The sequence below is a fragment of the Paenibacillus monticola genome (assembly GCF_009664975.1).
Classification (GTDB): Bacteria; Bacillota; Bacilli; order Paenibacillales; family Paenibacillaceae; genus Paenibacillus_AQ; species Paenibacillus_AQ monticola.
This window is the reverse complement of record NZ_WJXB01000022.1, coordinates 1-57,671: the sequence shown is the minus strand read 5'-3', so window position 1 is coordinate 57,671 and position 57,671 is coordinate 1. Positions and strand designations below refer to the sequence as shown.

Here is a 57,671-nt window from a genome sequence, read left to right as displayed (position 1 = left end):
TTGTGCGCAATGCGGCCGCCATATTCAGAAACTGCGGCTGATCCAAATAACCGACTGGTTCTGTCTCGTATACCCCCGAGCAGCGGATAACCTTAATTTCATCGTGATTATCCAACCTGTGCAAAGCTTCCTTCAGGGTTCCTTCACGGTCGCCCAAATTGGCCCCTAAAGCAATATAAGCCTCTGATTCCTCAGAGGTGGAATGTATATTCATGGATGGGTTCTCACTTTCTCGTTCTGCGTAGCTCTACAGTCACTCCCTGAAAATGAATGTCGAACGGCGGATGTGGCTTGGTCACTTTGACCGTTACTGCATTGATAATAGTATAAGTGTCCAGTACAGAGGTTGCAATATATTCTCCCAAAGCCTCGATCAGTTTAAAGGATTTTTTTTCGACAATATCTTTAACAAGCCCATGCACTTCTGCGTAATTCACGGTTTGCTCCAAATCATCGTTGAGGCCAGCTCCCTGCAAATCAAGCTCCAGCTCCAAATCAATGTAATAGCGTTGGCCCAGCTTACGTTCTTCTTCAAAAACACCATGAAACCCGTAGTATTCCATCCGGTGCAATGTCATTTTGTCCATAGGATAACCGCCTTTATTGTGTGATAGTCTTCATTAATCTGCTGTAATTGGATTGGCATATAACATGGCATCACACATTAGGACGGTACGCTTAATTAGCGACACATCGTGCACCCGCACAATCTGACAACCCTGGGCTATGCCAAACGCTACTGTAGCAGCCGTTCCTTCGACAACATCGTCCGACGGCAGATCCAGCGCGGTGCGGATGAATTTTTTGCGAGACGTAGCCAGTAGCAGCGGATAGCCCAACTCCGTTAAGATGTCCAGAGACATCATGGCTCTAAGGTTCTCATGATAGTCCTTGGCAAACCCTATGCCCGGGTCCAGTATGATGTTGCTTGGTTTAACGCCTGCGGCTAATGCAAGATTTACACTTTCGAGCAGATCGTTAGACATATCCGAGATTAGGTCAGTATAGTTTCGATCATGGCGATTGTGCATCAAAATAATTGGGCAATCCGCCTGCGCAGCTATATTCGCCATTTCCGGATCAGCTTTACAGCCCCACACATCATTGATGATATGCGCCCCTGCGGCTATGGCCTGACGCGCTACTTCTGCTTTGTAAGTATCCACTGACAGCGGAAGATGAGGCGCGGCACGATGAATGCTCTCTATGACAGGCAGAATACGGGACAACTCCTCTTGCACCCCTACCGGCTCATGACCGGGTCGTGTAGATTCACCACCTATGTCAATGATGTCTGCCCCCTCTGCAGCCATGCGCAGCGCATGCTCCACCGCTCTGTCAGGATCAGCCCACAAGCCTCCATCCGAAAAAGAATCCGGCGTTACATTGAGGATACCCATAACTAACGTACGCGCTCCTAGCTCCAACTGTGTATTTCCGCAGCGGTACGTCCGCTTATATATAACCGGTCTCAAAGTTGTAGTTCCGTCCTTTCTCTATATAGAGTCATTAATTTCTTTGTAAAGCTTCCGCAGCTGCCTTTGCCTACTAGGAATCGCTCAGCTTGTTGCCACAGCGCAGTAACAGGAACAATTTCCTGTATGGAATTCGTCAGAAATACTTCATCGGCTGCCTTCAGCTGCTCCCAGTCATACAATCCTTCTTCTACTTGGAGTCCTGTTGCGAGGGCTAGCTCCATTACCATTTCCCGGGTAATTCCGGGCAGAATTCCGGTAGCTATATCCGGTGTGTAGAGTGAACCATTCTTCACAAAAAAGATGTTGCTGACGATCCCCTCGGCTATCATCTCTTGCGCGTTCAGCATAAGTCCCTCCGCTCCATTAGCCGCGGATGCATAACTGGAAAGCTCACGTTTGGCCAGAATATTGTTCATATAGTGCAATGACTTGAAACGCACCGGACCCTCCGGTGTATTACGCCGCAAAGATAACAGCTGCAATTCTTTGCCGTGACTATAAAGCTCATCCGAAAAATGCGGTAGCTCTTTGATATAGAGCAAATGATTGGGTTGATGGTAATCACCTGCTGGCAGTCCAAGAATATCTTCACCAGCCGTTACTGTGTACCGTATATATGCTTCCTTCAAATCATTCTTGTCCATAACTCGCTTCATCCAGTCTTGCAGACCTGCGGAATCCAGCTCGAACGGTATACCCAGTTGCCTGCAGCCCTCTGCCAACCTGTCCAAATGTCGCTCCAGTAGGAACGGGACTCCTCCATAGGTGCGAAAAGTCTCGAATAAACCTATGCCGTACAAAAAACCGTGATCCATGGCAGAAACCTTGGCATCCTTGGCGTCAATCACGCCATTATTGAGACCTATATAATTCATGCTGGTTCCCCAGCTCTCCGTTTCAGAAAATTGCTCAGTATCGTACGACCATGCTCTGTAATAATGGACTCCGGGTGAAACTGTACGCCTTCAATTGGGTACTCTTTATGGCGTAGCGCCATAATCTCACCTTCTGCGGTTTCTGCAGTAATCTCGAGACAATCTGGCAAGCTCTCACGCTCAACGATCAAAGAGTGGTATCTGGTTGCCGTAAATGGAGACTCCAACCCTTCAAATACAGATGTACCGTTGTGATGAATAGATGAAGTCTTGCCATGCATTAAACGCTCGGCACGAATAACATTGCCGCCAAAGGCCTGGCCAATGGCCTGGTGTCCAAGACATACTCCGAATATCGGAATGATGCCTTTGAAGTGATGCAGCAATTCCAGACTGATCCCTGCTTCATTAGGCGTACAGGGTCCTGGAGAAATTAATATATGGTCTGGTGCCAGCTGTTCAATCTCCTCTATACTGATCTCATCGTTACGGTATACCTTAACCTCTTGACCAAGTTCACCTAAATACTGTACCAGGTTATACGTAAAGGAATCATAGTTATCAATGACTAAAATCATGGTATTACTCCCCCTTCGGCGCCGTCGGTATTCGGGATTCCTGCTGGCTTTCACTGCAGAGAACTGCCTTTACTACCGCTTTGGCTTTATTATGGCATTCACGGTACTCGCGGTATGGATCCGAATCGATCACTATACCCGCGCCTGTCTGGATATAACCAATCCCATCCTTCACCGCCAGTGTTCGTATAATGATATTTAATTCCATATTGCCGTTATAGTCAATCCAACCCATAGATCCCGTATAGGGTCCGCGCCGAACGGGTTCCAGCTCCTCAATGATCTCCATCGTCCTTACCTTGGGCGCGCCGGTAATCGTCCCCCCCGGAAATAAGGCCGCCATCACATCATAAGCATCCTTACCAGGCGCAATCCGGCCCTCTACCTGTGATACGAGATGCATCACATGAGAATAGCGCTCTACGGTCATTAGCTCCGGCACGCTGACAGAACCGTATGCAGCGACACGTCCGATGTCGTTGCGCTCCAGATCGACAAGCATGATATGCTCGGCGATCTCTTTGTCGCTCCCGCGCAGCTCCGCCTCCATGGCGGCATCCTCCGCGAGAGTCATTCCCCGGCGCCGGGTCCCAGCGATGGGCCGGGCACTTATGTTGTCCCCGTGCAGCTTGACAAGCAGTTCGGGCGAAGCGCTGGACAGCGCAAAGCCGGGAGAGCGCAGCAGCCCCATGTACGGGGACGGGTTGAGCTTGCGCAGCCATTCGTAGACATCCTCCGGCGATGACTTCAGCTGCGCCTCCTGACGCAGCGACAGGTTCACCTGGAATACATCGCCTTGGCGGATGTATTCCTGAACGTCGAGTACCGCCTGCTGAAACTGTTCGCGGGAGAATGCCGAAGTCATACCCGGCCATTCTCCTGATGCAGCAGCATGAGCTTCAGTAGCCTTTTCACTGTCTTCCTGCAGGCCCGGGGCTGAAGATATGAGCTGCCAATGTTTCAGCATCTCCTTCGTCTGCTCTATAGCACTTAAATAGATGCTTTTTAAGTTCTCATTAGAGCTCTCGGCTGGAATCGGCATATGCACTGCACAATAGAGCATGTCCTCTTCATGATCATAAATCCATACCTCCTCTAACCTTATGAACAGATAGTCAGGAAAGCCGGCATCATCTAGTGTAAGAGAGGGCAGATGCTCCAAAGAGCGGACTACATCATATCCAAGAAAACCGATACATCCGCCAAGGAAAGGAGGGATTTCAGGATTTAATAATCGCGGAGAGGTAAATCCTGACATCCAATGCTGCAGCAGATCTAGTGGTTGTCCTTGCAGCATTGTTGCTTCGTACATAGCATTTGTAGCTTCAAGATAAGGATTAAAGTGCTCGGCATTCCCTCCCTTGCCCTTCAACACAGATATGGGCCTTAGGCCTAAATACGTGTAGCGCCCACCCTTACCACTCTCTAATACTACAGAGTATGGCGAGGATATTTCCCAAGCCGTCTTCCAGGATAAGGGTGGCCCACCAGTGCTCTGCGGTGATTTTATAATTAGCGGGAGTGTGCTCCAGTCTTCTGTCGCCCACTGCTCCCAATCATCCCATGCCGTTATGATCTCCAAATCCATCCTCCTACAAGTTTTATGGAGTTTACACTTCCTTGAATTCACTTCGCAATAAAACTCGCTTCGTAAGCATTCGCTTCGTTTTATGGAGTTTACACTTCCTGAATTCGCTTCGCAATAAAACTCTCTTCGTAATCATCCGCTTAGTTTTATGGAGTTTACACTTCTTTGAATTCGCTTCGCAATAAAACTCGCCTAGTGGGCATTTGAGTCACCAATAGTATATTGCCTGTCAGTATACTGCACTTAAGGCCTCTTTGAAAAGCCCGGACGGCAAAAAAAGAGCCTTCAACACCACTATAAGAGTGGAAATGAAAGCTCTGCTCTGAATGAAATGATCTCAACAATTATACTTCAAAGTTATACAGCGGTGTGCTCAGGTAACGTTCACCGTTACTTGGGATTATAACTACAACCTTTTTACCTGCGCCCAGTTCCTTGGCAACCTTAAGCGCCGCGAATACAGCTGCACCTGAAGAAATACCCGTCAGGATACCGTCTTCTTTGGCTACACGACGTGCAGTTTCAAACGCTTCATCGTTCTCAACATGGATGATTTCATCATAAATATCCTGGTTAAGAATGTCTGGGATAAAGTTAGCACCAATACCCTGAATCTTGTGTGGGCCTGGCTTGCCACCTGCCAAGATTGGTGAAGCAGCTGGTTCTACAGCATAGATCTTCACATCTGGATATTGAGCTTTCAGAACTTCACCAGCACCAGTAATCGTGCCGCCTGTACCGATACCAGCAATAAAAGCATCCAACGGTCCGCCTATAGACTCAATTGCTTCTACGATCTCAGGTCCAGTTGTTTCGCGGTGAATTTTCACGTTTGCTTTATTCTTAAATTGTTCAGCGAGGAAATATTCCGGGTTCTCGCTTAGAATTTGTTCTGCTTTCTTAACTGCACCATTCATACCTTCTGATCCTGGTGTCAACACCAGTTCCGCTCCATAGGCTCGCAGCAGGTTACGACGCTCCAAACTCATGGTTTCTGGCATTACAATAACCGCCTTATAGCCCTTTGCTGCAGCTACGAGAGCAAGACCAATACCTGTATTGCCGCTAGTTGCTTCTACAATTGTTCCGCCGGGCTTCAAAAGACCATCTTTCTCAGCCTCTTCCACGATGCTTATAGCAATGCGGTCTTTTACACTTGAGCCTGGGTTCTGGTATTCCAGCTTCAAATAGATATCTGCGTAACCTTCCGGCACAACACGGTTCAAACGGACGAGCGGAGTCCCACCGATTAGATCAGTAATATTGTTGACGACTTTAGCCATGAGCAAAAACCTCCTTGAAATAATAAACAGATAGGAATGCGTAACTTGTGACAGAAGTCTTTAGCATATGAGTCCAGGTGTGGATGAGACAGCAGCTTATCATCTTATGGGGACGACAGATCTTCACCGGGATATTCAACGCCGCAGCGGCCAAGTTATAACGCTGTTCGGCGGTTAAATTATCGTCCGCCGTTAGTTATTTCCGACTAAAACAGTAGGTTTTACATTTAATCTCATATTATCAATCTTGAAGGCTGTTGTCAATATATATTGATGTATCGTATTTGGCGCGCAAATCACTTTCTACCTGCTGTAAAGGAGCTGCTTGCTCCAGAGTCAGCTCTTGACGTACCAATGCCCGAACTTCCTTCTGATCGGGCACTTTAGGAGCATTCATATTCTCCAGACGGATGACAGCGAAGTTATCTCCAGTCTGCAGAGGACCTGCTATATCCCCTACATCTAATCCAGCAGCTGTCTTAAGCATTTCCTCCGGCCAAAATGGATCATCTTCCTCCACGGTTCCCAGACTGCCCCCACGTGGGCGGCTTTCTTCATCGATTGAGACTTCTTTAGCCAAAGCGGCAAAATCCCCTCCTTGCTCTAGCCGGTCCATGACCTTCTGTGCCTCTTCATAAGTGGAAACCTTAATCATAGAGAGCTGCATTTCCTTTTTTGGACGAAAGCGATCTGCATTCTGCTTTAAATAATCATCAATATCCCTCTCGCTAATCGTGATGCCGACTGTAGCTATAGCCTGAAGAGTCAATCGATATACAGTCTCATCAAGTATGTCCTGACGGGACAAACCAAGCTCAGACTGCATTTGCTCATAATACTGTGCTTCTGAACCATACCCTTCCATGGCGTGCTTCAGCTCCTGCTGTACGTCATCGTCCGTAACGTTAATGTTCAGCGCTTTGGCTTCCTTGTTGACTACGATATGGTTAAGCATCCCCAGCAGTATTTCTTCGCCATGCTTTTTTTTAAGCTCATCCATCCATTGCTGATCAGTTACTGGCTGTCCTCCTGCAATGGCAATATCCGAGGATTCTGCGTCTGTTATATCTCCCTTAAGAATAGCCATGGCACGAAGGCTCCAGAATAAAAAGCCCCCAAGGATTAGTGTTGCAACCGCAAGTATAATAACGGCATTGCGCAGCGCGCGTTCCTGTCTTGTCATCATCGCATGGCCCTACGATTTCGCTTGTTCCAGGATAACCTGTAATTCGTCCTTATTAAATACATAAGCCTCATTGCAAAAATGGCATACAACCTCGACCGCTTCATCTTCTTCAATCAATCGCTCCAGTTCAATCTGGCCCAGACTGATCAGTGTTTGCTCCACTCGTTCGTGTGAACATTGACAAGCAAAATTGATATCCAGTTCTTCTAATACAACCGCATCCGGCAAAAGCAACCGCAACATATCCTCCAGCTCTAGCCCCTGATCCAATAGGGCGGTGACGGAAGGCATGGCCGCTATAGCCTTTTCAATGTCCGTAATCTCAGCATCCGTAAGTTCGGGTAGAAGCTGAACGATAAAGCCTCCAGCAACAATCACTGAATTATCCGTGTCCACTAACACTCCGAGACCCACTGCGGCCGGGGTCTGCTCCGAAACAGCAAAATAATAAGTAAGATCATCCCCAATTTCACCGGATATAATCGGCACACTACCGCGGTATGGCTCCTTCATCCCTAAATCCTTAATAACATCAATGAACCCATCCGTTCCCACTGCGCCGGCGACATCCAGCTTACCCAAGCTGTTGCTTGGTAAATGAACATGGGGATGATGTACGTAACCCCTTACTTCTCCTAAAGCGTTGGACTCCGCAAAAATTTGTCCGATCGGTCCATCACCCTTGACTATGATGTTCAGCTTTTCCTGGCCCTTGAGCATTGCCCCCATCATGGCCGCAGCAGTAACTGTACGTCCCAGAGCGGCCGTAGCCGTGGGATACGTATCATGCCGACGCCGTAATTCATCGACCAATTCTGTTGTGCGAACAACAAAGGCTCTAACTTTACCCTTCAGCGCAGTTCCGCGAATTAGCCGATCATTCTTATTCTCCATGGGTATATGCTCCTCCTATCTATGCTCATAATTCTCTTTATCTTTATTTGTTACGGTCATAAATAATGCGTAGCCCTTCCAGGGTAAGCAGCGGATTCACTTCGTCGATACAATCTGTCTCACCCGCAATTAGCGGTGCAAGGCCGCCCGTGGCGATTACTTTTAGCACAGGCGCGTTCATTTCGATCTTAATACGCCTTACAATACCCTCAACCTGACCGGCATAGCCAAAAATAATACCTGCCTGCATGGCATGCACCGTGTTGCGACCAATAACCTTCTTGGGCTTCTCTAATTCAATCCGCGGCAGTTTCGAGGCCCGTTGATACAAAGCCTCTGTAGAAATTCCCAACCCGGGAACAATAGCCCCGCCAAGGTAATTAGCACCTGCATCAATGCAGTCGAAGGTCGTCGCAGTACCAAAATCAACAACAACAAGCGGACACTTATATTGCTCTATAGCAGCAACAGCGTTAACAATGCGGTCTGCACCTACTTCACGCGGGTTCTCATAGCGCAGATTAAGCCCAGTTTTGATCCCAGGCCCCACAAGCAATGGCTCTCTGCCAATATATTTCACACACATATCAACGATGGTCTGCACTAGCGGTGGAACTACAGAGGAAATAATTACCCCTTCCACATCCTTAAAAGATAAATCTGCCATATGAAACAGATTGTGAATTAATACACCGTACTCATCCACGGTAGATTGACGTGCCGTGCTAAGCCGGAAGTGGTGCAATAGCTCACGCTTTCTATATACACCAAGAACAATATTGGTATTGCCGATATCAATGGCAAGCATCATGAGAGAGGACCCTCCTTCTTGGCATTAAGGTCCAGACTGATATCCAGACTGGAGAAGGAGTAAGTAAGGCGGCCCACAGAAATAACATCAACACCCGATTCAGCTATTCCACGCACGCTCTCCAAAGTGACATTACCCGAAGCTTCTGTCTTGATATGCGGTGCCTTGGACTTGATGATACCGACTGCTTTTTTCATCATATCCGTGGACATATTATCTAGCATGATAATATCGGCTCCTGCTGCTAATGCCTCTTCAACTTGTTCCAGGCTTTCCGTCTCCACTTCAATGGTCATTGTATGTGGAATATTGGCTCGGGCACGTCCCACTGCCTGACGGATACCACCGGCCCCTTTAATATGATTGTCTTTAATCATCACTGCATCATACAAACCAAAGCGATGATTTGCACCGCCACCAATCCGAACAGCATATTTCTCCAGCATCCGATGGCCTGGCGTAGTCTTACGAGTATCCACAAGACGTGTCGTCAGTCCATCCAGAGCCTGCACGAAAGAAGCCGTCCGTGTCGCCACACCGGAAAGACGCTGCATCAGGTTAAGTGCAAGCCGCTCTCCAGTCAGGATCGCGTGAGTGCTGCCTTCAACCTCCGCGATTACTGTACCTTTTGTTACAGTCTGGCCTTCCTCTACAAGAACCGTAAAGGTTAATGAAGAATCAACAATCTCAAAAACCAGCTCCGCTACAGGAATACCGCAGATTACACCATCCTCTTTGGCATGTATAATACCTTTAGATTCATGGCCAACCGCTATTGTTGTACGGGTCGTTACATCCCCGGAACCTACATCCTCACTCAACCAACCCTTGATGGATTGTACCAGCTCTTCGTTATATCCATTAAACATCATCACTTAATTCCTCCACTATTCCTAGTTCGCGAATCTGGAGCAGGTGTTTCTGCCACTGTGCGTCATTTCGCATAGGATAATCCTCACGATAATGCGCCCCACGGCTTTCCTCCCGTGCCAGTGCCGACTCCGTTACCAGCAGACAGCAAGTCAACATATTGGCAAACTCGTATTCCTCACGCTTCGACAGAACGGATCCGAAAATCGGCAGTTGCCGTTTCAATTCCTCTAATCCCTTGGACAGCATCTCTTCGTTACGCCGCAATCCAGCATAACGAACCATCACCTTCTGCAGCTTCAAACGTCGTTCCACAATAGCTTGTGTTGGCGTCTCAACACGGCCCTCCTGGCTACCCCCAGAGACCACGTCGCGCCCCAACGGCGGAAGCTCATGAATCCGTTCAATAATTCGGCGCCCAAATACAAGCGCCTCAGACAGTGAATTACTCGCCAAACGATTGGCTCCGTGCAGCCCGGTAGAGGATACTTCACCGCAAGCAAATAGACGGGAGATACTGCTTTCCCCATTCAGATCGGTCTTAATGCCCCCCATCATATAATGCGCAGCAGGAGCCACCGGGATCCAATCACTCGTAATATCCAATCCATAACTCATACAGGTCTCATAAATCGTTGGAAAACGGTGCTTCACCATCTCGGCTGATTCATGTGTAATATCCAAGTATACAAAAGTCGACTTGGTAAGCTCCATCTCACTCACAATCGCCCGGGCCACGATATCACGCGGCGCAAGTTCCAGCAGTTCATGATAACGATCCATAAACTGCTCTCCTTTAATATTACGCAGCACAGCACCTTCACCACGCACAGCTTCCGAAATTAAAAAACGCGGCGCCCCAGGATAGCTTAACGCTGTCGGATGAAACTGAATAAATTCCATATCCCGAATATGTGCTCCGGCCCGGTAAGCGATAGCCACACCATCTCCGGTCGCTACTTCAGGATTCGTGGTATAACGATACAGCTGTCCTGCTCCTCCGGAGCATAATATGGTTGCATCCCCCTGAAGAAATAAGCGTCCGCCACCTGGCCGTTGCAGCAAGGCACCCACACATTCGCCGTCCTCCGTAATAAGATCAATCACATAATGATCGTCCCACACCTCAATATTCTTATGCTCAGCCACCTGTTCTACCAATGCTCGCACAATTTCATACCCTGTAGCATCCCCGTTAGCATGCAAAATACGCCGGTGACTGTGCGCTGCTTCTTGAGTTAAAGCAAGCACACCGTCTTCCTTGTCGAACAACGTTCCCAACCGGATTAACTCATGTACACCTTCTGGACCTTCGTTAACCAATGCATCAACAGCAGACGAAGAACATAGGCCTGCGCCTGCCATCAGTGTATCTTGTCTGTGGTACGCCGGGGAATCATCCTCAGCAATAACTGCGGCAATACCGCCTTGTGCATAGCGAGTATTGCTCTCCATCAACGATTTTTTGGTTATCATAATGACATGCCGATCTTCACTGGCTTTTATAGCTGTAAATAACCCGGCGATACCTGAACCGATAACAATACAATCCGTCTTTACGGTTGGAATATCTCGGAGGTCGAAATCAATCAAATATTGTGGAATCATGACCGCTTTTCACCTGTTTCAACGAAAGAGTAGCGCATGCTACCGGACTTGTAGCATGCGCTCTAGGGAGGTTCTGGCTTTGTCGGCGACAGCGGGCGGAACGTAAATTTGCGGCTTCATCGTCTCCAGGCATTTCACCAGTTTTTTTAAATTATTAACTTTCATATTAGGGCATACGAGAAACTTCGTAGCAAAATGAAATTCCTTGTCTGGACTATCCAAACGTAGCTGATATCCGGTACCGTCCTCTGTTCCGACAATAAACTGGCGGCGATTGGATTTCCGGCAATATTCAAGAATGGCTGTGGTGCTTCCTACAAAATCACCCATTGCCACAACCTCGGGACGACACTCCGGATGAACGACAAATTCAGCCTCTGGGTATTTCGCTCTCATTTCCACAACATCTTTAACCGTAAGCATGTCATGGGTATTGCAGTAGCCTTCCCAGATAATCATTTTCTTGCCAGTCTGATCCTGTACGTATTGGCCTAAGTTTTTATCGGGTACCCAGATGATTTCTTCAGCATCCAGCGATTCTATCACTCTCACGGCATTGGCAGAGGTACAACATATGTCGGTCTCTGCTTTAATTTCCGCAGACGAGTTGATATAAGTAACAACCTTAGCATTGGGATGTTGAGCTTTCAGCTTACGCAAACCATCTACATTAACCATATCGGCCATCGGGCAGCCGGCACGTTCATCAGGAATGAGTACGATTTTGTTGGGTGCCAATATCTTGGCGCTTTCTCCCATAAAATGAACACCGCAGAATACAATAACATCAGCATCGGTCTCTGCTGCCTTCTGAGCCAGTAAAAAAGAGTCACCCCGGAAATCTGCGACCTCCTGAATTTCATCACGTTGATAATAATGAGCCAAGATGATTGCATTCCGTTCCTTTTTAAGCTCTTCGAGACGTATACGAAGTTCACGATTCTGTTCCTGCTTGCGCTCCAGCGCCAGAGCTTCCACTGATAGTTCTCCCCCTTATGTCTTCGCGGCTTTACGCCGGCGCATTCAGATAAAGTTACAAAAGTCCCCACGTCGAACAACGAATATGCAGGTTCGCAAATCTTAGTAATATATTAATTAATATATTAATCATTAATGTACACAACGTTCCAGCCTCTGTCAATGTAACCAGGCAAGGACCTAACGGCCTTATGGGGGGTTGAAAGATACAAAAATCCGGAGAACAGTTGCGTTCTCCGGATAAGTTGTCATCATTTAATTGATAGGCATATTAGACGAGGCTTCCGCCTCCGTCTTTATTTCCATCATCTGGACCTTTTTCAGGCTCGGAATCTGGTTTATTCGGAATTTCCTTGGACAAATCCCCCAATGAAGATTGGGTATCATCAGATTTGCCTTGAATACGCACACGCACGTCACCGATAGAATCAATTATAGGTTCTCCGACTTCATGAGTAACGTTCTCGCTTTCCTCTGGTTTACCATCCTCGTTCAGGAAGCCTTGTTCAATCAACTGTGAAATTTGATCAAGTTCCAGCGTTTCCTTCTCAAGCAGAGTATTCGCGATCAAATGCATTTCTTTGGAGTGTTTAGTCAGGAGCTCTTTACAACGTTCATAGCTTGCACTAATGAAGTTCTGCATTTCCTGATCAATCTCGTACGCAATGGAGTCACTGTAGTTCTGCTCATGCCCAATATCGCGGCCGAGGAATACCTGACCTTGGGACGTGCCGAACTGCATAGGTCCAAGTTTCTCACTCATACCGTATTCCATAATCATGGCACGCACGATACGCGTAGCCTGCTGGAAGTCACTATAAGCGCCTGTGCCGATTTCGCCAATAAATAATTCCTCAGCAACACGTCCACCAAGCAATCCGGTAACCTTATCAAGCAACTCTTGCTTAGTAACGATCATCCGGTCTTCCTTAGGAAGCATAATGACATATCCACCTGCGCGTCCACGTGGGATGATTGTTACTTTATGCACCATATCAGCATGTTCCAAGAAATAGCCCGCGATAGTATGGCCTGCTTCGTGGTAGGCCACGATGCGTTTCTCACGGTCACTGATAACACGACTGCGTTTCTCAGTACCTACGATAACACGGTCAATCGCTTCGTCCACTTCTTTCATGGAAATGTCCTTGCGGTTGCGGCGTGCAGCAAGCAAAGCCGCTTCGTTGAGCAAATTCTCCAAATCTGCACCGGTGAAGCCAGTCGTACGCTTGGCGACAACGTCAAGACGTACATCTTTAGTCAGCGGTTTATTACGGGAATGAACTTGCAGTACAGCTTCGCGGCCTTTCACATCAGGACGGTCAACCGTAATCTGACGGTCAAAACGTCCTGGACGAAGCAAGGCGGGGTCAAGAATATCAGCACGGTTGGTAGCAGCTACAATAATAATACCCTCGTTGCCACCAAAACCATCCATCTCAACAAGCAATTGGTTCAGTGTCTGCTCGCGTTCATCATGTCCGCCACCAAGTCCGGCACCACGTTGACGACCGACTGCATCAATCTCATCAATAAAAATGATACAAGGGGCATTCTTCTTGGCATTCTCGAACAAATCACGTACACGAGAAGCACCGACACCGACGAACATTTCTACAAAATCGGAACCAGAGATGCTGAAGAAAGGAACGCCAGCCTCACCTGCGACCGCACGAGCCAGCAATGTTTTACCGGTACCTGGAGGGCCTACAAGCAATACGCCCTTAGGTATACGAGCACCTACAGCAGCGAATTTACGCGGATCTTTCAGGAATTCTACCACTTCGACAAGCTCTTGCTTCTCTTCGTCTGCTCCTGCAACATCCTCAAAACTGATTTTCTTCTTCTCTTCATTATATAACCGAGCCTTGCTCTTGCCGAAATTCATAACTTTACCGCCGCCACCCTGTGCCTGATTAAACAGGAAGAAGAACAGGATGAACATAATAACCAGCGGAATGATGGATGAAAGGAACGTCAGCCAAATGCTGTCGCCTTGCATCTTCTTCTGTGTAAACTCCACGCCGTTAGCATCACTGGCATCAACCAGCTCATTAAGGGCTTTGTCTGTAGGAGGAACATATGTGGAGAAGCTTTTCGATTTAGCATCAGTCGGCAATTCTTTATATTCGCCTGTAACCGCAAAAGCGTTACCTTCAAACTGAACTGTCAAAGTCTTCACATTGTCCTTCTTAAGCTCCTGCCGCAACTCGTCGTATCTAGGGAAATCGGCGGCTTCATTACCATTACTTACAAACTGGACAATGCCCACCACGACTAAAAATAAAATCAAATAAAAACCGGAATTCCGGATGAACCGATTCATCCCCTACCTCCTCTCACAACACTTAAGTTATTGTACCATAGCCTGTTAGGACACCTCAAATAATGAAGGTCCTTGAATTTGATCCGTAGATCCAAGGCTGTCAATATCAATTGGAATAAATCTCAGGCTTTAGCACTCCGACGTAAGGGAGGTTCCGATAAAGCTCAGCATAATCCAATCCGTAGCCTACTACAAATTCGTCGGGCAATACAAAACCCGTGTAGCTGGCTTCCAGGTTAACTGTACGGCCTGCCGGCTTATCAAACAGGGTAACTACACAAATAGAGGCAGCATTGCGACCTTGAAGCAGCTCAATTAAATAGCTGAGTGTAAGACCGCTGTCGATAATGTCTTCAACGATCAAGACATCCCGTCCTTCTACTGGCACATCCAAATCTTTAATGATTTTGACAATACCGGAGGACTTAGTGGATGCTCCATAGCTGGATACAGCCATGAAATCCATCTCCACAGGTACAGTAATGACTTTAACCAAATCTGCCATAAATATAAACGCACCTTTTAGTACACAAATCACTAAAGGGGTACGGCCTGCATATTCAGCGCTCAGTTGTGCACCAAGCTCTCTAACTCTTTGCTGAATTTCTTCTTCGCTGATCAAAATTTCCTGAATATCGTTTTGCAACTTGCGAAACCTCCTAAGTTATTCTATGAAAGATTTACTTCGACCATTACGGTTGTCTTACACTCTCATCCAGTTCTTGGAGAGACAGCAGAAGCACCGAGGTCGTGTGCCGCCCTACTGCGGCATGCATCGAGCGTCTAACACCCGGAATCCAGACGATATTGCCTAAACCATCACAAACGAGGGGAATCACAGAGCGTTCGGAAGAAGGTATCTTGTCATCAATATAAATATCTTTTACCTTTTTGCTTCCGTTTAATCCCATAACCTTTATGGTATCTCCAGGCAATCGGGAACGAATTGTCAGTGGGAAGACCAGTTCATCACTGTCAAACCATGCCGACATCTTCCCGGAGTCCTCCCCCTTTACGAAAAAGCTTTCTCTCTCCAGCACCGCCATCGTCATCACTTTCCCTATTTCGTCCAGCCTAAGCCGGGGATGAGGTAAAGATAACCGATATGTATAGCTTGCCTGCCGCTGTGAGGGCTTGGACGAGAACAAGATTGTATCATATTGCCGCACACAAGTCAGACCTACACCTAAATCCAGACTCCACGTTGTGGGGTAGTCCTGCAGCGTTCCCCGACGCACGGCTTCTATTTTGGGGAAATCGGCAACGGATGAATCCGCTGACAGATAATTTAATATTAGTTTAATCAAACGCCGTTGTAAAGCGAAGGGTATGGCGGCGAATGAAGCCCTGTCAAAGGTATATTTACCATGCACCTTCGAAACCAGCTCTTCAAAGTATTTTGCCGTAGTAACTTCCATAAAATCATCTTCCGCACCAGCAATCTCCGCGAGCTGCAGGAGCGACTGTCTGACTCGGCCATTATACCCTTCCAGAAAAGGAAGAATCTCCAGTCGAACAGCATTTCGCTTGTACTTCGTCAGCAGATTACTGGCATCTACAACATAAGCATAACCCTGCTTCTGGCAAAAATCGACAAGAGTTGTTTTGTTAATACGCAGGAAGGGACGAATGAGTTCCACCTTTTTTTCGGTTCTTTTCCAGCGCATTCCGGCTAGCCCTGAAAGACCGCTTCCGCGCAACATGCGCATGAGCACTGTCTCCACCTGATCATCGGCATGATGCGCCAGAGCAACAGAACGGGCTCCATAGCGATGTGCTGTTTCAATCAGAAACTGATAACGCTTCTCTCGGGCCGCCCCCTCCGGTCCAAGACCGCTCTCCTTGATGTACGCGGGGATATCGAATACCCCCAGTTCAAAGACCAGTCCCAGTTCCTCAGCTATACTGCGTACGAACTCCGCCTCGTCCGGCGACTCGGGTCTAAATCCGTGGTTCACATGGGCACATATCAGGGTTAACGGCATCCGATTCAAAGATATGTCATGTAAAACACGCAAAAGAGCCACAGAATCCGGACCTCCGGAAACTGCGACTACAATGGTGTCATGAGGTGACCACAGCTCATGTTCGGCTGCTGACTCCTGTACAGACTCCACCAGTCCATTCATTTGCTCCATATGCGGCTTCCTTTCTCGACCGGTCGGTTGCAGAGGTTTTGACCGGTTGGGTCAGCATCTCAGCTGTATGTATTGTTTCAGAAACGGATTACCCAATAAATGGTGAAAGCAAGTAAAAATAGCGATAAGGCAAAGGCATTCTTCAGCCAACGAGGAGTGGCCATACTTTCCGGCTCCCGTTTGCGTGTCTTATAGATATGATTTTCCCAAAGTTCTAAAGCCTCTGCAGAACCGGAAAACCCTCCTTTGAGCGCTAGGCTCAACCATGAGGACAGCTTCTTATCCGGCAGCTTTCTGGCCAGTTTAAGCAATTCATCCGTACTTCTCATCTGGGGCAGTTGCAGGGCAGCTGTCTTCAGCCCTTCTTCATTAAGCAAGCGAAGGCAAAGCACAGCAAAGGCAAAAAGATCATAATTCTCATCGCCTGTCCGGCTGCCAGCATTCCAGAACCCCCGGTCATGCCATTCAGTAAACTGTTTTACGCTCCGCCCCAGAGGACTCGCACCACCGAAATCGATTAGCTCCGCTTCCCCATAATCGGATACCATAACATTCTCCGGCTTCAAATCACCAAACACAAAACCGCACTCATGCAGTCCCCGCAGCTTATCTAGCAGCTTTAACCCCACCAGACCGAGCCATGAAGATCCATTCCTGGATAAAAAAAGGTGCAGAGGTCTGCCTTCCACATACCGCATTACATAAAAAGGAACATTGTTGCCATCCGCAAAATCATCAGCTTCCAGCAAATAGGAAGATAACGGAGATTCCTGGCGGGCGCGATGTTCGTTGCGCTTGCGGCGTGATTGCAGAGTAGTCAGCACATTGATCTCCGATTGCAGATCAAGCGTGTCGTATCCGATTTTTAGCGCGTAGCGCTCCCGTCTTCCCTCTCTTTGCACGAGATATACGGTTCCGTTCGCGCCTCTTCCCAGCAGCCGTTCCACAACATAACGGTTCCCCCGCCATTTGCCGATAATTACGGTGCCAGCAGGATAGGGCGGATTAGACGACATACCCACCAATCATCCCTTCTCTTTCATCGTGATCTTGTGCCGGATGGCGGTCACGATGTTTATCCAGTGTATCATAACGATAATGTTCAAGCACCTTGAAAATAGCCGGCCCTGTCGGTGTTGCCCCCCGCATCCGCATACGGGAGAACAGCGAGCGAATTCCCGATAGATCACGAGTCCAATCCATATCAAGCATGGCCTCTTCACCACTAGAGCGGCCAGGGAAATGGAATACGGCAATTTCACTGCTGCCTTCTCTGGCTTCCAGACTAAGCGCCAAATCACGGATGGCGTCCTCGACTGCGCCCAACTTCGGCTTCATGCTTGCACTCGCGTCGATCAGCAGTGCGATGCGCAGCGGCGACGTCTCCGTCAGCTCATCCACGACGGTAACTACCTGTGAACGCTGAAGCGGAGGCAATGCTTCCAAAGAGCCTTCGCCTAATATTTTTTTTACCTCTTTATTAACCGCTTGCTGGATGGTTTGAACCACGGTCTTGCGTGTCATCATCTGCATGGTCTGCGCCAATTGTGGCGTTCCGACGATCCGACTGATCCCGCCACCCGCTTTGGCAATATCAGCAATCTCCCGGCTTCCCAGTTCACCGATCGTTCCGTAATCTACAACACCCACCACATTAACGGTGATCCCCTCCTGCAGAGCATGCGCTGCAGCCATCACCGGACTCTCCCCTACGTTCGAACAACCGTCAGTAATGAGCAAAATTTGCTTCATGACCCATCCACTCCCCTTTGTCTTGGAACCTCTGTTTCTAGCATATCCAGAAATGAGAGATTTCAAACTCTGCTTTTTGGGGAAAGCTTTAGATCAAAACAGTTGTGAATTAAGGGGAACTACGAGAAATGTTTGGACTTCCGATCGCTGTTATTCTCTGATTTCTTGATTGGAACCGTTCTTAACGGTTGAAATCAGAGAATAAAGGCGAACGCTAACGCTTCTCCAGCTCCAAAATTTCTCTTCGTTCCGTATATCACTTCCATGTTTAAACTCTAAAGATTACGCCGCTGAGTCAGCAGCTTTTCAAACGGGAGAGAGCAGGCTGAAGGCGAGTTATAGGCATTACTCGCCGGATCATAGGTACGGCGCTTTGCGCGTACTAAGAGCATACAAAAGCTTAAGTTCAACTGATAAGAGCTAGCTAACAACACGCGGGCGGTCCATCCGGCCGATTCCGGGCATATGCAGGCTGGACCATTCCGGGTGAAAGTGGTCGAGGCGGCTGACAATGATGGTCATATCATCCTGAATCTCATTTCCCTGATAGCGGATTACTTTGTCCAGCAGACTATCGGCCATATCCTGAGGATCATCACCCTCCAGCTCCTGGATTAATCGTTTCATCCATATCTCTTTATTAACGGCATATCCGGGCGCATCATAAATACCATCAGTCATCATTATCAAAATATCACCCGGACGCAGCTGCATACTGACCAAATCGACTTCAATATCCTTAATAATTCCGATAGGCAGATTGCTGGCCGTTATTGGAATGACCTCGCTGCCCCGCCGTATAAAGCTCGGCGCCGAAGCGATCTTCATAAAGATGGTCTGCGCCGAATACTGGTCGATCAGTGCCATATCTACGGTGGCATAGAATTCGTCAGGAGAGCGCAGCAGCAGAATGGAATTCACGGACTTTACAGCCAGCTTCTCATCCATACCGGACTGCAGCAGCTTCTCAAGCATTCCGAGTGCAGCACTGCTCTCCATTCTCGCCCGTTCCCCATTCCCCATTCCATCGCTGATCGATACGGCAAAGGTGCCATTTCCGAGCTCCATCGTACTGTAACTGTCACCTGACAGCATATCTCCGCCCTTGGCAGCACTTGCCACACCTGTACTTACCTCGTACGCCTTTGCCGAGCCGAAGGTAACCATCGATAGACCCTCGCGGGGATGTACAGCCGTTTCAGAAACGACAGCTATATTCTCATCCAGGATGTCTGAAAGGAGGGGAGCGATCATTTTGCGGCATTCATCAAAGCCCCTGGTGTAGGCATGTACCACTTCGATTTCTACGCGTCCAGGGTCCAGGCTCATAATCTCAATACTATGGATAGACAAACCAAGTTTCTCCAGCGCCTCACGGATTTGGCCTTCCTGACGATACATCGCCTGTCCTTCACGTTTGATTTCTTTGGCCAAATCCTCCATTACCTGTGACACTCCGGAAAGCTGTTCCGCAACAAATTGACGGCTATCGTATATTTGTCTCTTCCACCGCATATCATGCTGATAAAGATCATATTGACCTTTCATCATTTCCAGCACCTCTCCTGTTTTACCGCAAATTCGGTTCCACTCTGGGGGAAGTTGGGCAGCTGTAATCTCTGGACATTCCTCTATGGTAGTCATCATATCTGTCATATATCTGTAGGTTTGATAAAATTTCGCATCCCAGCAATGTGAACGCCGGATGCAGCTGGAGCAAGCTCCTTCCGTCACCGTATTCATAAAGCCCTCCATTTCACGGTCCGTTTTACCAGCATCTCCGGCTCGCGGGATCTGGCCAAAGCTGCTGGACAGCTGTTGGAATACTTGTGAGAACTGCGTGACCCGGTCCGCTGTTAGATCTCTTACCCTGCGGGCATACTCGTGCTGGGATCGGCTATGATCCGTTGTGCCTGGTACATATTTGGCAATGGCCGAAATGAGTCCCTTGGGTGTCAGCAAAAATAACAGAACCGCTCCGCAGGTCTCCCATGTGGAAGCCATCATCTCACCCGGACCCGTAAAATAAACGGAAAGAATACTGGACCCTAGGAGCATTCCGATAGATACTGCACCTTTTTTCCCTCCCTGCATCATACCTGCGAGCATTCCAGAGAAGGCCAGCAAGCTCATCTGATAGATCGCACCGATATCGGCCAAGCTGAGAATCAGCCCCGTAACCACCCCTACAGCTGCACCAAGAGGTGCGCCACCGGCCATCGCAAACAGCAGTATTAGGTAGCGGGATAAGATATGCTCTAGGGATAAGCCGTTGACGCTCCAGCCCACAAGGCCAGTCATGACAGAAGCCAGCAGAATGATGAGGCAGAGAATTTCCTCGTTTCGTAGAGCTCGACTTTTTTGTCGATAGGTTAGCAAAGGAAGGGCTTGCAGAAACACCAAAGTGAGTACGAATCCAAGCAGAGCATCGAGTGTCATCATCATCAGTGGATACCAGGTAATGGACGGGCCGATGACAACCTGGAACAGGCCAACCATAAAAGAGGACACGAATACCATAAGTGGAGCATAGGCTAAATCTATTCGCTGGAAACTCTCCAATCCCTTATAAACCAGAAAGAAAATAATCAACTCTGCAGTGATAACCCATGCGCCAGGGAACGGGGTGAAGAGACTTCCTGCCACAATAGCTCCTGCCACGGGTAATATAGAATCTCTGCGCAAAAACACAACGACGGCAAAGAAAGCTGCGGCAAAGGGGGACAGCTCGTCCAATATCATGGCTCTTCCCAGCAGGAAACCCATAAAGCTCAGCAGCAGCATCCATTTCTTGGCTGACATAAGCTGAATCCACCGTTGGCTCTGACTCCAGGACTTCACGCGCACTCCCCAAGCTGATTTCTCATCTTTGTCATTGCTTCCTGCTCTTGTCCACTCCGGCAAATTCACCACATTGCTTTTACCCATTTCTCAACACCACCCGTTTAAGAATTTATGGTTCTCATTATAAGCGGACAGTTCTGAGAAAGTTTGTCAAAAACGGAGAGCCAATCCCAAGAAATTTCCGACAAAAAAGCCTGTCCCGACATTACTTGTAAATTCGGGTTTAACCCTTATAGAGCAGTCGGTTGTTCTCTTTTGAAGTATCCTGCAACCTCACATGTTGAAAAGCGTTTACAGTCATTCGCCAGCGATTGCCCCAGAGTTATGTGAGAATGGGATGGATGCTGTCGGCAATTTGTCTAGTCCCGACAAAAAAACCGCAAAAGGCGAAACGCCCCAGCGGTTATTTATGGAATTCCAGTATTTAATTAATCACGCTTGGCTCCACGGCCTCCGCGTTTTCCTTCTGTGTTCTTCTTGATCGAAGATATCCGTTCTTCACTATCTTTCAGGAAACGTGACATTTTATCCTCGAATGAAGGTTTACCGGCTACAGGCTTGTTAAATGCACCACGCCCTCCCCGTTCACGATTGAAACCACCGCCGCCTCCGCCGCCTCCACCACTTCCGCCACCACCGCCAAAACGATCTCCACCGCTTGGACGTTCAGGTCTTGGAGCTCTGGGAGGACGTACTTCCGATGCCGGCTTATCTACAGCCTGCTTAATGGAAAGTCCGATCTTACCATCCTTGTCAACGTTGATCACCTTGACTGTTACTACATCACTTATCTTCAGATGATCGTTAACATCCTTGACGTAATTATCGGCGATTTCCGAGATGTGAACGAGACCTGTGACGCCTCCTGACAGATCCACAAATGCTCCGAAATGCGTAATGCCTGTCACTTTGCCCTCTAACTTGGTGCCCACTTCAATTGCCATAGAATAAAATGATCCTCCCTTAAAAATATACAGACGAATATTAAGGTCATCCAGTCTGCGGTGATTTGATTATACAGTAAAGAGGAAAGCAAGGCAACAGAGTGAAAAGCCTGTTTTGGTCACTTGATCACTCCGATTGCTCTGTTCGGATAGGAGTTTCGCCCTGCGGGTAGATATTATACCATTTACGCGCCAGTTGACCGATATATTCGTCATCATTCAGACGCGATACTTCGTATTTCAGTTGATTCAAAGATGCCGTAACACTCTCATTGGTTTCCTGCTTCTTGGCCAGTTGGCTGCTCTTGTCCGCAATCAGCGCACTCTGGGCAAAAAACACATACCCCGCCCAACCGAAAAAAACGGCGATAAAAAGTGTCCATATGACTCTTCTTCTCTTCGCGCCTGCGGCCGAAGATTTACTATGATTGGCCTTCTCTTCCGCAGAGAATCTGTTCATGCAGCGTACCCCCACTTCAAGGTCAGCGTTTCCATCGTTTGGTGATCCATTCGGTGTATCTCCTGATCCAGGCGCTGTGAGCCAGCCGCGATACATGCGGAGAGATCCACCTTACAGGTAGTACCCAAATCGGCTTCGTCAGACGCAGCAACAATTTTAGTATGAATAAAAGAATACGTCCAAGCAGCTTCAGCAGTCCCTTAAGAAAACGCCAAAGCCAAAGCAGTGGCACACCTATCAAGATTTCTACAAGTCTCCATAGCAGTCTGCACGTATACTGAACTGACTGAATTAACATTACCACAAAATGCCGTACCGTAACACTGAAGATCAAAAAATAGATCCATACACCTAGAAAGAGTCCCAGAAAAGCATACACTCGCAATTGTCCCTGATTACCTGCGTACAGCATGCGAAATACAAGCAAGGCCGCCCATATCCAGTACATCAGATCCAGCGCGGCGTTCAACCATTTGGGAAACCGTAATTTCAGTGACAGCACCCGGTAGCTGTCATAGGCCAGTCCCATAGCTGACCCGGCCAGCATCATATAGAGCAGCGTTAGCCACTGGGTCGCAGGATTCATTTAAATAGCTTGCCGAGTAAACCTTTATTTTTACCGTGCGCTCCGGGATCAAGATAAATCAAGGACTGGACATTGCCTTCAAGTGACAATATTCCGTTCTCCAGACTTAGGTTTTTGATATGTAAATGATTCCCGCGAATGGTGAGATGGCCAAGTTCTGTACGGAGTAGAAACTCCTCACTATCAAAACTCTCCACATTTTGTACACCCGTCAACTCCAACTGCTTACGACTGCGCATGTGCAAATCGTGCTGTTTATTAACCTTTACTGGCTCGGTCATAGCATGTACCCCTCCTTCTTACCCCTAATCTATGGTGAAGGGAGATAATATAGAACTTTACGATTTTTTTTAAAAATAGATAGGTAAACGGCATCCGTTTCTTCGAGAAATATAAGGATAAGTTATCGTGTGAAACCTATACATTCTTATATTTCAACAAAAAAAGCACAGTTCTACGTGATGTAGAACTGCACCTTCTTGCACAATTTTAAAGCAATCAACTATTTACCAGTCCAGACCGCTGCTTTTGGCAACAGGCTCTTCCCTGAGTAAAGTGTATATACCGGCAGCCTCGTCCTTGCGGGTGGTTTCAACCAGCTTTTCCACTTGAACCGTCACGAGCTTTTGACCAAATTGTACGGTAATCTCGTCTCCGATCTTGACTGTACTGCTCGGTTTGGCTTCCCGTCCGTTAATTAATACCCGGCCCTGTTCGGACACATCCTTCGCCACGGTACGGCGCTTGATCAACCGGGATACTTTCAGGAATTTATCGAGACGCATTAGTTGACAGCTTCTTTAAGTTTGTTTCCCGCCTTGAAGGCTGGAACAGTAGATTCAGAAATTTCAATCGCTTCACCCGTTTGTGGGTTGCGTCCTGTGCGTCCGGAACGCTTACGAGTTTCGAAAGTTCCGAAACCGATCAATTGAACTTTATCACCTTTTGCCAAAGCTTCGGTAATTTCGCCCAAAAACCCGTTCAATACTGCTTCTACTTCTTTTTTTGCCAATCCGTTTTTCTCGGAAATGTTGTTTACCAAATCTGTCTTGTTCATAATTTGAAGTTCCTCCTAGGATACAAAAAAATAAATGAAACGAGATTCACAGCCAAACAATGGCGAAAATCGTCATTTCGTCTTTATGATATTCTTGATGCCATTCTAAAATCCTGCCACAACTCGCCGATTTTTAAAAAAGAAAATGCTATTTCTCAAAAATCGCCGCTAAAGCTCCGGCTCTAGCACTATTACATTATAAACCTCTATCTCTATTTCAAATCAGAGATTTATGACACTGCTTTACCAGCATTGCCGCATCTGGGCGGACATATACCGCTAAAAGAGAATCCGAAGCAAGTTTAGAATAGCCGTCGCTATACCTTCCGCTCCTGGATCTTGGCTTCCTGCCATAAAGCTTCCATTTCGTCCAGACTACTTTGCTGTACAGTTGTTCCTTTACGCAACAGACTTTGTTCAATATATTGAAAACGATTGACGAACTTGCGGTTGGTGCGGGTTAATGCCTCTTCCGGATCTGCTCCAATAAAACGAGCCACATTGGTGGCAGCGAACAGCAAATCCCCCAGCTCCAGAAGCTGCTCATCCTCCGATGCACCCGTATCAATCGCCTCTTGCAGTTCATCCAGCTCCTCGCGAATCTTGGCTAGAACATCACTCACATTATCCCAGTCGAAACCTACCTTGGAGGCTTTCTTCTGGAGTTTATAGGCCTTCATCAATGCTGGCAGATCGCGGGGAACACCGCTAAGAGCAGATTGTTCTTCTGGCTTCAAGCCCTTGCGGCGTTTCTCCTCTGCCTTCATGCCTTCCCAGTTCTGCAGTGCCTCTGTGGCATCACTGGCACTTTGATCGCCAAATACATGCGGATGCCGGAAGATCAGCTTATCATTCAGCCCTTCAATCACGTCAAACACGGTAAAGGTCCCAAGCTCCTCCTCCATTTGTGAATGAAGCATAATCTGGAGCAGAAGGTCCCCGAGTTCTTCCTTCATATGTTCAGGGTCATCCTCATCTATCGTTTCGAGAACCTCGTAGGTCTCCTCGATCAGATTTTTACGCAGCGATTCATGAGTCTGCTCCCGGTCCCAGGGGCAACCCTCCGGACTGCGCAAAATATCGACAATTTCATGCAGACGGGCAAAGGTACGCTTGCGGATATCCGCAGTACGGTTGGCCGGAACATACACAAGTGACAGGTTGCCATAACCCTCCAGACGATCCAGCTCATAGAGGGGTACGGTAATGATCGATTCTTCGTCCTCTACCCCCAAGGCATGTCCAACAATAACCTCATATTCAGGTGGGTACAGCTCCATCAGACACAGCTTCGTCTCCGAAGCCGTAAAGGTATCATATACTTGGCCTATCAGCGTATGCAGCTCAGGCTGAAGCTGGGAGCTGCGAATGCCGGAAGCATCGAGCAGTTGGAAACCTTCGATGGGATCAAAACCAAGCCGGACAAACGCCTCATCCAGAAAGCTTTCACCGCCCAGGATCTGCAGCTCTATGCCCTCTCCCGGACAACGCTGGCGCAGCAGAGAAACTGCGGATTCGGCAACCATCGGATGCCCCGGTACGGCATAGACGATATTCGTGCCCGGCGCAGCGGAACGCGCCTCCTCGATCAATTGTGAGGTTATAGCCTCATATACCTCAGGAAATGAAGATAAAGATTCATACAGCCCATCAAAGGACTGTGCTGTAATCTCAAGCTCTGCCAGTGCAGCCATGACCGGATGCTCCTTGGTACGTACATAAACGACGGATGCCGCCGTAAGCTTCTTGACGATACCTAATGTCAGTCGGTCCGGATTTCCGGACCCGAGGCCTACCACTGTTAATGTTGCGCTCATGCCTGTTCCTCTCCTCCTTGGCGCCCTTAATCGCTCCAAGCGAAAGGCTACCTTGTAATATATAGATTGCACTGCTCATAATGTAGCCGGTTATGCCTTATGGAAACAAGCGCAGCTTCTTCAGCTTGTCTGCCAGGGACGGGCCGAAGCCCGGAAGCTGGCGCAGCTCGCTCTCGCTGAGCAGCCGCAGGGCGATGGCCCCTACGGCGAAGACGGCGCAGCCCGCAGTGACGCCGAGCAGGCTCTGCGCGAGGCTTGCGGCCCGCCCGCCGCCTAAGCCGGCGGCCGTCGCTGCGAGCCCAGCAGCCCAGCTCGCGGCTGCTGCGGCCAGGCCTAAGCCCGCTAGCAGCAGCGCGGGCTTAGCCAGGGCATCTGCGAAGCGAAGCCGCAGATGGCCCTTGCGGTGCAGCAGCAGCACGTTCAGTGCTGCTGCGAAGAGATGCGCGGCCACGCCAGCTATGGCCGCGCCAGTGATGCCCTGCTGCGGGACGAGCAGCAGGTTCAGCGCCACCTTCAGCGCTGCTGCGGCCAGCAGGTGCAGCGCGGGCGCGCGCACGTAGCCCAAGCCCTGCAGCAGGGCGGCGGAGATGATGCTGACCGTACCGCCAGCAGCGGTGAAGGCCAGCCAGGTCATCGTTGTGCTGCCGGCGGTATCGCCATATAGCGCCACATTAATAGGCACGGCAAGCACGGCGAGACCAACTGCCGCCGCCAAGCCGAGCAGCCAGAACCAGCGTAATGACAGGCTGCAGCGGGTCTCAATCAATTTCATATCGCCCTTGAACTTTGCCTCGGCCAGCGCCGGAATGAACACTACAGACAACGAAGTAGCCAGCATGGTTACAATCTGCACGAGTGGCAACCCACGGTTGTACACTCCAAACTGTGCCATTGCGTTCCCTTCGCTTCCAGCGGATGCGGATAGCAAACGGGGTACAGTAAATACATCTACTAGTCCAATGAGCGGAACAGCCAGTGCACCCAGCATCACGGGAACCCCATAGGCCAGCAGCTTGCTGGCCTTCACGCTTCCGCTCTGCCCGGTTGAACTCCCTACTGTATCAGCAGCAGTAACGATCTGCTCTCCCGGCCTTGCAGCCTCTGTTGCGGCTGCAATCTCTGCTACAGATCCATGCCTGCTGCCACCACGGCGGTAACGCCGCCAATACAGCAGCATAACCAGCAGTCCTGCTGCGCCGCCACCAGCCGATCCGAGCAGAGCACCAGCAGCGATGCTCTCCGCTCCAGCCCCCTGCGAAGTCAAATAGAGCAGCAGCCCAATCATTACAGCCACCCGCACCGATTGCTCAACAATTTGCGACACTGCTGTAGGCACCATATTATGCAGTCCTTGAAAATAACCACGCAGGGCGGCCATCACCGGAACAACAGCCAGCCCCCAAGCACTGCTCCGCAGAGCGGGCAATACATGCGAGTTCCCAACCCAAACGGCAATAATCGGTGCACCCGTATAAGTGAGGACTCCGATGACTAAACCGCTAATACCCGTTATTCCCGCAGCCAGCAGCAATACCCGCCGGCCTTCCTCAGTGCGTCTTCCAGCCGAAGCTTCAGCTACGAACTTGGATATGGCGGTAGGCAGCCCCAGCATGGCTACCGTTACAAGAATCGTATACAGAGGATAAACAGTGTTATAAATACCGAATACGGCATCGCCACCCAAATTCTGCAGCGGGATTTTTTGCAATGTACCAATCAGCTTGGAGATTATGGCTGCGGCACTAAGAATAAATGCCCCTTGCAGCAATCTGGAAGCCTGAGTTGTGGATTTCATAAATATACCTGCTCTACCACTAGGATAAGATGAATTTCTATATTATAACGTATGTACGCCCCAGACAACAAAACCCCCGCCTTCCTTTGTCCATCATACCAAAGGAAGGCGGGGTCCGTAGTGCAAAAAGATATTACTGCTCCATCTGCTTGCCAAGGAAAGCGGCAGCTGTTTCAGTCATTTTAACTTCCATTTGTGACATTTTCACTGAATCATCTTTATTCAGCATTACTACACAGCCAATAGGATCTCCTCCGGAAATGATGGGCGCAGCTACATAGGAGGATAGCAGTTCCTGATGATCTTTTCCAAGTTCGTAGCTGCCTCCGTTCGTTTCCAGTACCGTTTTCCGACCATCCATAACTTTCTCCAGCAGCACGCCCACTTGTTTATCCAAATAATCCTTTTTGGAACCACCAGCAAGTGTAATAAAGGTGTCACGGTCCGCAATCATTGTAATATGTCCTGTACTTTCGAAGAGTGACTCTGCATATTCCTTAGCAAAATCGCCCAATTCCCCGATCGGAGAATATTTCTTCAGTATGACTTCACCATCGCGATCGACGAATATTTCCAGTGGATCGCCTTCTCGGATACGTAAGGTGCGTCTGATTTCTTTGGGGATCACCACTCGTCCGAGATCATCAATACGGCGTACAATTCCAGTAGCTTTCATTTCACATGTGCCCCGCTTTCTAAAGAAGTTTGGTCCAACTACTGTTCAATATGGGAAGTGCTAATCCCAGTGATTTATCTTAATATCTGACCATAGTATTCATCTCTTCCCAGTTACTTATACATAAACGCTAAAAAGGAAAAAGCCTTCCCTCACTCTGGAGTGAAGGAAGGCTTTGGGGCAGGGCTTGTCCTATATGCTACTGCTTATTTGGCAGCTTCTGTAGCTGCTGGTGCATCCGCACTTGGAGCTTTCGTAGGTTCAGTTCCAGTGTTCGTTGTTCCGGATTCATTTGCTGCAGCGGAGCTTTTTGGCAGATTGATAACGACCTTCAGATCATCCATGCCCTTCTCCAGAAAGGTCTCCAGACCCTTGGAAGCCAGTGAACTCTTAATGCCGTCCTTCTGTTCATCCGTTAGTTGATCAAAGGTTTTATCCGTACGGGATTCCACTTCAATAATGTGATACCCATAAGTCGTCTCTACCGGTTCACTAATTGTGTTCAGTGGTAAGGTCTGAGCAGCCTTTTTGAATTCCTCCACATAGGTGCCAAGGGCCTTGTCCTTATATTCGCCGCCAGCATCCTTAGATCCGGTATCATCCGAATATTTCTTGGCAATCGTTGCAAAGTCAGCACCAGCATCCAGTTGTGCCTTTACATCCTTAGCCAGCTTCAGCGCGTCCGGATTGGTGCGTTCCTTGCTATTGGCATCGGTTAACCCTATTAGGACATGGCGCAGCGTGGACACTGTAAAGTCGCCCTTCGTCGCCTCGAATTCTTTCGTCACCTGGTCATCGGTTACTTTAAGCAGCATATCCTGGTAAACCGTCAATACGCGTAACATATACGCATGGATGTCAGCTTCTGTAAGATCCTGCTCCTTAAGTGTACTCTCATAAGTGTCAGCCAATCCCGTTTTCAAGGAAGCTACTTGAGCGTCAGCCTCTTTCTCCGCTTGTTTCTTGGCTTCATCCGTTGCTTTGGTAGCTAGATATTCAAAAGCGACCTCCTGCTTCAGGATGGACTCTTTAAAGGCATCAATTTCTAAATACTGCGCCTGTTCTGGAGAAAGGAATTTCATAATCTTTTGATCCAGGGCAAACTCCTTTTCAGTAATGGTTCCGCCAGTATAGGTAGCTACGGCTGTGCTATTGTCCTCGGCGTTATCTGATTTACTGCTGCATGCAGAAAGCATCGAGAAAGAAACGGCTGCTGCTAGTGAGACGAGCAACACTTTCCAGGCTTTTTGATTATTTAACGACATTGTGTAGTTCTCCCTTCGATTTAAAAGACTGTTTGATTGCTTCCAGAAATTGTTCGAGCAAGTCAAGCAGCTCTTTATCCTCAAGCCCTTTAGACTTCACCCGGATCGCCGCTTTGGACTCCCTATCAAATTGCACACGTCTTTCAAAGCGATTTCCAACCTTAGCGAGCTTCGCTGTATCAAAAGCTCCAGTACGACCTTCGAAGAAATTAAGCGCTACCTCTTCCCCGCGTCGAACCATGGAGTCAATTCCGTACATTTTGCCATATACCTTCAAACGGGCTACAGATAAGAGATTGATGACAGCTTCCGGCAGTTCACCGAACCGGTCAAGCAGCTCGTCCTCAAGCTCGGAGGCATCCTCAAAGGAGGTAACTGCCGCAACCTTTTTATAAATCTCAATCTTCTGGATACTGTCGTAAATATACTCAGAAGGCAGATAGGCGTCAATCGACAGATCAATGACCGTGTTGCCTTCTTTAAGCGATGTATCTTCCTCGCCAAGCACAGACACCTTGCGTTTGCGGATTTCCTCGGCCAGCATCTGCGAATACAGATCAAAACCGACGGAGGCGATAAAACCATGCTGCTCTGCACCCAGCAAATTACCCGCTCCACGAATGGAGAGATCACGCATTGCAATTTTGAAGCCAGAGCCAAGCTCCGTGAATTCCTTAATCGACTGCAGGCGTTTCTCCGCCACTTCTGTCAGCACCTTATCCCGCTGATAGGTGAAGTAGGCGTAGGCGATCCGATTGGAGCGACCCACCCGTCCCCGCAGCTGATACAGCTGCGACAGGCCCATTTTGTCAGCATCATGCACGAGCAGTGTATTTACGTTAGGAATATCTACACCCGTCTCAATAATGCTTGTACTGACAAGCACATCGTACTCTCCGTCCAGAAAATCGAGAATGGTCTTCTCCAGCTCCGATTCCGACATTTGACCATGTCCGATGCCCACCCGTGCCTCAGGAACGAGCATCGAGATTTGAGCGGCCATTTCCTGAATGCCCTGAACGCGATTATACAGATAATAGACCTGCCCACCGCGGGCTAATTCACGCTCGATCGCTTCCCGGGTAAGCGTCTGACTGTGCTCAACGACATAGGTCTGTACAGGAAAGCGATTCTCCGGCGGTGTCTCAATAACAGACAGATCACGTACACCGAGCATAGACATATGCAGGGTACGCGGAATCGGAGTTGCAGTCAGGGTTAGCACATCTACGTTGGTCTTGAGCTTCTTCAGCTTCTCTTTGTGAGTCACACCAAAGCGCTGCTCTTCATCGACAATTAATAGACCCAGATCTTTAAAGATTAGATCCTGCGACAAAAGCCGGTGTGTCCCAATGACCACATCTACCGTTCCCTGCCGCACCCCTTTAATCGTCTCATTCTGCTCCTTACGACTGCGAAAACGGCTGAGCACTTGAATATTAAGCGGATAATTAGCGAAACGTTCCCGGAAGGTCTCATAATGCTGCTGCGCCAAAATAGTCGTTGGAACCAGCACAGCCACCTGCTTACCTTCGATCGCCGATTTAAAGGCCGCACGAATCGCCACTTCTGTCTTGCCATAACCTACGTCTCCGCACAGCAGCCGGTCCATCGGACGGTTCTGTTCCATATCCTTCTTAATCTCATCAATCGCCCGCAGCTGATCCCGTGTCTCCTCGTAAGGGAACATCTCTTCAAATTCATGCTGTTCTTGCGTATCTTTCTCAAAGCCATAGCCCAAAGCACTTTGCCGCTCGGCGTAGAGCTTGATCAGGTCGTCAGCAATATCCTGTACTGAAGAGCGAACCTTATTGGTAACCCGCGTCCACTCGTTGCCGCCAAGCTTGTATATCTTCGGTTCCTTTTCCTCGGAGCCTACATATTTTTGGATCAGATCGATCTGCTCAATGGGCACAGAGAGCTTATCGCCACCGGCGTAGAGAATATGCATATAATCCCGATGAATGCCGCTGACCTCCAGCGTACCGATACCCATGTACTTGCCGATACCATGGTTCTGATGGACGACATAATCACCGATCTTCAGCTCCGTATAACTCTTGATCCGTTCAGCATTGTCTATTCCCTTGGATACCTTACGAGCCTTCCTCTGCTTCTGAGAGAACAGCTCTCCTTCGGTAATCACAGCCAAATGAATCGACGGCAGCTCAAATCCAGAGCCCAGATTCCCTTGAACAATGGTGGGCTCAGCAATATCGTAATCATATAGGATTCTACGGACACGTTCGATCCGTTCCTCGCCATTGGCAAGCATTATTACCTGCACACCTGATTTATGCCAACGCTCCATCTCTGACTTCAGCACATTCATCTGGCCATGGAAATCCTGCATCCCACGGCTGATAAAGCCTAATATGTTCTGTGGCTGAATATGCGGAACCTGACGTAAAAAGATAGACATAAACAAGCTTTGAAACGGACGTTGGTACATCACTACATCACTTTCGACAGAGAGCGGCATATCAGGTAGCATTTTGCCGTTTTGCAGCAGATGCAGGTTCCATTCCGACTCGTCTCGTTCGAGTTGTTTAGCCGTTTCTAGCAATCTGGCCGGCTCATCAAGAATAAGCAGAGTATCCTCCGCCATGTAATCGTATAAATGAGAACGTTCCGGATATAGAAGACTAATATATTTATAGATTTCAGGAAAATAAGTACCTTCACGCAGCATTTCCAATTCACGGCCTATTTCTTCCCGTAAACGAATCTTCGCCTGCCGGTCGGTCATTTTCTCCAACTGCCGCTCCAGCAGCACGGAAGCTTCTTGTGACGCCACTTCCTGACGAGACTTGTCAGCGATAACTTCCTTGGAGGGGGAAATAGTCACATTTCGCACTTTATCAATAGAGCGCTGGTCCACAGGGTCAAAAGTTCTGATCGAGTCCACTTCATCATCGAACAGCTCCACCCGGTAAGCCAGGGGAGTAGTCATAGGATAAAAATCAACAATTCCGCCCCGCACGCTCAATTCGCCACGGTTCTCTACCCGCTCCACCCGTTCATAACCCATCTCAATCATGGACATCAAAAAAGCTTCAAGCTCCAGAGTCCCATCTTGCGTAACCGTAAGCTGTGCCTGAGCCATCACATGAGGGGAAGGGAGCAATCGGCGTACGCCGGAATAAGGGACAACAACAATCCCCCGAAAGCCTTGAGCACATTTTGTTAGAACCTCAATTCGCTGGGCCAACGTTTCCGGACTGGAAACGGCAGCTTCAGCGGCAACAAGTTCATTGGCAGGATAGAGCAGTACGCGTTCCGGGGAAAGCGCTTCCTGTAAATCATCAGCCATTTTCTGGGCTGAAAACATATTATGCGTTACCACCAGCAGTGGACGCGAAGTCTGTTCATGCAGTGCCGCAAGCATAATCTGTCTCGCGGAGCCAGATAAACCTGATATGAGTTGTTCCTTCATACCTGCAGCGATACCTTGGGTGACTGACTGAAAATCGGGATCCTTGGAAAAAGCTTCTATAAGACCTTGTAACAACAGGCGCACCTCTCTTACTGAACAGGCTACCGGCTAATCTCCGCCGGCACCTATTATAATTGGAATCGAAAACAAGCCTCAGCTGTAACGCCAAGGCTTGCGGATGACGATAGAGACAGGCGCTTCCACCTTACTGAAGCGGACTGGACAGCAGGCTGAGTTCCGGATTGTTCTCCAAGGCTTCCTTGCAATAATTGCAAGTAACCTTTACCGTGACCTCGCCGTCTGAATCATACGCTATGATATCTCTGCGTTCCGCAGGGGTCAAGAAATGAAGGCCCAACTGCATTTCCGTAGCATCACTTCGGTTAATGCTTCCGAGAAATGTCCGGCAGTGCCTGCAAACATAGTTTATTGCCATCTATATGCCTCCTGAGGGTAGTATATACCTTCAGTATGCCCTGCTTCGCCATCTTTAGCCTGAAGTGGTATGAGCCACTCCCCTATTTAATTAACCGTTGAATTTAGCCATCGTCTGCTCAAATGTATGCTGCAGGCTGAACTCCAGAGCGTCACATGTATCCATGATCATCTCTTTGAGTTTATCTCCATCCTTCTTGGGGAAAGTAGACAGCACATAATCCACTATGGCAAAACCAGGCTCAGGACGGGAAATGCCAATCCTTACCCGGTTGAAGCTTTGTGTACCTGTATGCTGTATGATAGATTTAATACCGTTATGCCCTCCGGCACTTCCCTGATAGCGCAAGCGAATTTTCCCGATCTCTGTATCAAGATCATCATAAACGACTATCATATCCTCAAGCTGTACTTTGTAATAATCCATGTATGCACGAACCGCTTCACCGGACAGGTTCATAAACGTCATCGGTTTAATCAATACGGTCTTGACCCCACCAATCACACCCTCACCGATCACAGATTTACATTTGTTCTGGTTGAAGGATATTCCGTGTCTAACCGCAAGCTCATCCAAGGCCATAAAGCCAACATTATGCTTTGTTTTGGCGTACTGCGGTCCAGGATTTCCTAAGCCGACAATCCATTTCATTGACGAACCTTCCCTTTCATCCGACTCTCCGGCAGGAGAAGTCCGTTTTTGGTACAATAAGTCTTATGGACTATACTCTTGTAGTAAGTAGGCCGAAATTATATTCGAAGACAGGTGATGAGCCATGTTACATCAGGGCGAGATTTTGACGCTTCAGCGCCACTTTCAGTACCATATTCAAAATGCTGTGCCTGTTGAAATCTACTTGGACAACGTACACATTGATATTGGTATTCTGACAGCGGTGGATGAAAGCTTTGTTGAATTACAGGGAACCCTTTATAATCGCGGCCTGTTCATCTTCATCTCCAGGCCCGGGTATTGAAGCAAGACGATAGCCACCGGCATCACGCCGATAAGGGTTACATCTCCGTGTACGGGGATGTAACCCTTTTTAAAAATATTAAAAGGGATGCTTTAACTTGTCCTTTTAATATTTCTACGAGAAACGGTGCTTCCCATTTCTTCTTGCTATTAGCGAATGTATATATTACAGGCTGTTGTTATACCAGCAGTTTATTCAATCTCGAACAATTTGCTGATCGACAGCTCTTCATGAACACGAATAATGGCCTCGCCCATAAGCGGAGCCACGGACAGCACCTTGAGCTTGGATGTTGGATTTAAGCTGCGAATTGGAATCGTATCCGTCACGATAATTTCTTTAATCGGCGAATTCTCCAGACGTTCATGAGCTGGACCAGATAATACAGGGTGAGTACAGCAAGCGTATACTTCCTTTACGCCGCCTTCCATTAGTGCATTGGCTCCCAGTACAATCGTTCCGGCAGTATCGATAATATCATCGATTAGAATCGCCGTTTTGCCTTCAATGTTTCCGATAATATTCATGACTTCGCTGACATTGGGTTCCGGACGACGCTTGTCGATAATCGCCAGTGGGGCATTCAGGAAATCAGCAAGCTTTCTAGCACGAACTACACCGCCATGATCAGGCGATACGACCACTGGATTCTGAATTTGCTTGGAACGGAAATACTGCGCCAAAATAGGCACGCCCAACAGATGGTCTACCGGAATATCGAAGAAACCTTGAATCTGCATCGCGTGGAGATCCATCGTAATCACACGGTGAGCGCCAGCCTTCTCGATCAGGTTTGCAACCAGCTTGGCTGTAATTGGATCACGGGAACGCGCTTTGCGGTCCTGACGAGCATAACCATAATAAGGAATAACCACATTGATGCTCTTCGCGGAGGCGCGTTTGAGTGCATCTACCATAACCAGAAGCTCCATAAGGTTATCATTTACCGGACCACAGGTTGACTGCACGATGTAAACATGGCAGCCACGGACGCTTTCCGACAGCTTGACCTGAATTTCTCCATCACTGAAACTTGTCGTATGTGATTCGCCCATCGGGATACCGATGTAGTCAGCAATTTGGCTGGCAAGCTTAGGATTAGAGTTACAGGTGAAAATTTTTAATTTGGAATCACAATAAGTCATAAAATATAAACCCTCCGTGACGGAATTTAGCTTTCCAAGGCGCCGGCGCGGATATATAAGTCCGTCCGGCGCTTTATAGCAGCGCTTTACGATGGACCCGGCTTGTCTTTCTTCGCTTTCGCACGGGAGCGGATCTTCTCCGCATATCCCGGTTTGTTCTCCTGCCGTACTCTTGCTATAGCAAGATCATTCTCTGAAACAGAACGTGTAATCGTCGACCCGGCTACAACAAAAGCACCCTTACCAACAGTGACTGGAGCAATAAGGTTAACATTGCTACCGATAAAAGCATCGTCAGCAATAGTTGTCTTAGCTTTGTTATAACCATCGTAATTGACGGTTATCGCACCACAGCCAACATTCACATTCTTGCCTACGGATGCGTCCCCGATATAGCTAAGATGAGACACCTTTGAGCCGTCACCAATGGTGGCGTTCTTGATTTCCACGAAATCACCAATCTTTACTTCTTCTCCAAGCACAGCACCAGGACGTAAATAAGCAAAAGGCCCAACGGTAGTCCGTGCGCCGACTTGTGCCTGATTCAGTACGGATTGCTTAATTACTGCTCCGTCCATAACCTGGCAGTCTTCGATTTCACTGGAGGGGCCAATCAGACAATTGTCACCGATCACGGTTTTGCCTTTCAGAAACGTGCCGGGATAAAGAACGGTGTCTGTTCCAATGATTACATCCGCCCCAATATAAGTGGAGGCAGGATCGATAATCGTCACACCATTCAGCATGTGATGCCGGTTGATGCGTTGACGCATAATACCTTCCGCTTCTGACAAGGCCAGACGGTCATTAACACCAATGGACTCCGAGGCATCCTTAGTCTGAAATGCCAGAACAAGATCGCCCTGTTCCCGCAGAATGCTGATAACGTCGGTTAAGTAATACTCACCCTGCATATTGTTCTGAGTTACGTTCTCCAGCGCGGCGAACAACTTGGCGTTATCAAAACAGTATATACCCGTATTAATCTCGAGTACGGCTGCTTCTTCGGCATTGCAATCCTTCTGCTCGACGATCTTCATCAAGCCGCCATCTTCGCTGCGTATAATTCGTCCCAATCCAGCTGGATTGTCCATCACTGCGGTCAGTACAGTAGCAGATGCCTGACGCTCTTCATGCAGCGCCATTAATCCTTTCAGCGTCTCCGGGGTAATAAGCGGAGTGTCACCGTAAGCAACAACCGTTGTTCCCTCTTCGCCACCGAGTAGATCCTTTGCCTGTTTGACAGCATGGCCGGTGCCGAGCTGAGTCTCCTGCAACACATATTCCGCTTCTTGCCCAACATAGGCTTTAACCTTCTCAGCACCATGTCCGACAACAACAATAATGCGCTGGCATCCGGTCGCTTTTACTGTATCAAGCACGTGCCCTACCATCGGCTTTTCGCAAACGGGGTGCAGCACCTTATATAATTTAGATTTCATACGCTTGCCCTGGCCTGCGGCAAGTACAACAGCCATTCTTTTCAAGAATGCCAACCTCCTACTCTTGAACTCACTACTGAATATATCTCATTCCGGGCAAAAAGAAAAGAGAACCATTAAGGCATGGTTCCCTTTTCTTCGAACCCCAATAAAAAACGGCATGACCATACGCCGCCCAAAGGGCAGCTGTCTCAGAAGAGTACGCTTATACTAAGCTCCCTCTTCGATGACCTCTTCTTCTTCCGTTGCGGCGCGATCGTACTCGGCCAGAACCGCGGATTGAATCTTCTCGCGTGTTCCCGAAGAGATCGGGTGTGCGATATCGCGGAATTCGCCGTCCGGTGTACGCTTGCTGGGCATTGCAACAAACATCCCGTTATTACCATCGATCACGCGAATGTCATGAACAACAAACTCGTTATCGATTGTAATGGATGCAATTGCTTTCATTCTCCCCTCAGAGTTGACGCGGCGGAGTCTTACATCCGTAATTTGCATGTGTGTGTTCACCACCTTTTTCCATCAGAGACTTGGTGTATAATTCCACACAGCAAAGCGAATTCCTTCTTTTGAATTCCATAAAATGCCTATATAAGAAGATTATTTTTTAGTATCCATTGATTTCGACAGATATCGCGCGCTTTTCTAAGTATTCCTGTGGGATTCGACAATCTTCTCGTTTTTTGAAAAGATAGAACAGTGACGTTCCAATAGTTAAGAGGAGAAATAATTCCCGGGATACGCTGATATCCGCCGTACCTTAGAGTCCACCTCATTAAGCTTCACAAGAGAAACATAGTCATGCAATAGGCGTTCCTCTGATTCAACAGCACCTGATTCCACCAATACCCCTACGCCAGCAACCTCCGCATTGAACTCACCAAGCAGATCAACCATGCCACGTACCGTACCGCCTGCTTTCATGAAGTCATCCACAATCAGTACCCGTGATTTCTCCTTGAGCGCCCGTCTGGACAGTGACATCGTATGAATGCTCTTATGTGATCCAGATACATAGTTTATGCTTACTGCCGAGCCTTCTGTGACCTGATGATCACGGCGTACCAACACTACAGGCAGTCCAAGCTGAGCAGCCGTCGCATAGGCTAGTGGGATCCCTTTAGTCTCCACCGTCATGACCACGTCAATATCCACTCCATGGAAAGCGGTCGCGATGATCTTTCCCGCCTGCTCCATTAAAGACGGAAGTCCAAGCAGGTCTGACATATACAAGTAACCACCCGGTAAAATCCGGTCACTTTGTTCCAATTGTCCGCACAAACGGTGTACGAAGGATAATGCCATCTCTTTGGGCATCCTCGGGATATAACGAACTCCACCTGCTGCTCCAGCCAAAGTCTGCAGCTCGCCCATACCCTCGCCTTCAAATACCTCTTTTATAATTGCCAAATCCTCACTGATGGATGACTTGGCCGCTCCGTATCGCTCAGCAAATGTAGACAGCGGCAGCAGGTCATGCGGCTTGTCGAGTAAAAATTGGGTCATGTCTACCAAACGCTGACTTCTTTTAAGTTTCTTCACGGAATGCTCCTCGCCAAAACCGAATATTATAGAAAAATATATCACTTTTGTACGGGTTTATACAAGAGATCATGCTAAGTAAGCGATCGCACCGCATAGACTTCCTTGCAAAATCCGCGCAGCCCGTTATAGATTCTTGCTACCTTGGACTGCTTGGACACCAGACCGAATACAGTTGGTCCGCTGCCAGACATTAGCACACCATCTGCGCCGAGCTTAACCATTGCTTCCTTGAGCTGCTGCACCTCCGGGTGCAGCTTTAAGGTCACATCCTCAAGCACATTGCCCAGTCTGTTGCACACAGCGCCAAAATCCCCAGCTTCGATAGCATCCTGCATCTCGCGTGCTGACGGATGCACGACAATGTTATTGCTACGGACGCGTCCGTATACCTCAGCCGTCGATACATTGATTGGCGGCTTTGCCAACACAACCCAACATTGCGGCGGGTTAGCAATCGGGGTTAGCTTCTCACCACGGCCTGTAGCCAAGGCTGTGCCGCCAGTGACACAGAACGGGACATCCGAGCCCAGCTCGGCGCCCAGTTCCTGTAGCTCCTGCATGGGAATTCCCAGGTGCCAGAGCCGATTGAGCCCGCGCAGCGTAGCCGCGGCATCACTGCTGCCGCCAGCCAGGCCGGCAGCTACCGGTATTCTTTTATCCAGATGAATATGTACCCCACTCTGAACATTATAGCGGTCTTTAATAAGCCTCGCCGCCTGGAAAGCCAAATTCTTCTCATCCAGTGGAATATATCCAGCTTGACTTGATATTATAATTGAATCTCTCCGCAGCTCTGACAGCTCTAAACGATCTGCCAGATCCACCATGGTCATAATCATTTCTACCTCATGAAATCCGTCAGCCCGTTTGTGAAGCACATCCAGCATCAAATTGATTTTAGCTGGCGCTTTCTCATACATTTTCAAGGCGTTCACCCACCTTCAACTTTTCCCGTAAAAACAACTTAACATATTATATGAGAAACGGGTAACTAAGTCCATTCGGAAGTTTAAGAAAAACTCATCACAGAATCCATATACAGTAAAAAGACGCTATCTTGTTAGGATAGCATCCTTTGCATTTACATTCTTCTTTTATGCAAATGTTTACGATTTCCGTGCGGCCTGTTCAGCAAGCTGAATCGCTCTCTTCACCATATTCCCGGCATCCTGTGCTCTGATTCCGCCCCAGCCATCCCGTTCCACAGTTTCGTAAAAACCAAGCTCCTTAGCCAGCTCCGTCTTCAGTTCTTCTGACATCACGCCCCGTTTTCTCCGGCTCATGATAGAATCCCTCCTCACGGTAAGTAGATGATGAACTCATTGCCCGTTTAGTATGCTTGTTGCGGTCAAGGTTCATACACCAATTATCTTCCCGCAAGAGGTTATTACAGCAAAAAACAGCCATCCGCAAGGGAGGCTGCTCGTAGACCATTAAGCTTTAATATACATAATCCGCATCTGCCCATCATCTTCACAAACTGTAACTTCCACAGATTCGGTAAGGATATCGGCATAGCTGTAGGAGACTCGCTTGAAGGTTTGCTGCTCCTGATCCAGTTTAACAATAAATACAGAAGGGTACGTTTCTTCCAGGACACCGGTACGTTCAACGGTTTTGCGACGACCACCGTTTGCACGCAACGTGATCTTATGACCGACATGAGCGTCGAGACTGCGTTTAATTTCCAACAGCGCGTTATTAGCCATTACCTGACGACCACCTCTTTCCTTGTCCATTATACAACCTTCTACAAGCATTGTCAAATCAAATAAATAATTATAGATGATGCAAAAAAAGTTGTCAACGGAATTTTTTTTGAAGATAGCAAAGTCTTGTTAATGGCCTTGTTATAAGTAATATCTGTGATCCCTGATCAAAAAAAAGAAAGGGCGAGCCCATGGCTCATCCTTTCTTAGGCCCCTGTTAGGGGCTTAGCGGCACTTACTATCATGTGCAGCCCTCTTTAACCTTTATACTGCTGAAGGCGTCACCTTTAGCGCAGATAGGTTCTGCAGACGTGGCATTCCGATCCGGAAGCTGCCACGGGTCTCAATTCCCCCAACTCCCTGACTTCCGCTAATGGTGTGGTTTAATACATCGCTCAGATTCACCGTATCCCGGATAGAGGTAAATGAGGCTTTTGCCGCCACATATACCGGGTCCAGAGCATGAATTAGAATCCGTCCAGGAGAGCTAGCGAAATTGGCCCCTGCTCCCAGCAGCGCTTCAAAATGAGATTGGCAAGCACCCGCAACTATGGTCAGGGCATCGAAATGCCTTTCATACTCCCGGGCTACACGAATCGCAGCAACGAAATTTTGCGAATTTTTGTAGCTGCTCAGACTATAGAGATCATAAGTATGCTGTTGCTTCAGCACCCCGTCATGGCCGGTAATTACCACAATATCCGGACGTACACGGGGCAGCAGCCGGTACAGGGTTTCTGCCATGGACGATTCATGAACATGATGCCCTTCCGCAGGAATTCGCAGTTGCTCGTATAAGCTAAGGCTCTTATTCAAGTATGCCGGATCGCCGTCTAGATGCAGCACTTTACCAGGCACTTCAAAATAAGCCGCTTCCTTGGGAGATTGGCTCCATACCCCGCCTAGGCTCTCCCCACTGCGCTGGCTTTGCTCCTGACGATCCTTGCGCAGCTGTGTCAATGATTCCTTCGCCTTAATCTGTGCCTGCTGCCCGAGCTCTGTAACGCGGCTGGGAGGCACCTGTACCAAGTCGATCAGTGGAGAATCCGCTAATAGACGAAATTCTGTCCCTTTGATGACGGCCCGATTCTGCACGATATGTTCCACTCGGAAAGTCACATCACCGCCATAAGATTTACGAACGACCAAGTCTCCTAAATTCATTCAAACCACCACCTCTATCCCATCGTATGGGCAAAGGTCTCTATTGGTTCATAAGAAGTCATGTTTTTAACTTACGCTATACCTGCAGCCAGCAGCACAGTGCTTAGTCTGGCGTACTCTTCAAGACTCAGAGTCTCTCCTCGACGAGAGGGTTCGATCTCTGCTTCAGCCAGCAAGGCCTCCAGACGCTCGCGTCCTTCCTCTGGGAAGTAACGGGCCTTTAGATTATTGGCGATCGTCTTGCGGCGCTGAGTGAAGCAGGCATGTACCACTTCAAAAAAGTGCTTCTCATCCGCTACCTCCACCGGTGGACGTTCCCGTACCTTCAGACGGATCACGGCCGAATCAACATTTGGTTCAGGAATAAATGCAGTGCGCGGCACTATGCAGACTAGTTCAGGATCGCTATAGTACTGCACGGCGATGCTCAGACTGCCGTACTCTTTGCCACCTGGAGACGCCGCCATACGCTCAGCAACCTCTTTCTGAATCATAACAACAATATTGTCAAGTGGCAGTTTCTCCTCCAGCAGCTTCATGAGGATAGGTGTTGTCACATAGTAAGGCAAATTGGCCACTACACTGACTTTATCCACGGAGGCAAAGTCCTCTGTAAACAGCTCCTGCAGATTCACCTTAAGTACATCGTCAATACGAACCTTTACGTTTGGATAGGGTGATAATACATCGCGTAAGATAGGTACTAACCGCCGATCAATCTCCACAGCGGTTACCGCACCAGCAACTCTAGCCAATCGCTCAGTCAAAGAGCCAATACCCGGACCGATCTCTAGTACCCCTGTCCCCTCATTTAATTCTGCAGCATCTACAATTTGGTCCAAAACGTTTTGATCAATTAAAAAATTCTGTCCCAAACTTTTTTTGAACGAAAACTTGTAACGCTGAATAATTTCTTTTGTCCGTCTTGGCGATGAAATATCCTCTTTGCCACTCATGAAGTAATGCCTCCCAGATCAATTTGTGCGAGAGCGCAAGCAAATTCCTCCCGCGTGATTCCGAACATCGCCAGCCGTTTGTACAGCTGTTTGCCGTTGCAATATCCAATTCCAAGTAAATTCCCGAGCGCCATACGTCTCTCAGCAGCATTGGAGTTTACAAGCATCCCTGCCTCCATAAGATCTGCTATCTCGATAAGGATTGGAGCACCTTCAAACGAAGTATGAACATTCTCCAATGCATGGCGTATAGCCTCAGGTGAGGCATTCTCTACCCCAATATCCCCTTTACGGGTTGCATCCTTCTCCGGAATGAAAGCATGCTTGCAGCCAGGTACCTTTGTAGAAACAATCTTGCGAATTCGCTCTCCGGCATGATCGGGATCAGTTAATATGATAACGCCCCTGCGCTCCATAGCGAGCGTAATTTTAGCAATCACGGTTCGATCTACAGCTGATCCACCGGTCTCAATCGTATCTGCCTGCACTGCTCGTTTGATAGCTACAGTATCGCTTTTGCCTTCTACGACAATTAACTCCTTGATCATTTTCTTTCGTCCTTCCCAAAAACGCAAAAAGAAGAGGATTCGCTCCTCTTCTTTTTGGCTAAAGAATGTATAAGTGATGAGCGGTAGCTCTGCGAACATTTAGTAATCATTTGCGATTCCCTAATTAGCTATCATCACTATAGCTTATTGACCGATATTTTGCAAAAGGTTACGGGTTAGTTGAGCTCTGGTTTCACGGGTCCAATTACGTATACGGTTCTTGATTTGCGACCGAAATTGCGAGCATGGCTTAGTGAATCGTAATAGATATCAAGCTTGTTACCTTTAATGGCACCACCCGTATCTTCTGCACGACGGAATCCTAAGCCTTCGATATAGACCCACCAGCCGATAGGGATTACATCTGGGTCAACAGCGATGGTCCGACCTTCCGTTACCCGTGTTCCGGAGGCTGTGCGATTGCCAATGCCAGGCTCTTCGCCAGAATATGCCGTCATCGAGACGTTTTTAATCACTTTTTTGTATTCAAAATCTACGCCTGCCTTACTTGTGACGTTGTTGCTGCTTACTTTGACTGATTTGGAGGAGGTCTTGGCCTTCGTTTTGGAAGTAGTGGCAACAGCTACTACAGGTTTAGGAATGGCTTTGGTCCCAATGGCAATAATCTTGTCTTTGGTCACTGTCTGCACTTCCTTACCGATCATGCGCATAGAAGCGAGTTCCCCATCTTGGTAGGTCTTCTCGATATGCTGAATCATGACGCCTGGTTTGCCTGCCTGTGCCACTCTTACTGTACCTTTGTAAAGTGAGGGGTCTGCTGTCTTGATAACCCGGAAAGGTAGGCTTGTTGTCCGCTGTACAGTTTGTTTATTAATGCGGACAATCTTAATTTCCATGTTAGCAGAAACTGTGGTGTCTAACGAAGGGAAAATCTTATCGTTTGGGGCTAGGGAAATGCCCGCTTTGCTGACCACCTGACCAATAGTATCTTCGGTCGAATACAGCATTTTTGTTGCTCCGTCTGCAGTAAGGCTAAACTTTTGCGCACGGTTAATTACGACACGGTCGCCGTCTTTTATCTCATCACTTATGCCTGCGGATAATTCATCATGTGGCTGCAGCGAAATTTGTTCATTTGCCAGCACATCGCTAAGGAGCGATTCACGCGTTTCAAGCGTTTGTACTTGCCCGTCTATAACTAAAACTATTTGTTTGCTGCTCTGACCGTGTACGTACAGCAGAATTAATAGCGCGATAGCGATTGATATCACACCTGCAAGTAAAAGTACGCGTAGGTTTACCTGCTTCCACCGTAATGCGAAAGACCTGCTGGATGATTGCGAATCATGGGATACCTCTGGTTGGAATACGCCCATTCTCTCCATCCTCCTTACATAGCCCCGTCGTCCAAGCATAACAAGATGACTGAATTTTTTCTGACGAAACTAGTTTGAGATTGCCACAGGATACGCCCGCATTGCACTAGCGTTTCCTGCTCATGGATCGCCTGCTCGGCACATTTACCCCCACACCTGTTATATAACAGTATGCGGGCTACATTCACTTTATTCAAAAACAAAAAAAGCCTAAAAAAGGGTCTCAGAGGACTCTTTCGTGGCTTCTCCGTTTATGAAAATACGGGAATGTTTATGCACGAGGTTGCCTCTCTTAATTGCGCTTACGGGGTTAGCTGTCGGGTTCGGACGAAAGAGAGACGCCCTATCTTAGGTCACCCGCTCACGGCGGTTGCCCTCAAATTCACCCCAAAGACCACGTGAAGAAATCAAATATTATCTGCGGCACTTCTATGCTGTACTCTATGTACGAACATGCGGCAAAGTAATATTGGTTCCCCCGTTCTCCATACGGAGACTCAGCGAGACGATCCATGAATCAGTGGCTGTCACTGTAACACAGACCACTGCACTGAAAAGATGATATCCTGTTTTGATGCATGTTGTAAAGGACGATTCAAGCACGTTTACGTAAATATATGGTTAAATTATTGTAATATTCGGCCGTTTTTATGTTAAAAAAGTTTAATATATCGTTCATTCTTTATTTTTCACCGTTTTTGCTCCCGTTTTCAGACAATCCCAAATCGTTCCAGTGCGTTCGCATACGTAATTTCTGCTATTTCCTCCCAACTAATCCCTTTTATTTCAGCCGCAGCCTCTGCTACCAACTTCACATGAGCACTCTCATTACGCTTACCTCGGAAGGGGTGAGGGGTCAAATAGGGGGAGTCCGTTTCGATCAACAAGCGGTCAAGTGGCGTCTGTGCGAGCACCTCTTTGGGGACTCTGGCGTTCTTAAAAGTAATGGGTCCTCCGAAGGATAAATGAAACCCCAAGTCCAGACACATTTTGGCTGTTTCCCAACTGCCAGAGAATGAATGCATCACCCCTCCGACCTCATTTGCCTTTTCCTCACGTAAAATTCGCACCACATCTTCATGAGCATCACGATCATGGATGCAAATGGGCATTTTCAACTCTCGGGCTAGTCCAATCTGCTTGCGGAAAACTTCATGCTGCACATCTTTTGGCGAAGTGTCCCAGTAATAATCCAAGCCAATTTCCCCGATAGCTACCACCTTTTTATGACTGCATAGAGAAGCGATCCAATCGAGGTCCCCATCCTTCATGTCAATGGCATCTTGTGGATGCCAACCGACGGCTGCATAAATATTATCATAAGCTTCAGCTAGCTTCATCGTAGTTGGAATTGTCTCCCTATTGAATCCAATATTGATCATCTTACTTACCCCAGCCTCAAACGCTCGGGTAATAACCAATTCACGGTCTTCGTCAAATTGCGGAGCATCCAGATGTGTATGTGTGTCGAATAGAAACATTATTCTCTCTCCCTGCCTTATATTTATGATGAATTACATAAATTTTTGTATTATCTTGCGAATATTTCTGCTATTGAGGAAGGCAAATTTGCGAGAACTTTCTTCAACTTTTCTTGTGGAAAGTAGAGATGATATCTTCCGCGGTGAATGCCACTAATCGAGCGGACAATATCCGATACTTCTGAGATTTCCCTTAGTTTATCATGCCGGTCAAGCAACAGGATTTGCTTACTGTCGAAGCCCTCCCCTGGATGGAAAATATCATACGGGAGGTCTGTCGGATAATCAATTTCCAGGTCATAGACTGGGTTAAGTCCCGCGGCGGCAAAGCTACGACGAATCTCGTCAATAATCTCTGTATTTAGGCTCTCCATTTCCACATATTTATACAGTTTTCGATGAATAAAACGACTGCATAGGTCGCTTAGGATTTCATCCTTTTCAAGTGTCCATTGCATAAAAGCCGTCTGAACCAGTGCCTCATCGAGCAGTAAATATTGATCTACTGAGACTTCACCCTGGAATAAGTCCAGCAAGGGTTCAATCATAAAACGAAAGGGGTATTCCACATGAAATAGCTCCGTTGCCCTGCGGAATATTTGGCGCAAAATAATTTCCGAGCTACGTGTGACCGGGTGGAAATATACCTGCCAATACATTTGATAACGTGACATCAGATAATCCTCGATTGCATGCATTCCCGACTCTTTCACTACAACTCTACCGTTGTAAGGGCGAAGCATTCTCAGAATTCGGTCGATATCAATGGTTCCGTAATTTACTCCGGTATAATAGGCATCACGCAAAAGATAGTCCATGCGATCAGCATCCAGTGGACCGGATACTAAATTGACAACAATCTCATGCTCATATGTTTTGGAAATCACGGAAGCTACTTTCCGTGGAAAATCCTCCTCTACATCACGTAGAATATCAGTTATTTCTGTGTCCTCTAAAATGATTCTGCAGGTCCATTCCTCATGATTCATTTCAAAAGCTTCTTCTATAGAATGAGAGAACGGACCATGTCCCAAATCATGCAGCAACGCTGCACATAATGTAAGTAATCTTTCCTCGGATATCCAATCCTTATACCCACTTCTTTCAAACTGGGAAATGATCCGTCGCGTAATTTCATAGACACCAAGTGAATGAGAGAAACGGCTGTGCTCTGCCCCATGAAAGGTAAGATAGGAAGTGCCTAACTGACGAATCCGACGCAAACGCTGAAATTCCTTTGTATTAATTAATCGCCAAATGATTGTATCCTGCACGTGAATATAGTTATGAACCGGATCCTTAAAAACCTTCTCTTCTGTGAGCGGCTGCTGCATGAGCTCAACCCCTTTCCTATAATATTTATGCATTCCGAGAAGCTACAGGTTATAATATATTATTATGTCGTATTTTGTCGAAAAATGACAATTTACCTACTGACAAATCGACAAATTCACTTTGTTGTAGTTTATAGATGATTCACCTCTATAATAAGCGAAAAAAAGCTGTTTTTGAAAAAAAACTTAAAATTCGCTTGAAAAAAGGTTGACTGATTTGGGAATCGTTGGTATTATGAATATCATAAAACAGTGAAGAATGTCGAATAATGACACTTTCGATAATTGAGAGGAGAAACGGTTAAAATGATGAAATCAACAGGAATTGTAAGAAAAGTAGACGAACTTGGACGGGTTGTTATTCCGATTGAATTGCGCCGTACACTCGGTATTGGTGAAAAAGATGCGCTCGAAATTTACGTGGACGGTGAGCGGATCATGTTAAAAAAATACGAGCCTGCTTGTATTTTCTGCGGTAATGCCGAGAATGTAACTTACTTCAAGGGGAAAATTGTTTGTCATGAATGCATTTCTGCCATCCCAACCCCTGTGACAAACTAAAATATATAGTATATAATAGGAACTAATTAAATTGTTAATTCTAACCTTATCTATATCTCCTTGGCCTCCCGTGTATGCGGGGGGTATTTTTTCTGCCGCATCCTCCCTACAGGGAAGGCCCGGAGGGCTCCACCCTCTGGACACTCGGAATCTTTGTCTGATGTGCAAGTATGGGGATAGATGTGACGTTTGGCGGTGAACTGCCCCTTCTCATTCCTTACTAAGCAGTGTGTTATACACATCACGCTTAGACAGTCCCCGATCGGACGCGGCTTTTTTCATGGCGTCCTTCCGTGCAAGACCGGAAACCTCATAGTGGGCCACATGCTCTTCGATGCTAAGTGCACGCCACCAAGCAGATCCGGCTAAATCAGCCTCCTCTTTACTCTCACCCTCAACAACGATCACATACTCCCCAAGCGGCGGGTGTTCTGCTAACCAGGCACTGCATTCCTCGATCGTTCCGCGTACGAACTCCTCGTAGCGTTTCGTAAGCTCACGGGCTAACACAACCCTGCGGTTACCAAAAGCCTCCTGCAGATGAGTGAGTGTCTTGATGACGCGATGCGGCGATTCGTAGAAGAGCAGGGTCCCCTGAGCAAGCGCAAGTGTCGACAACACGGCACGGATATCTTTTCGCTCCCGGGGCAGAAAACCGGAAAAAGTAAAGGTCGTAGTCGGCAACCCAGAAGCGATTAAGGCTGATAGTGCTGCGTTAGCACCAGGAATCGGAATCACCGGAATACTGTGGCTTATGGCAAGTGCGACGAGATCGGCGCCGGGATCAGAAATCGCCGGCAACCCGGCATCGCTGACGAGTGCCAGATTTTTACCTTCTATTATATAACGTATCAGTTCCGGGCCACTGGCAGCCTTATTATGTTCGTGATAACTGAACAACATCGAAGGCGAAATCTCAAAATGACTCAGCAGCTTCCGTGTTTGTCTTGTATCCTCGGCAGCAATAATATCACATTCCTGCAATGTGCGGACAGCACGATAAGTCATATCCTCTAAGTTGCCTATAGGAGTTGCCACCAAATAAAGTGAACCACATCCCTCCGGCTTCGATCCATGAATATTGTTTTGAAAACTGCTTTGGCATGATATAGTCATTATTTTCCCTCTTTAACCCCATAGTAGATGTCCATGATTTCGGGACAGTATTGATTGTCTTCATTATATACGATCAATGGCGGTTGTAACCGCACCTCCGGCTTCCCATCACGGGTAGCTTCGATTAACACCATATTCGCTTCTAAATGCGCACGCGGATGCACAAAGCGGATAATCTTCGGTTCTAGTCTATTCTGCCGCATTAGACTGATGATGTCGACCAGACGCTGCGGCTTATGAACCATACTAACCTTGCCTCCGGTACGAACGAGACGGACACACGCTTGAATGACCTCCTCCAATGTACAGCCAATCTCATGCCGAGCCATAGCCTGATGCGAATTCAGCTTTAGGTCGCTGCCGTTAAGCGGCATGTAGGGTGGATTGACGGTTATAGCATCGTACATACCATAGCCTACCACTGTGTGCAGCTCACGCAAATCTCCCTCATGAATCACAACCCGCTGTTCTAGACCATTTAAGGCTACGCTGCGACGGGCCATATCCGCCAACCGGGGCTGTATTTCGATACCTTCTATAGAGGCGTTGGTACGTGTGGTCAGAAGTATTGGAATAACACCGTTTCCCGTACAAAGATCAAGCACTCTCCCGCGAGGAGGAATATTAGCAAATCGAGCCAGCAACACGGCATCCATGGAGAAGCTGAATACTTCATCACTTTGAATAATCCGCAGGTCATGCGTTAATAGATCGTCCACCCGCTCTGTTGGGAGCAAAGGTACGGATACCTCTTTGTTTATGTTTGTCATTTTATTCTCCTAAAAAGTTTTGTTGAGCATAGTCTTCGTGGGGCCTCTTCGTAACAAAACTTGCTTCGAAAGCATACGCTTAGTTTTGTTGAGCCGAATCTCAAAAATTCAAAAAAAACCGTAGGCGTAAATCTCCTACGGCTGGATATCCTTATTTGTTAAGAAAAGAAAGGCAGAACAGACAATCACCCTCAGTACGCAAATGTCCAAAGTAGACATTGCAGATGTGAAAGCCTTCGTGGTACAGTCGAGCCAGATTGTCATAACCTTCCCCGACAACCTCCTCTGTCCCCTCACTAGCAGCCAAAAGAGCCACTGCCTCCGCAGAATCCACGTTAGGATCTAAAGGTGCTTCCCTCTTTAATATTTTGCGCAGCTGTTCATTCTCCAGACTGAGCCTTTGATTAGCTTCCATCAATTCTTTTACCGTTTGTTTCCAATCTCCAACAGTGGCGCGCATATTTTCCATCTGCGCTTCCATATCCTGCATGTGTGCAAATATATTTTTCTTCTCCAAGTTTCCACCCCGAAAGTAACCTTATATGGTTTACTTGACGACAACATCATCCATTGGAAGTTCCTTAACTTTGCCCACTTCAAACAGCTGTACATGAACCGTGCGGCTTCCGACGTTAATACCGACTACCTTACCATCCCCCAGCGAGGTTACAACAACCTTCCCTACGGCTGGCATTTCTTCCTTCACACTCTCATAATTATCATGCTCAAACTTCAGACAGCACATTAACCGTCCACATAATCCAGAAATCTTTGTTGGATTAAGTGAAAGATTCTGATCCTTAGCCATTTTAATGGATACAGGCTCGAAATCACCCAACCAAGAAGAGCAGCAGAGCACTCGGCCGCAAGGTCCCAATCCCCCGAGCATTTTAGCCTCATCGCGTACACCAATCTGTCGAAGCTCAATTCGGGTTCGGAAGATACTCGCCAGGTCTTTGACTAATTCACGAAAATCAACGCGTCCCTCGGCCGTGAAATAAAAAATAATCTTATTGCGGTCAAACGTAAATTCTACATCCACAAGCTTCATTTTGAGGCCATGATCGCGGATTTTATTTAAACAGGTAGTAAAAGCATCCTTAGCTGCTCCTTTGTTCTCCTCCACCACACGTGCGTCGGTATCTCCGGCAATACGCATGACTTTCTTGAGCGGCAATACAACATCGGACTCCTGCACCTCTTTTTTACCTACAACAACTCTTCCATATTCGACCCCTCGTGCTGTCTCCACAATCACACATTGATCACGTTCAATTGGAAAATCAAGCGGATCAAAGTAATATATTTTACCCGCTTTTTTAAAGCGGACACCTACTACGCTGTACAAAAATTAACCCCCTTGTTTGCCGGTAAAAGGAACCCATAAGCAAGTTCGCTCCCTGATGATCCATGCTTGTCCCTCCTCATCCGTTAAACCGATAGTTCCAGGCTGAAGCGACATCCGGAGGATATAACATAACTGACCCTTAACTTTCCAATCGGATTAAGAACTGCTCCAGACAAAGTTGGGCATTGGCATTGAACCGCAGCTTCCTCTTACTGTCTGCAGCAAATTCCATATAAGATACCCATTGTTCGGTACTCCGTTGACGGGCATGTCTGGAAATAAAGTCTAACTGATCTATGAAAACGATACTTTCGTGCTTTCGATACAGGAAGTAGAGCATATCCTTGAACCACAGGTGGAACATACTGAAAAGGATATCCAAATGTTCACCGAGCCCGGTCTTGAACAGCTTCTGCCCAACGGTTGCTACCGCTGTGCTTCCCTTGCCCAAAGACTCCTTTGCTAATTGTAACACTAGATTTCTTATTTCTGCAAACCAATTCTGTACCAGAAGCTCTCTGCAGCCGTCTAGCCCTGACGTCAATGATGCTGCACACCGAGCCAGGGGCACCGGAACACCTTCACTTGTGAGTGCTTGCAGCATCATCTCGAGGTCCAAAGGACTAAAGGAAATACGCTGAGTACGCGATTGAATGGTCGGCAACAAGGCGCGGCTGTTCTCCGAAATCAGAATCCCAACTGCCGGAGCAGGAGGCTCCTCTAGAAATTTAAGTAAGCTGTTCGCAGCTTGTACTGTCATTTTGTCTGCTTCATCTATAACATAAACTTTAGGATTAACACCTTCAGAGCGGTAGGTGAACACTCGTTGTAATTCCCGGATCTGATCGATCTTAATGCTTGCTCCATCTGGCTTCAGCAATGTCAAATCAGGATGATTTCCATGTTCTACCTTCCGGCACTCGAGACATTCCCCACAAGCATCATCTTTGCATTTGGTACAAAATAAAGCTTGAGCAAACATAAGTGCCGTCTTCATTTGTCCACTGCCGGAAGGTCCACTGAATAAATAAGCATGGCTTACGGTTTCCTTACGCAGGGCATTCTGAAGTAACCGTTTGGCATCCTCCTGGCCCAATATATCATGAAAAGGCATAAATTCCTCCCAAGTAACTTTTAAAAAGAAAGGTTAATCAGTAATCCACGAATTTCCCCAACCCGACCCAGCAAATCGATCCGGCCCTGTTCACTACTGAGTAAATCATCCGCCATAGTCAGTAAAGCGGAGTCAATTTCCTCCAGCAGTTTGTAGCGCTTGCCCCGGCCCCGCCGATCCCAGCCCCGCGTTTCTTTTAGAATAACTCCACGTCGTGCTGTCTCTTCCAGAAATTTCTTAATCATCATCCGGTAGATGGTTAGCTCACGTATTGTCATGGTCTTCGCTAAACGATCGCCTTGGGATTGTATATCCTTGATCTGGCGGTTTAGTTCATCTATTGTTTTTTGTTCACTTTGCTGCTGAAATACATCTGAGAAAGTCTTCTGCTGTATAGGTCTATTGGTTCCTTCTGTAATCGGCAGTTCACTCTTCAGCGTCCTATATCCCGGATTAATTTTCAAAGGTTATCTACCGCCTCTTTATACAGTATACAATTTATAACGGCTCCGGGTCTCCACAATGTAATAATAAGTCTAGCCGTTCCTGCGGATTTCCATATTATGCTCAATAATGTTCAAAACGATCAACAGGAAGGACAAATACAGTCGCCCCGCCCACCTGTACCTCAACAGGAAGTGGTAAATACGAATCTGTTGTCCCACTCATTGGTGTTACGGGTGTGACAAGCTGCTCGCGGACCTTACAGCTATTGCGAATTACGTTCAGTACAGCTTCAATTTGACTATCTTCTACCCCAATCATAAACGTTGTATTCCCTGCTCGCAGAAATCCACCTGTACTGGCCAACTTGGTAGCACGGAAATTGGCCTTGACTAGCTCACTGGACAACCGGTTACTGTCCTTATCCTGAATAATTGCAATGATTAACTTCATCTTCACATTCCCTCCTTAAAGTTATATAAAATAAGCCTTATTCATACTGCTTCAAGATCGGCTGTTTCAGTAAGATTACTATTTAGTATATTAGACAAAACTCATCAAAAACCCTTTAATACTCTCTCTTCGAGTATACGTACGATATCCTGTTCCACCATATGAATCGGGCGGTTGGCATCAAGAACAACAATTCGCTCTGGGTAAGATTTAACAACTAATTGGTAGCCCTCTCGAACCATCTGATGAAATGCCAGACTCTCCAGATCAAGACGGTTCACTTCCCTCTCCTGATTCGCGGCGATCCGTGCCAGGCCTACTTCGGGATCTACATCCAGATAAAAGGTTAGGTCTGGCATTCGATTTCCAATCGCAAAACGATTGATAGCCCATACTTCATCAATTCCCAATCCTCTTGCATACCCCTGATAAACAAGACTGCTGTCTACAAAGCGATCACAGAGTACTGTTAGTCCCTTTTTCAGAGCAGGCTCAACGACTTCCGCCAAATGTTGGCTTCTGGATGCTGCATACAACAAAGCTTCAGTTCGTGCATCCATCGCGGTATGGGCAGGGTCCAGAATAATTGAGCGGATCTTCTCGGCAATTTCAATTCCGCCAGGTTCGCGAGTAATCAAATAGGGCATTGAGCGATTCTGCAAATAGGCTGCTACCCTGCCTAGCACCGTTGTTTTTCCGGAGCCATCGCCCCCCTCTAATGTAATAAAGAAACCGTCTCGTCCCACTTATCCTTCTCCGCCTTTCTTCATGTTATAAACCACTATTTGCTGTAAGGCCGGATCGGCACATGCCTGAAATTTAGCGCCACTCTCGGCTAAATCGGTTAGCCTTCTGCTTATCTGTCCTGTTATGGTTTCACCAGAATACAATAGCGGAATACCTGGAGGATAAGGAATGACCATTTCTGCTGCCACTCTTCCCACGCTGTCTTCAAGCTTAATACGTTCTGTATGACTTGCCGCCACAGGCTTCAAAGAAAAAGGTACCGGATCTGAGATTAGTGTTTTGCTCAAATTGTTCCACGTGGAAATATTACTGGAAACATTTGGGTTTCCACCAGCTTCTACATTTGTAGTTACCGATTCAGATACCATGCCTGAGGAGGGTTCTACCTCACCGTATGTAGAGACAGCTTGTATCTCAGTCTCTATCTCCCCCAGCGCTTCCAGTAATCGAACTGCATCCTCAGCCCTTGAGCCGAGACTAAACAGTAAGACTACATGCCGGTCATCGCTCATCTCCGGCACACAACCTCGATCCTCAAGCCTGCGCTGCAGCTCGAAGCCACTGAGGACCCTGGTCACGTCATAAATGACGGCTTTAAAGGGGTCCTGTGTAAAGTGCGCCGCCCCGTCCTGCGGAGCAGCTGGCTGCAGCAGTCTAAAGCGCGGCAGCGCCGTAAGGCCGCGGCGCAGGATATCTACGGCGGCTAGCCCCGCCGCGAAGGCGCTGGCCCCTTGGCTGTGCAGCAGCTGCCTGGCCAGATCGAGCGACGCCATCACGGGGTAGGATGGGCTGGAGCTCTGCACCATGGCGAGCCGCTGCCGCAGCAGGGCGCGGTCTAGCCGCGGCCCTTGAATATGCAGCATAGCGCCCATGGTGAGCGCAGGCAGCATCTTGTGCGTGGACTGGACGACGCCGTCCGCGCCACAAGCAAGTGCCCCGGCAGGCAGCGCCGGGTGCTGCCCGTAATGCGCCCCGTGCGCCTCATCGACCAACAGCGGTACGCCGCTGTCATGACAGGCCTGTGCAAGAGGCGCAAGATCACTGCCCATGCCGTAGTAATTCGGCATGGTTACCAGCACTGCTGCAGCATCTGGGTAGGCTGCGAGAGCAGCCTGCACCGTCTCCACCGCAGGAGCAACTGCAAGACCGCTGAGCGGATCAATCAGCGGTTCCAGAAAGACAGCCCTCACGCCAGCCAGCATTAAACCATGAATGACCGATTTATGCACATTGCGCTGAAGAATCAGGATCATTCCAGGCTCAGGGCATACCGTTAGAATAAGTGCCAAATTGCCGGCAGTACTACCTCCTACCAGAAAAAAACTCTCCTCTGCCCCAAAACAATGGGCCGCCAGCTCCTGAGCTTCCTTAATAACCCCTTCGGGATGATGCAGATCATCGGTACCCGTTATTTCTGTAACATCGTACCTCATAATCTCGCGCAGATACCCCGCTCCTGTAGCTCCTGCATATGCCTCTCCATTTTTATGACCAGGCACATGATAAGAGATATTACCCTTTACTCTATATTGTTCCAACATTTCATATAAAGGTGCCCTATTACGCTGTTCATTGTTCATATATATCCCTTCCTACTAGGGGTTACCTTCTATTTTAACGCATATAAGCGCAAACGCCTATATTTTCAGTACCAAGTATCAGAAAACGACAAAACGGCTTCGCCGCCTAAAAGCCGGTGAAGCCGTTACATAGAACATTTCTTATCCAAACAACGTGACACAGATCCACCGCCCACTCTTTTCAACCTAGTCTTAATCAGCAAGGCTTCTACGATTTAAGCATTCTTTTGTAAATCAATTTTTTTCATACGCCCAATAAAAAAACGATATTTGGCATCTTCCGCCTCTGTACGCACCATCTCCGCCTCACAGTCCTCACAAATGAAATGAGAGACAATCACTATACCTTCCTCTTTCACCTGCCCGCAAATAATACAGGCTTGCCCGGTTTGTTGTTCCATAACCATCCCACCTTGACTCTTTTAAGAACAGTATGATACAGTTTCTATCATTTTAAACCCTTTCATAGTTTTTTCATATCATTCAATATCGTATATTATATATATTCCATCTCAGTCCTTTCGGTGAGTATTGGCGCAAGTTTAACAAAACGCTTCGATTTACCGATATTAGTGATATGAAATCATGCGAGGAGGTCAATCTTTTTTTATGGAATCCAACACCAAAGGCGCTGCTACATTCTATCAATATAAACTTATCAAAAAAATCAATATTACAAATACATTTATGCGTATATATCTTACGCTCCTGCCCATATCCATCGTGGTAGAGACCTTATTTGTCTCCTGGTGGAGTATCTTCTTCTTGATTATAGCTGCTCCTATTGTCGTGTGGATCCAATATGTAATCTCACGTTCCGTCCTTCTTATTACAGGTCATCCAATCATAAAAAGATGGAGGACCTCTTTTCAGCTACCGTGGCTTGGGTATATGCCTGATCAATACATCAGCTACCGCCTTTTCCGTAAAGTTCAACTCCATAACTTCTGGATTGGCCTTTGTATTGCTACTTTTTTTATTGTTTGGTCCCCTCCAGCCTTTACAGTATCTCTAGTGGTATGCCACTTGTGGTTACTGCTGCCGCGAATCTTTATTCTGATACGACTAAGACGGGAAGACAGCGAAGGAATGCTGAAGTTCAGCACGACCGATGTATCCTATTATTCTCAGTAAAAAAAATAACTTATACATAGTTATATCCCCCTACAGGCACACAAAATAATCGCCATCCGCATTTGGATGGCGATTATTTATTTACTTTCCAGCCCCTTGATGGAAGCCTTCTTTTCTTTTGGCACCATTACTATAAAATAGTCGTCATGCAAAGTTAAATGCACGATCAGCGCATCCTTCTGAAAAACACCTGAGGCTCCTGATTCTTCCTTTTGCTGTTCCTGCCATCCCCATGCCTTGATCTCATCCAGATAGGGTTCTGGTATACCGTTCTTTTCCTTCAAACCAGGCAAGGAATAGCGTACATAATCCATAGCAACATTTGTAGTAGTTCTATCCGGAGAATTTGCTTCCTTAGGCACAGGAAAGCTCTTCTCGTTAAGTGCCCCTTCAAAAGAATCCCAAGCAGGCTCCTTCGTTCCACAGCCTACCAGCATTATCCCAATAATACAGAAAATCATAAGCATCCAAAAAGGTTGAGTTCGCTTTCGCTTCATACCTTAACTCCTCCTTACCTCTAACATGCATCTAAAGACACAAGAAAATTCAAGAATACAATTTATCAGTAGTTCATTCGTATCAAGGTTATGCTTAATATTTGCACTTTTCTATTATACTTGTATCAATCGCAGCGTCGGTAACAAAAATGTCACCCTATTGGAGCCATTTATTACGATTTATAATTCTTCTTGCCTATTTCTAATCCTGTTTTTAGAATACAACAAAAAACCACCGTTGAAAGATCAACAGTGGTCTTCAGTGCTTGGCAACGTCCTACTCTCCCAGGACCCTTCGGTCCAAGTACCATCGGCGCTGGAGGGCTTAACGGTCGTGTTCGGGATGGGTACGCGTGGAACCCCTCCGCTATCGCCACCAAACGGGTTTTTTCCGGTCGCTTAGCTCCCCGAATTCCTTCAGGAAAATAACCAACATCAGAAAAGACATACAGGCTTGAATCGCCTGAAAACTGAATCCGAATCGAATTTGCGTTTCTTGCTTGTTTGTGGATAAGCCCTCGACCGATTAGTATTGGTCAGCTCCATGCATTGCTGCACTTCCACCTCCAACCTATCTACCTCGTCGTCT

Annotated in this window: 59 protein-coding genes, 2 rRNA genes and 1 riboswitch (1 of these 62 running past the window's edge); of the genes, 3 read left to right on the top strand and 58 right to left on the bottom strand. The window is 47.6% G+C overall.

Features of this window, described 5'->3' with window-relative positions; all coding sequences use genetic code 11:
* The 32 genes from folK to pth form a co-directional block, all read right to left on the bottom strand.
* A protein-coding gene (folK, locus tag GJB61_RS30255) for a 2-amino-4-hydroxy-6-hydroxymethyldihydropteridine diphosphokinase (protein WP_154122732.1) crosses the window boundary here: on the bottom strand, nt 1–214 show its start. 335 nt of this gene lie to the left of the window's left edge; 214 of the gene's 549 nt are visible here — the first part of the coding sequence; the start codon lies at nt 212–214; its stop codon lies off the left edge, out of view.
* A 10-nt stretch (nt 215–224) separates the two neighbouring features.
* Nucleotides 225–587, bottom strand: a complete 363-nt coding sequence (gene folB, locus GJB61_RS30250) for a dihydroneopterin aldolase (protein ID WP_154122731.1) — start codon at nt 585–587, stop codon at nt 225–227.
* A gap of 33 nt (nt 588–620) precedes the next feature.
* A complete protein-coding gene (gene folP / locus GJB61_RS30245; RefSeq protein ID WP_154122730.1) occupies nt 621–1,475 on the bottom strand; it encodes a dihydropteroate synthase in 855 nt (284 codons plus the stop codon).
* Nucleotides 1,472–2,353 (bottom strand): aminodeoxychorismate lyase, encoded by an 882-nt coding sequence (gene pabC / locus GJB61_RS30240; protein ID WP_154122729.1) that lies wholly within the window; start codon nt 2,351–2,353, stop codon nt 1,472–1,474. The genes folP and pabC overlap by 4 nt, the downstream gene beginning before the upstream one ends.
* Nucleotides 2,350–2,931: an aminodeoxychorismate/anthranilate synthase component II gene (gene pabA, locus GJB61_RS30235; RefSeq protein ID WP_154122728.1), complete on the bottom strand. Its 582-nt coding sequence runs from the start codon at nt 2,929–2,931 to the stop codon at nt 2,350–2,352. The genes pabC and pabA overlap by 4 nt, the downstream gene beginning before the upstream one ends.
* 4 nt (nt 2,932–2,935) lie before the next feature.
* Nucleotides 2,936–4,519: an anthranilate synthase component I family protein gene (locus GJB61_RS30230; RefSeq protein WP_154122727.1), complete on the bottom strand. Its 1,584-nt coding sequence runs from the start codon at nt 4,517–4,519 to the stop codon at nt 2,936–2,938.
* A gap of 344 nt (nt 4,520–4,863) precedes the next feature.
* On the bottom strand, nt 4,864–5,802 hold the full coding sequence (gene cysK, locus GJB61_RS30225) for a cysteine synthase A (RefSeq protein ID WP_154122726.1): 939 nt from the start codon (nt 5,800–5,802) through the stop codon (nt 4,864–4,866).
* 241 nt (nt 5,803–6,043) lie between these two features.
* Nucleotides 6,044–6,988: a foldase protein PrsA gene (locus GJB61_RS30220; RefSeq protein WP_154122725.1), complete on the bottom strand. Its 945-nt coding sequence runs from the start codon at nt 6,986–6,988 to the stop codon at nt 6,044–6,046.
* Nucleotides 6,989–6,997: 9 nt separating this feature from the next.
* Nucleotides 6,998–7,882, bottom strand: a complete 885-nt coding sequence (hslO, locus tag GJB61_RS30215; protein WP_154122724.1) for an Hsp33 family molecular chaperone HslO — start codon at nt 7,880–7,882, stop codon at nt 6,998–7,000.
* Between the two features lie 43 nt (nt 7,883–7,925).
* Nucleotides 7,926–8,693 carry a type III pantothenate kinase gene (locus tag GJB61_RS30210; RefSeq protein WP_154122723.1) on the bottom strand — a complete coding sequence of 256 codons (768 nt, stop codon included), beginning with the start codon at nt 8,691–8,693 and terminating at the stop codon, nt 7,926–7,928.
* On the bottom strand, nt 8,690–9,565 hold the full coding sequence (nadC, locus tag GJB61_RS30205; protein WP_154122722.1) for a carboxylating nicotinate-nucleotide diphosphorylase: 876 nt from the start codon (nt 9,563–9,565) through the stop codon (nt 8,690–8,692). Before nadC ends, GJB61_RS30210 begins: the two co-directional genes overlap by 4 nt.
* A complete protein-coding gene (gene nadB, locus GJB61_RS30200) occupies nt 9,555–11,171 on the bottom strand; it encodes an L-aspartate oxidase (RefSeq protein WP_154122721.1) in 1,617 nt (538 codons plus the stop codon). The genes nadC and nadB overlap by 11 nt, the downstream gene beginning before the upstream one ends.
* A gap of 39 nt (nt 11,172–11,210) precedes the next feature.
* Entirely contained in the window at nt 11,211–12,149 is a 939-nt protein-coding gene (gene nadA, locus GJB61_RS30195) for a quinolinate synthase NadA (protein WP_338116200.1), read from the bottom strand.
* A 271-nt stretch (nt 12,150–12,420) separates the two neighbouring features.
* The gene (gene ftsH, locus GJB61_RS30190) at nt 12,421–14,475 is read right to left on the bottom strand and encodes an ATP-dependent zinc metalloprotease FtsH (protein WP_154122720.1); all 2,055 of its coding nucleotides are present in this window, start codon (nt 14,473–14,475) and stop codon (nt 12,421–12,423) included.
* Nucleotides 14,476–14,581: 106 nt separating this feature from the next.
* The gene (gene hpt / locus GJB61_RS30185) at nt 14,582–15,121 is read right to left on the bottom strand and encodes a hypoxanthine phosphoribosyltransferase (protein WP_154122719.1); all 540 of its coding nucleotides are present in this window, start codon (nt 15,119–15,121) and stop codon (nt 14,582–14,584) included.
* A gap of 46 nt (nt 15,122–15,167) precedes the next feature.
* Nucleotides 15,168–16,613, bottom strand: coding sequence for a tRNA lysidine(34) synthetase TilS (gene tilS, locus GJB61_RS30180; protein ID WP_154122718.1), 1,446 nt, complete (start codon nt 16,611–16,613; stop codon nt 15,168–15,170).
* Between the two features lie 77 nt (nt 16,614–16,690).
* On the bottom strand, nt 16,691–17,629 hold the full coding sequence (locus GJB61_RS30175; RefSeq protein ID WP_154122717.1) for a serine/threonine protein kinase: 939 nt from the start codon (nt 17,627–17,629) through the stop codon (nt 16,691–16,693).
* Complete coding sequence (locus GJB61_RS30170) at nt 17,619–18,365, bottom strand: vWA domain-containing protein (protein WP_154122716.1); 747 nt, start codon at nt 18,363–18,365, stop codon at nt 17,619–17,621. Before GJB61_RS30170 ends, GJB61_RS30175 begins: the two co-directional genes overlap by 11 nt.
* Nucleotides 18,366–18,785: 420 nt before the next feature.
* Nucleotides 18,786–21,293 (bottom strand): stage II sporulation protein E, encoded by a 2,508-nt coding sequence (spoIIE, locus tag GJB61_RS30165; protein WP_154122715.1) that lies wholly within the window; start codon nt 21,291–21,293, stop codon nt 18,786–18,788.
* Nucleotides 21,294–21,637: 344 nt separating this feature from the next.
* Nucleotides 21,638–22,153 carry a S1 domain-containing RNA-binding protein gene (locus tag GJB61_RS30160; protein ID WP_154122714.1) on the bottom strand — a complete coding sequence of 172 codons (516 nt, stop codon included), beginning with the start codon at nt 22,151–22,153 and terminating at the stop codon, nt 21,638–21,640.
* A gap of 127 nt (nt 22,154–22,280) precedes the next feature.
* Complete coding sequence (locus GJB61_RS30155) at nt 22,281–22,613, bottom strand: FtsB family cell division protein (protein ID WP_154122713.1); 333 nt, start codon at nt 22,611–22,613, stop codon at nt 22,281–22,283.
* Nucleotides 22,614–22,635: 22 nt separating this feature from the next.
* Nucleotides 22,636–23,199, bottom strand: a complete 564-nt coding sequence (gene yabQ, locus GJB61_RS30150; protein WP_154122712.1) for a spore cortex biosynthesis protein YabQ — start codon at nt 23,197–23,199, stop codon at nt 22,636–22,638.
* Nucleotides 23,196–23,480 carry a sporulation protein YabP gene (yabP, locus tag GJB61_RS30145; protein WP_154122711.1) on the bottom strand — a complete coding sequence of 95 codons (285 nt, stop codon included), beginning with the start codon at nt 23,478–23,480 and terminating at the stop codon, nt 23,196–23,198. The genes yabQ and yabP overlap by 4 nt, the downstream gene beginning before the upstream one ends.
* A 225-nt stretch (nt 23,481–23,705) precedes the next feature.
* A complete protein-coding gene (locus GJB61_RS30140; protein WP_154122710.1) occupies nt 23,706–23,984 on the bottom strand; it encodes an RNA-binding S4 domain-containing protein in 279 nt (92 codons plus the stop codon).
* The gene (locus tag GJB61_RS30135) at nt 23,984–24,256 is read right to left on the bottom strand and encodes an HU family DNA-binding protein (RefSeq protein WP_154122709.1); all 273 of its coding nucleotides are present in this window, start codon (nt 24,254–24,256) and stop codon (nt 23,984–23,986) included. The genes GJB61_RS30140 and GJB61_RS30135 overlap by 1 nt, the downstream gene beginning before the upstream one ends.
* Nucleotides 24,257–24,573: 317 nt before the next feature.
* Nucleotides 24,574–26,073, bottom strand: coding sequence for a bifunctional methyltransferase/pyrophosphohydrolase YabN (gene yabN, locus GJB61_RS30130; protein WP_154122708.1), 1,500 nt, complete (start codon nt 26,071–26,073; stop codon nt 24,574–24,576).
* A 97-nt stretch (nt 26,074–26,170) separates the two neighbouring features.
* Nucleotides 26,171–27,868, bottom strand: a complete 1,698-nt coding sequence (locus tag GJB61_RS30125; RefSeq protein ID WP_154122707.1) for a putative polysaccharide biosynthesis protein — start codon at nt 27,866–27,868, stop codon at nt 26,171–26,173.
* A gap of 133 nt (nt 27,869–28,001) precedes the next feature.
* Nucleotides 28,002–28,544 (bottom strand): stage V sporulation protein T, encoded by a 543-nt coding sequence (spoVT, locus tag GJB61_RS30120; protein WP_154122706.1) that lies wholly within the window; start codon nt 28,542–28,544, stop codon nt 28,002–28,004.
* Between the two features lie 206 nt (nt 28,545–28,750).
* Complete coding sequence (locus GJB61_RS30115; RefSeq protein ID WP_154122705.1) at nt 28,751–29,809, bottom strand: peptidylprolyl isomerase; 1,059 nt, start codon at nt 29,807–29,809, stop codon at nt 28,751–28,753.
* Nucleotides 29,796–33,320: a transcription-repair coupling factor gene (mfd, locus tag GJB61_RS30110; protein ID WP_154122704.1), complete on the bottom strand. Its 3,525-nt coding sequence runs from the start codon at nt 33,318–33,320 to the stop codon at nt 29,796–29,798. The genes GJB61_RS30115 and mfd overlap by 14 nt, the downstream gene beginning before the upstream one ends.
* Nucleotides 33,321–33,450: 130 nt before the next feature.
* Nucleotides 33,451–33,681: an anti-sigma-F factor Fin family protein gene (locus GJB61_RS30105; RefSeq protein WP_154122703.1), complete on the bottom strand. Its 231-nt coding sequence runs from the start codon at nt 33,679–33,681 to the stop codon at nt 33,451–33,453.
* Nucleotides 33,682–33,771: 90 nt separating this feature from the next.
* Nucleotides 33,772–34,332 (bottom strand): aminoacyl-tRNA hydrolase, encoded by a 561-nt coding sequence (gene pth / locus GJB61_RS30100; RefSeq protein ID WP_154122702.1) that lies wholly within the window; start codon nt 34,330–34,332, stop codon nt 33,772–33,774.
* 124 nt (nt 34,333–34,456) lie between these two features.
* On the opposite strand from pth, the gene GJB61_RS30095 reads away from it, so the two are divergent.
* On the top strand, nt 34,457–34,657 hold the full coding sequence (locus GJB61_RS30095; RefSeq protein ID WP_154122701.1) for a hypothetical protein: 201 nt from the start codon (nt 34,457–34,459) through the stop codon (nt 34,655–34,657).
* Between the two features lie 191 nt (nt 34,658–34,848).
* Here the strand turns inward: GJB61_RS30095 and GJB61_RS30090 are convergent, their stop codons facing one another.
* The 13 genes from GJB61_RS30090 to GJB61_RS30030 form a co-directional block, all read right to left on the bottom strand.
* Complete coding sequence (locus GJB61_RS30090; RefSeq protein ID WP_154122700.1) at nt 34,849–35,802, bottom strand: ribose-phosphate diphosphokinase; 954 nt, start codon at nt 35,800–35,802, stop codon at nt 34,849–34,851.
* An 86-nt stretch (nt 35,803–35,888) separates the two neighbouring features.
* Nucleotides 35,889–37,289, bottom strand: a complete 1,401-nt coding sequence (gene glmU / locus GJB61_RS30085; RefSeq protein ID WP_154122699.1) for a bifunctional UDP-N-acetylglucosamine diphosphorylase/glucosamine-1-phosphate N-acetyltransferase GlmU — start codon at nt 37,287–37,289, stop codon at nt 35,889–35,891.
* A gap of 165 nt (nt 37,290–37,454) precedes the next feature.
* Entirely contained in the window at nt 37,455–37,742 is a 288-nt protein-coding gene (gene spoVG / locus GJB61_RS30080) for a septation regulator SpoVG (RefSeq protein ID WP_020425826.1), read from the bottom strand.
* A gap of 216 nt (nt 37,743–37,958) precedes the next feature.
* Nucleotides 37,959–38,786 (bottom strand): pur operon repressor, encoded by an 828-nt coding sequence (gene purR / locus GJB61_RS30075; protein WP_239713861.1) that lies wholly within the window; start codon nt 38,784–38,786, stop codon nt 37,959–37,961.
* Nucleotides 38,787–38,860: 74 nt separating this feature from the next.
* Nucleotides 38,861–39,715 (bottom strand): 4-(cytidine 5'-diphospho)-2-C-methyl-D-erythritol kinase, encoded by an 855-nt coding sequence (gene ispE / locus GJB61_RS30070; protein WP_154122698.1) that lies wholly within the window; start codon nt 39,713–39,715, stop codon nt 38,861–38,863.
* Nucleotides 39,716–39,895: 180 nt separating this feature from the next.
* Complete coding sequence (locus tag GJB61_RS30065; protein WP_154122697.1) at nt 39,896–40,072, bottom strand: small, acid-soluble spore protein, alpha/beta type; 177 nt, start codon at nt 40,070–40,072, stop codon at nt 39,896–39,898.
* Between the two features lie 150 nt (nt 40,073–40,222).
* The gene (veg, locus tag GJB61_RS30060) at nt 40,223–40,498 is read right to left on the bottom strand and encodes a biofilm formation stimulator Veg (protein WP_154122696.1); all 276 of its coding nucleotides are present in this window, start codon (nt 40,496–40,498) and stop codon (nt 40,223–40,225) included.
* A gap of 264 nt (nt 40,499–40,762) precedes the next feature.
* A complete protein-coding gene (yabG, locus tag GJB61_RS30055; RefSeq protein ID WP_154122695.1) occupies nt 40,763–41,662 on the bottom strand; it encodes a sporulation peptidase YabG in 900 nt (299 codons plus the stop codon).
* Between the two features lie 71 nt (nt 41,663–41,733).
* Nucleotides 41,734–42,618, bottom strand: a complete 885-nt coding sequence (rsmA, locus tag GJB61_RS30050; protein ID WP_154122694.1) for a 16S rRNA (adenine(1518)-N(6)/adenine(1519)-N(6))-dimethyltransferase RsmA — start codon at nt 42,616–42,618, stop codon at nt 41,734–41,736.
* Complete coding sequence (gene rnmV, locus GJB61_RS30045; RefSeq protein ID WP_154122693.1) at nt 42,615–43,166, bottom strand: ribonuclease M5; 552 nt, start codon at nt 43,164–43,166, stop codon at nt 42,615–42,617. Before rnmV ends, rsmA begins: the two co-directional genes overlap by 4 nt.
* A 176-nt stretch (nt 43,167–43,342) precedes the next feature.
* Nucleotides 43,343–44,503 carry a 3D domain-containing protein gene (locus GJB61_RS30040; protein WP_154122692.1) on the bottom strand — a complete coding sequence of 387 codons (1,161 nt, stop codon included), beginning with the start codon at nt 44,501–44,503 and terminating at the stop codon, nt 43,343–43,345.
* A gap of 284 nt (nt 44,504–44,787) precedes the next feature.
* Nucleotides 44,788–45,016: riboswitch (cyclic di-AMP (ydaO/yuaA leader) on the bottom strand.
* Between the two features lie 197 nt (nt 45,017–45,213).
* Nucleotides 45,214–45,984 carry a TatD family hydrolase gene (locus tag GJB61_RS30035; RefSeq protein WP_154122691.1) on the bottom strand — a complete coding sequence of 257 codons (771 nt, stop codon included), beginning with the start codon at nt 45,982–45,984 and terminating at the stop codon, nt 45,214–45,216.
* A gap of 50 nt (nt 45,985–46,034) precedes the next feature.
* On the bottom strand, nt 46,035–47,318 hold the full coding sequence (locus tag GJB61_RS30030) for an HD domain-containing protein (protein ID WP_154122690.1): 1,284 nt from the start codon (nt 47,316–47,318) through the stop codon (nt 46,035–46,037).
* A 306-nt stretch (nt 47,319–47,624) separates the two neighbouring features.
* Here GJB61_RS30030 and GJB61_RS30025 point away from each other — a divergent pair, with 306 nt between their 5' ends.
* A complete protein-coding gene (locus GJB61_RS30025; protein WP_019914502.1) occupies nt 47,625–47,879 on the top strand; it encodes an AbrB/MazE/SpoVT family DNA-binding domain-containing protein in 255 nt (84 codons plus the stop codon).
* A 210-nt stretch (nt 47,880–48,089) separates the two neighbouring features.
* Here GJB61_RS30025 and rsmI read toward each other — a convergent pair whose 3' ends face one another.
* The 10 genes from rsmI to GJB61_RS29975 form a co-directional block, all read right to left on the bottom strand.
* Nucleotides 48,090–48,995 (bottom strand): 16S rRNA (cytidine(1402)-2'-O)-methyltransferase, encoded by a 906-nt coding sequence (gene rsmI, locus GJB61_RS30020; RefSeq protein ID WP_154122689.1) that lies wholly within the window; start codon nt 48,993–48,995, stop codon nt 48,090–48,092.
* Entirely contained in the window at nt 48,995–49,765 is a 771-nt protein-coding gene (locus GJB61_RS30015) for a tRNA1(Val) (adenine(37)-N6)-methyltransferase (RefSeq protein ID WP_154122688.1), read from the bottom strand. The genes rsmI and GJB61_RS30015 overlap by 1 nt, the downstream gene beginning before the upstream one ends.
* A 151-nt stretch (nt 49,766–49,916) precedes the next feature.
* Nucleotides 49,917–50,282 (bottom strand): initiation-control protein YabA, encoded by a 366-nt coding sequence (locus tag GJB61_RS30010; RefSeq protein ID WP_154122687.1) that lies wholly within the window; start codon nt 50,280–50,282, stop codon nt 49,917–49,919.
* 30 nt (nt 50,283–50,312) lie between these two features.
* On the bottom strand, nt 50,313–51,113 hold the full coding sequence (locus GJB61_RS30005) for a PSP1 domain-containing protein (RefSeq protein ID WP_154122686.1): 801 nt from the start codon (nt 51,111–51,113) through the stop codon (nt 50,313–50,315).
* 139 nt (nt 51,114–51,252) lie between these two features.
* Nucleotides 51,253–52,227, bottom strand: a complete 975-nt coding sequence (gene holB / locus GJB61_RS30000) for a DNA polymerase III subunit delta' (protein WP_154122685.1) — start codon at nt 52,225–52,227, stop codon at nt 51,253–51,255.
* A gap of 20 nt (nt 52,228–52,247) precedes the next feature.
* Nucleotides 52,248–52,691 carry a YaaR family protein gene (locus tag GJB61_RS29995; RefSeq protein WP_154122684.1) on the bottom strand — a complete coding sequence of 148 codons (444 nt, stop codon included), beginning with the start codon at nt 52,689–52,691 and terminating at the stop codon, nt 52,248–52,250.
* A gap of 103 nt (nt 52,692–52,794) precedes the next feature.
* Nucleotides 52,795–53,124 (bottom strand): cyclic-di-AMP receptor, encoded by a 330-nt coding sequence (locus GJB61_RS29990; protein ID WP_036678844.1) that lies wholly within the window; start codon nt 53,122–53,124, stop codon nt 52,795–52,797.
* Between the two features lie 104 nt (nt 53,125–53,228).
* Nucleotides 53,229–53,870, bottom strand: coding sequence for a dTMP kinase (gene tmk, locus GJB61_RS29985; protein WP_338116198.1), 642 nt, complete (start codon nt 53,868–53,870; stop codon nt 53,229–53,231).
* Complete coding sequence (locus GJB61_RS29980; protein ID WP_154122683.1) at nt 53,871–55,451, bottom strand: aminotransferase class I/II-fold pyridoxal phosphate-dependent enzyme; 1,581 nt, start codon at nt 55,449–55,451, stop codon at nt 53,871–53,873.
* 215 nt (nt 55,452–55,666) lie between these two features.
* Nucleotides 55,667–55,852, bottom strand: a complete 186-nt coding sequence (locus tag GJB61_RS29975; protein WP_154122682.1) for a sigma factor G inhibitor Gin — start codon at nt 55,850–55,852, stop codon at nt 55,667–55,669.
* Nucleotides 55,853–56,060: 208 nt separating this feature from the next.
* Here GJB61_RS29975 and GJB61_RS29970 point away from each other — a divergent pair, with 208 nt between their 5' ends.
* Nucleotides 56,061–56,585 carry a hypothetical protein gene (locus GJB61_RS29970; protein ID WP_154122681.1) on the top strand — a complete coding sequence of 175 codons (525 nt, stop codon included), beginning with the start codon at nt 56,061–56,063 and terminating at the stop codon, nt 56,583–56,585.
* A gap of 77 nt (nt 56,586–56,662) precedes the next feature.
* Here the strand turns inward: GJB61_RS29970 and GJB61_RS29965 are convergent, their stop codons facing one another.
* The 3 genes from GJB61_RS29965 to GJB61_RS29955 all read right to left on the bottom strand — a co-directional run.
* The gene (locus tag GJB61_RS29965) at nt 56,663–57,082 is read right to left on the bottom strand and encodes a hypothetical protein (RefSeq protein WP_195724527.1); all 420 of its coding nucleotides are present in this window, start codon (nt 57,080–57,082) and stop codon (nt 56,663–56,665) included.
* A gap of 264 nt (nt 57,083–57,346) precedes the next feature.
* Nucleotides 57,347–57,463, bottom strand: a 5S ribosomal RNA gene (gene rrf, locus GJB61_RS29960).
* Between the two features lie 125 nt (nt 57,464–57,588).
* Nucleotides 57,589–57,671: ribosomal RNA gene (locus tag GJB61_RS29955) — 23S ribosomal RNA — on the bottom strand; the annotation flags it as partial.

Excerpts from the sequence above, each read along its gene's own strand:
- folB (WP_154122731.1), bottom strand. The coding sequence starts at position 587 with ATGGACAAAATGACATTGCACCGGATGGAATACTACGGGTTTCATGGT.
- pabC (WP_154122729.1), bottom strand. The coding sequence starts at position 2,353 with ATGAATTATATAGGTCTCAATAATGGCGTGATTGACGCCAAGGATGCC.
- pabA (WP_154122728.1), bottom strand. The coding sequence starts at position 2,931 with ATGATTTTAGTCATTGATAACTATGATTCCTTTACGTATAACCTGGTA.
- GJB61_RS30230 (WP_154122727.1), bottom strand. The coding sequence starts at position 4,519 with ATGGATTTGGAGATCATAACGGCATGGGATGATTGGGAGCAGTGGGCG.
- cysK (WP_154122726.1), bottom strand. The coding sequence starts at position 5,802 with ATGGCTAAAGTCGTCAACAATATTACTGATCTAATCGGTGGGACTCCG.
- GJB61_RS30220 (WP_154122725.1), bottom strand. The coding sequence starts at position 6,988 with ATGATGACAAGACAGGAACGCGCGCTGCGCAATGCCGTTATTATACTT.
- hslO (WP_154122724.1), bottom strand. The coding sequence starts at position 7,882 with ATGGAGAATAAGAATGATCGGCTAATTCGCGGAACTGCGCTGAAGGGT.
- GJB61_RS30210 (WP_154122723.1), bottom strand. The coding sequence starts at position 8,693 with ATGATGCTTGCCATTGATATCGGCAATACCAATATTGTTCTTGGTGTA.
- nadC (WP_154122722.1), bottom strand. The coding sequence starts at position 9,565 with ATGATGTTTAATGGATATAACGAAGAGCTGGTACAATCCATCAAGGGT.
- nadB (WP_154122721.1), bottom strand. The coding sequence starts at position 11,171 with ATGATTCCACAATATTTGATTGATTTCGACCTCCGAGATATTCCAACC.
- ftsH (WP_154122720.1), bottom strand. The coding sequence starts at position 14,475 with ATGAATCGGTTCATCCGGAATTCCGGTTTTTATTTGATTTTATTTTTA.
- tilS (WP_154122718.1), bottom strand. The coding sequence starts at position 16,613 with ATGGAGCAAATGAATGGACTGGTGGAGTCTGTACAGGAGTCAGCAGCC.
- GJB61_RS30175 (WP_154122717.1), bottom strand. The coding sequence starts at position 17,629 with ATGTCGTCTAATCCGCCCTATCCTGCTGGCACCGTAATTATCGGCAAA.
- GJB61_RS30170 (WP_154122716.1), bottom strand. The coding sequence starts at position 18,365 with ATGAAGCAAATTTTGCTCATTACTGACGGTTGTTCGAACGTAGGGGAG.
- spoIIE (WP_154122715.1), bottom strand. The coding sequence starts at position 21,293 with ATGGGTAAAAGCAATGTGGTGAATTTGCCGGAGTGGACAAGAGCAGGA.
- GJB61_RS30160 (WP_154122714.1), bottom strand. The coding sequence starts at position 22,153 with ATGGCAATTGAAGTGGGCACCAAGTTAGAGGGCAAAGTGACAGGCATT.
- GJB61_RS30155 (WP_154122713.1), bottom strand. The coding sequence starts at position 22,613 with ATGAACAGATTCTCTGCGGAAGAGAAGGCCAATCATAGTAAATCTTCG.
- yabQ (WP_154122712.1), bottom strand. The coding sequence starts at position 23,199 with ATGAATCCTGCGACCCAGTGGCTAACGCTGCTCTATATGATGCTGGCC.
- yabP (WP_154122711.1), bottom strand. The coding sequence starts at position 23,480 with ATGACCGAGCCAGTAAAGGTTAATAAACAGCACGATTTGCACATGCGC.
- GJB61_RS30140 (WP_154122710.1), bottom strand. The coding sequence starts at position 23,984 with ATGCGTCTCGATAAATTCCTGAAAGTATCCCGGTTGATCAAGCGCCGT.
- GJB61_RS30135 (WP_154122709.1), bottom strand. The coding sequence starts at position 24,256 with ATGAACAAGACAGATTTGGTAAACAACATTTCCGAGAAAAACGGATTG.
- yabN (WP_154122708.1), bottom strand. The coding sequence starts at position 26,073 with ATGAGCGCAACATTAACAGTGGTAGGCCTCGGGTCCGGAAATCCGGAC.
- GJB61_RS30125 (WP_154122707.1), bottom strand. The coding sequence starts at position 27,868 with ATGAAATCCACAACTCAGGCTTCCAGATTGCTGCAAGGGGCATTTATT.
- spoVT (WP_154122706.1), bottom strand. The coding sequence starts at position 28,544 with ATGAAAGCTACTGGAATTGTACGCCGTATTGATGATCTCGGACGAGTG.
- GJB61_RS30115 (WP_154122705.1), bottom strand. The coding sequence starts at position 29,809 with ATGTCGTTAAATAATCAAAAAGCCTGGAAAGTGTTGCTCGTCTCACTA.
- GJB61_RS30105 (WP_154122703.1), bottom strand. The coding sequence starts at position 33,681 with ATGGCAATAAACTATGTTTGCAGGCACTGCCGGACATTTCTCGGAAGC.
- pth (WP_154122702.1), bottom strand. The coding sequence starts at position 34,332 with ATGAAATGGATTGTCGGCTTAGGAAATCCTGGACCGCAGTACGCCAAA.
- GJB61_RS30095 (WP_154122701.1), top strand. The coding sequence starts at position 34,457 with ATGTTACATCAGGGCGAGATTTTGACGCTTCAGCGCCACTTTCAGTAC.
- GJB61_RS30090 (WP_154122700.1), bottom strand. The coding sequence starts at position 35,802 with ATGACTTATTGTGATTCCAAATTAAAAATTTTCACCTGTAACTCTAAT.
- spoVG (WP_020425826.1), bottom strand. The coding sequence starts at position 37,742 with ATGCAAATTACGGATGTAAGACTCCGCCGCGTCAACTCTGAGGGGAGA.
- GJB61_RS30065 (WP_154122697.1), bottom strand. The coding sequence starts at position 40,072 with ATGAGCCGGAGAAAACGGGGCGTGATGTCAGAAGAACTGAAGACGGAG.
- veg (WP_154122696.1), bottom strand. The coding sequence starts at position 40,498 with ATGGCTAATAACGCGCTGTTGGAAATTAAACGCAGTCTCGACGCTCAT.
- yabG (WP_154122695.1), bottom strand. The coding sequence starts at position 41,662 with ATGAATTTAGGAGACTTGGTCGTTCGTAAATCTTATGGCGGTGATGTG.
- rsmA (WP_154122694.1), bottom strand. The coding sequence starts at position 42,618 with ATGAGTGGCAAAGAGGATATTTCATCGCCAAGACGGACAAAAGAAATT.
- rnmV (WP_154122693.1), bottom strand. The coding sequence starts at position 43,166 with ATGATCAAGGAGTTAATTGTCGTAGAAGGCAAAAGCGATACTGTAGCT.
- GJB61_RS30040 (WP_154122692.1), bottom strand. The coding sequence starts at position 44,503 with ATGGGCGTATTCCAACCAGAGGTATCCCATGATTCGCAATCATCCAGC.
- GJB61_RS30035 (WP_154122691.1), bottom strand. The coding sequence starts at position 45,984 with ATGTTTCTATTCGACACACATACACATCTGGATGCTCCGCAATTTGAC.
- GJB61_RS30030 (WP_154122690.1), bottom strand. The coding sequence starts at position 47,318 with ATGCAGCAGCCGCTCACAGAAGAGAAGGTTTTTAAGGATCCGGTTCAT.
- GJB61_RS30025 (WP_019914502.1), top strand. The coding sequence starts at position 47,625 with ATGATGAAATCAACAGGAATTGTAAGAAAAGTAGACGAACTTGGACGG.
- rsmI (WP_154122689.1), bottom strand. The coding sequence starts at position 48,995 with ATGACTATATCATGCCAAAGCAGTTTTCAAAACAATATTCATGGATCG.
- GJB61_RS30015 (WP_154122688.1), bottom strand. The coding sequence starts at position 49,765 with ATGACAAACATAAACAAAGAGGTATCCGTACCTTTGCTCCCAACAGAG.
- holB (WP_154122685.1), bottom strand. The coding sequence starts at position 52,227 with ATGCCTTTTCATGATATATTGGGCCAGGAGGATGCCAAACGGTTACTT.
- GJB61_RS29990 (WP_036678844.1), bottom strand. The coding sequence starts at position 53,124 with ATGAAGTTAATCATTGCAATTATTCAGGATAAGGACAGTAACCGGTTG.
- GJB61_RS29980 (WP_154122683.1), bottom strand. The coding sequence starts at position 55,451 with ATGAACAATGAACAGCGTAATAGGGCACCTTTATATGAAATGTTGGAA.
- GJB61_RS29975 (WP_154122682.1), bottom strand. The coding sequence starts at position 55,852 with ATGGAACAACAAACCGGGCAAGCCTGTATTATTTGCGGGCAGGTGAAA.
- GJB61_RS29970 (WP_154122681.1), top strand. The coding sequence starts at position 56,061 with ATGGAATCCAACACCAAAGGCGCTGCTACATTCTATCAATATAAACTT.
- GJB61_RS29965 (WP_195724527.1), bottom strand. The coding sequence starts at position 57,082 with ATGAAGCGAAAGCGAACTCAACCTTTTTGGATGCTTATGATTTTCTGT.